Genomic DNA, 55306 nt, shown 5'->3' on the forward strand with positions numbered 1-55306 from the left:
ATCGAACCCCTGTTTCAGCCTTGAGAGGGCCGCGTCCTAACCGCTAGACGAAGGGAGCGTGAGGGAGAGGACATAGCCGCGAATTTTGCCGGCGGCAAGGTGGGATTCACGGGTTTCTCCGCCGTCGTCCTGGCGAAAGCCAGGACCCATTTCCCCGCGTGGCAATGGTTAAGGCACATCGGAGCAACGATCTCGTTCACGCAACCGGATTCGGTGGTTATGGGTCCTGGCTTTCGCCAGGACGACAGCTGAGGCCAGTTCCGAGCCCCGGCCTCACGGCTCATTGGCGAATTTCAGCTTTCCGGCCGGCTTCAAGGTGTGGGCGTCGAAGGTGCGGATCTCGGTGACCCCGCCGATGTCGAGCGTGACCACGAGCCGGTCGCCGGCGATCCCGGTCGAGACGATTTTGGATCCCTTCGGCAGGGTGGCAATGACGTCACCTGCCGGCTCGGGTGCCCTTCCCTCCGACTTGAAAAGGCGGTAGCCCACCGCGATCAGCACGGCGCAGATTGCCAGCGCCGTGGTCAACCCCGCGATCAGCATCATCCGCCGCACCCGCGCGAAAATCGCGGCCTGCTCGGGGCTCGGTTCGGGAACAGCGGTATCAGACGTCGTCATGGAAAATTCAGGCTCTGCGCAAAGGTTGGAGGTTGTCGTCACCGGCGACGAGGACTCGACCCGGCTCGACCGCGTGCTGGCGGCGCACCTCGCCGACCTGTCGCGATCGAGACTGAAAGCCCTGATCCTGGCGGGCGCGGTGAGCCTCAAGGACGCCGCGATCCGCGACCCCGCTTATCACGTCGCATCCGGCGATACGATCACAATCGACGTGCCGGAAGCAGTCCCGCCGGAGCCGAAAGGCGAGGATATCGCCCTCGACATCGTGTTTGAGGACGATGACATCGTCGTCCTCAACAAGCCCAGGGGGCTGGTGGTGCACCCCGCGGCGGGCCACGAGACCGGCACTCTGGTGAACGCGCTGATCGCCCATTGCGGAGGCTCGCTGTCGGGCATCGGTGGCGTGCGCCGTCCCGGCATCGTGCACCGGCTGGATAAGGACACCACGGGGCTGATGGTGGTCGCCAAGAACGACCTCGCGCATGCCTCGCTCACCGCGCAATTCGCCGATCACGGCCGCACCGGGCCGATGCGGCGCGGCTACATGGCGTTCGCGTGGGGGCTGCCCGGCCGCCATCGCGGCACCGTTGATGCGCCGATCGACCGCCACCCTCATGCACGCGAGAAGATGGCGGTGCGCCAGGGCGGCCGCGAGGCCGTGACGCATTGGGAGCTTCTGGAAAGCTTTGCCGGGCGGGACCGCAAGCCGATCGCGGGCCTGCTCGCCTGCGAGCTCGAGACCGGGCGCACCCACCAGATCCGCGTCCACCTCGCCCACATCGGCCATCCCCTGCTGGGCGACGGCGTCTACGGCCCACACTTCAAGACCAAGGCGAACCAGCTCGGCCCCGAGTCGCAAGCAGCGCTGGCCGCCCTCGGACGGCAAGCCCTGCACGCTTATTTGCTGGTATTGGAGCACCCGAGGACTGGAGAATTACTCCACTGGGAGACGCCGCTGCCGGAGGATTTGCTTCTCCTCCAGGGGGCTTTGAAAGCGGCGCTATGACGCAGGCAGTTTCAGAAAACCCTTACCTTACAAAAAGTTATAGCTGCCACACGGGGACGTGACGTCAGCAATCCTTCCCTTTTTGCCCCCCGATGGGGTATATTGCGTCTGCGTTGGAAATGACCAACGCGGAACATCGCAGCTACGACCGGCTTTAACAAAGCGGTCGTCTGCCTGGCCCGCCGCTATCGGGGGCCTGAACCTTTGGAGGGCTTAACTATGGCCCGTACCGCTGCACTGCCGGTCCTTAATGGAGAATCCGGCCTTTCCCGTTACCTCGGCGAAATCCGCAAGTTCCCGATGCTGGAACCTCAGCAGGAATACATGCTCGCTAAGCGCTGGCGCGAGCACGACGATCGCGACGCCGCGCACCAACTCGTGACCAGCCATCTCCGGCTCGTGGCCAAGATCGCCATGGGCTATCGCGGCTACGGCTTGCCGATCTCCGAGGTCGTCTCGGAAGGCAATGTCGGCCTGATGCAGGCGGTGAAGCGGTTCGAGCCCGAGAAGGGCTTCCGTCTCGCCACCTACGCCATGTGGTGGATCAAGGCGTCGATACAAGAGTACATCCTGCGTTCCTGGTCGCTCGTGAAGATGGGCACTACCGCGAACCAGAAGAAGCTGTTCTTCAACCTGCGCAAGGCGAAGAGCAAGATTTCGGCGCTGGACGAAGGCGATCTGCGCCCGGACCAGGTGGCGATCATTGCCAAGCGTCTCGGCGTCACGGCTCAGGACGTGGTCGACATGAACCGCCGCCTCGGTGGCGACGCGTCGCTCAACGCTCCGATCCGCGACGACGGCGAAGCCGGAGAATGGCAGGACTGGCTGGTCGACAATTCGCCCAAACCAGGAAGCCATGCTGGCCGAGCACGAGGAATATGATCACCGCCGTGACGCCCTCAATGGCGCCATGGGCGTGCTCAACCCGCGCGAACGCCGCATCTTCGAGGCCCGCCGCCTCGCCGATGAACCGATGACGCTGGAAGACCTTGCCGCCGAGTTCGGCGTGTCGCGCGAGCGCGTCCGCCAAATCGAGGTCCGCGCTTTTGAAAAGGTGCAGGCCGCGGTCAAGGGCACGATCGCCAAGGCCGAGCAGGCTGCGCTGGAAGCGGCGCTCTAAGCGAGGTTGCTCTGGCGCCAGAGATTGGCGGATCGACAAGAGACAGAAAGCCGGCGGCAACGCCGGCTTTTTTGTGTGTGAGGTGCAGCATGTTCTTGGAGACGCGGGCCAGGCACCTTGAACCCGCACTGCCGGCCGGCCGACCAAAAACATCGGACTGACAGCATCAAGAGAACGGACACGCACTGTGTCGATCATTTTGCAATCTACCGTGGGCGGGTTTTCCGGCCCAGTTCATGCGCAAGTTGCCGCTGGTCGAGCAGGCGATGCGCGACCACGGCCTCGAGCCGTCGGAGTTCGTGATCTCGAAGGACTACGCCTCGACCGCGACGATCCCGATCATGGGCCCGTTCTTCTTCAATTATAGCGTCTTCTTCGGCGAGGAAGAATTCACCGTCACCGAGCCGAACGACATGGTGTTCCTGGATTACTTCATCAACCGCGTGCTGGCGGCGGATGAACCGCCGGAATTGCCGCGGCGGCCGGGATTGATGCGGCGGCTCTTTGGATGGATGTCGGAGCCGGTGTAGCTCGTCACTCGCCCCTAAATTCTTTCCCCCAAGTCCTCGCCAGCGTCGCGAGCCAGCAGCCTTCGCAATAGCGCGCGTCCTTGTAGTCGATCCAGTTGTGCGCATAGACGTGGTCGAGCGGGATGCCGTAGCGCGCGCGCAGGATTTGGACGAGGATCTTCCACGCCGCGACCTGCGCCGCGGTCGGGCCGGTCGTGACGTCGGGATAGTTGCCGGCGAACTCGACGCCGATCGAATTGTCGCGCACCACCTGGCGATAGGTCGGCTTGTTGTCGATGTATTTGTTGTCGTTGCGGTTGGCGCCGTCGCCATGGGTCGGCACCAGATTCTCCGCCACCGCCCAATAGACCGTGCCGTCGGTTTCGACCCACAATGTGACGCCGCGACGCGTGGGATTCTTCGATTGCGCCTCGGCGCCCCCGCGGGCCGAGCCCGCCGGCCCCTCGGTCTGGTGCACGATGATGTTGCGCCATGGTCTTGCGTTACCGACATCGCCCCATGGCGCCAGCCACACGATTTTCAGGCCGGGAATGTCGGGCGTGCCGGAGGCGCGCGCGAGTTTGGCCAGCTCGGCGTCGGTTGCGTCTGCGGGCGCGATCAGAATGAGAGCGGCGAATACGGCCGCGAGCAGGCGGGAGATCATCGTGCGGGTCCAATGCGGACCAGACATTAGCACGCCCTTACGCGAATTTGCGCAAGGCCTCGCCTGGACCGATCGGCTCAGGCAGGAGCGGCGGCGCCGGCTCGTAGACGGCAAAGTCGTTTTTGCCGTTCTTCTTGGCCGCATAGAGCGCGTGGTCGGCATGCGCGATCAGGCGGTCCGGAAATTGGCCGATGCCGCGATCCCACTGCGCCAGCCCGATCGAGATCGCGATCGGAATGTCGCCCCCGGTGCAGCTGACGGCATCCTGACGACAGACCTCGAGCACGCGGCGGGCGATCGCGGCCGCCTCGCGCAAGGACGACGACGGCAGCACGACGCAGAATTCGTCGCCGCCGGTGCGGGCGAGCATGTCGCCCGGCCGCAGCCGCGTTTGCGCCATCAGGGTGAAGTGCTGCAGGCAGGCATCGCCCGCGGCATGGCCATGGGTGTCGTTGATGGTCTTGAAGCCGTCGAGATCGATCACCAGCAGCGAGAACGGCTCGCTGCTGCGCTCCGAGCGGGCGCATTCTTCACCCAGCCGCTGCAACAGATGCCCGCCGGTTGGCGACACCGGTGAGATCGTCGAGCAGCGCGAGGTCGGCCACCTCGTTGCGCAGGCGGTCCATCGCCATCAGCAGGAAGCCGAAATTGAGCGTCATCGACAGGAACAGCAGCCCCAGCACCATGACCGCATGAGCCTGGCCGCCGGCGCTCGCCGAGAAATCGCCGCCGAGCAGATTGCCCGCCGTGCGGACCGCGAGGATCGCGATAATGACGAGGATGACGATGCCGGACAACCGGGCGCCCGGGCTGACGCGGCCTTCCGGCGGCGCCAGCAACAGACGCAGCGACAGCACCAGCGGCAGGCCCTGACCGAGCGTGTAGCAGAGCATGCGCAGCGGCATGTGCTCGAAGCCGACCATGAAGAACACGACGCCGGCGAGGCTCAGCGCTCCCGCCGCCGTCATCATGCGCCACGAGACCGGCCGGTGATAGAAGCGTTGGATGCCCATGGCGGCAAGGCAGCTCGCCGCGATGACGCCGGCCGCGCCAAGCAGAAGCGGCAGCGGAGATGCGATGAACAGGCGGATCAGGGCCGTCATCGCGCCGGTCGCACCGATGAAGGACGATGCCATCCAGAACCGCGCGGCTGCGAATTTCGGATAAGAGCGCGTCACATAGGCCCAGATCAGGCCGAGCGCCAGAAAGTTGACGACGAACACCGTCCAGAGTGTCGGCACGTTCAGCATGGCGCGTGCCGCACGCGCAGTGTCGTGCCCTCCGTCCCTGGCAGCCGTCCGTCCATGACCCCGTCCCCGTTTTCTTGCGGGCAACAATGCGGCCGTCGCGCTTAACGGAGTCTCACTGCGAACTTTAAAAGCATGCCTTTGGTTTTGGATTCATGAACGGCCGGCGCGGTTGTCGGATCGTTAGGCATGTCGGCCGCGATGCGGATTCAAGAACCAAAAGCGCCGGAAATGCATCTGAGCTGTGGATAACGCGATGACACGGATGTGACAGCGCGGGGCATATGGGCGCGAATCTGCTGAGCTTGTGGTCGAGGATGTTGCGAGGCTGGCCCTCCGCCGAGCATCCCTCGTGTCGCGTTTCACCATTAACCCTGAAGAGGATCCTATGGCTAAGAAAGCGAAGAAGGCGAAGAAGGCGACAAAGAAGAAGGCCAAGAAGGCAGCGAAGAAGAAGTAACGAGGCTTCTTATTTTTTGCCCGGGTGGAGTTCGCTCCGCCCGGGCTTCGGCAGGGGCGAGAGATTGAAGGCGGCGGGCGCGAGGCCCGCTTTTTTATGGAGTGAAGAAAACTACCGCTCGGCGAACGCGAGCTTGGCGCCAAGTGCGGCGAAGCCGGCGGCAAAACTCCGCCGCAGCCAGGCCATGACGCGCGGACGGGAGATGACGCGCTCGCGCACCGAGGCTGCGCAGAGGCCGTAGACCACGAACACGGCAAACGTCATCGCCATGAAGGCGCCGCTCAATTCCAGCATCTGCGCCAGCACATGGCCCTCGTCCGCGGCGATGAACTGCGGCAGGAAGGCGAGGAAAAAGATCGACAGCTTTGGATTGAGGATGTTGATCAGGAAGCCGGTCACGATCACACGGCCAGCCGAACGCTCGCGAATTTCGCCGTCGACCGCCAGCGCGCCGGTCTCGCGTAGCGCCTGCCAGGACATGTAGAGCAGATAGGCGACGCCGCACCATTTCAGCGCGGCGAAGGCGAGCGCGCTGGTGTGGAGCACGGCGGCGAGCCCCAGCATCGCGGCAATCATGTGCGGCACGATTCCGAGTGTGCAACCGAAGGCGGCCGCGATGCTCGCGCGCGAGCCGCGTGTCAGCGCGGCGGCCAGCGTGTAGAGCACGCCGGTGCCGGGCGAGGCGACCACGATCAGCGAGGTCAGCAGGAAAGACAAGGTCATGCACAGACCCTATCACCGCATCTCGGGGCAAGAAAGCCGGCCCGCGGGATCGCCGTCAGGACAGCTGCGCGAGCTCGGCCTCGCGGAGCACGTCGAGCGGCGCCCATGGCTTGGCCCAGAACTTTAGGCGCCGTTCGGCAAGGGCTGCATCAAGGGGCGGCCGGAGGTGACGACGATGTCGAGCTTCGGATTTCGGTCCTTGGCGACGTGCGCGAGCTCGACCCCGTTCATGCGGCCGGCAAGCTGGACGTCCGTCATCATCAAGCAGAGCGCGCCGGCGCTCTCGTCGAGCACAAGCTCGGCTGCTTCGGCGCTCTCGCATTGAATGACGTCGTAGCCGCTTTCTTCGAGAAGAAGACTGAGCATCTCCCTCTGCATGAGGTCGTCTTCCACAATCAGTGCGGTTGCTCGAAATGGCTTTGCTTGTCCCATTGGCGGCTCCCAATGCTGCCTGTCTGTCTCTATCAAGTAACGTAGGTTAAGGTGGGAACAGCCATGCGGTTCAGTTCCATTATGAAAAAATGTAAATCATAGTTCCGCACGAGGGGCTTGATTGGGGATTCATGACTGCGATTCGCGGCGCCGCCGCCATCACGGGAGCGGCCAGCGGCATCGGCCGCGCTCTGGCGATCGAGCTTGCACGGCGCGGCTGCGATCTCGCGCTCGCCGATCGCGACGAGGCCGGGCTGAAGACGCTCGCGGCCGAGATCGGAGCCGCATGCAAGGTCAGCCTGCACCGCGTCGAAGTCGGCGAGCCCGACGACATCGCGCGGTTCGCGAGCGAGGCGACAACAACGCATCCCGCGCTCGGCATCGTCGTCAACAATGCCGGCGTGGCGCTGATGGGCTCGTTCGAGGAGATCGACCAGGCGCAGATGGACTGGCTGTTCGACATCAATTTCTGGGGCGTGGTGCATGGCACGCGCGCCTTCCTGCCGCATCTGAAGACGATGGGCGAGGCCCACATCGTCAACCTGTCCTCGATCTTCGGCATCATCGCGCCGCCGGGACAGTCGGCTTATGCCGCGGCTAAATTCGCGGTGCGCGGCTTTTCCGAGAGCGTGCGGCACGAGCTTGCGATGGCGGGAAGCCCTGTGAGGTTGTCGGTCGTGCACCCCGGCGGCGTCGCCACCGCCATCGCGCGCAATTCGCGCACCGGGGTCGGCGTCACCGACAACGCGCGTCGGTCGCAATCGATCGAGCGGTTCGAGAACGCGGCAAAGACCACGCCGACGGACGCCGCGCTGCGCATCATCAAGGGCATCGAGAGAAACGAGCCGCGTATCCTGATCGGCAACGACGCCCGCTTCATGGATCTGTTGCAGCGCTTCCGTCCGGGGACGTACTGGGCGCCGTTGCAGCGCAAGCTGGAGAAGATGGCGAAGGGGAGCTAGCCGCGTGGTCCGCCGCCTCGCTTTCAACGTCGTCCCGGCGAAGGCGGAGAGACATCACGCCCCTCACTGCCCCGCGAGCCGATCGGCAAAATACCCGATCGTCTTGCGATAGATCACCGCCCTGTTCCATTCGCGCATCACCTCGAAATTTGCGGTGCCTTCGCCGTAGGGCTGGCCCATCTTGAAGCCGCTGGTGTGGAGCAGGTTCGCGGTCGACGCGAGCACGTCGGGGACGCTGTGGCGGAGATCGACGTGGCCGTCGCCGTCGAAATCGACGCCGTATTTGATGTAGGAGGACGGCAGGAATTGGGTCTGGCCGATCTCGCCGGCATAGGCGCCGATCAGGTCGCGCAGCGGCAGGTCGCCGCGCTGCACGATCTTCAGCGCCGCAAGCAGCTCGCCCTGAAACAGATCCGTGCGGCGGCAGTCATGCGCGAGCGTCGCCAGCGTGCGGATCACGGGCAGCTTGCCGATGTCGCCCTTGCCGAAATCGCTTTCCAAGCCCCAGATCGCGACCAGGATATAGCGGGGCACGCCGAATTGCTGCTCGATGCGCGAGAGCAGCGCGGCATGGCGCTGCAACATCGCCTTGCCGCCATTGATGCGGCCGGGGCCGACCCGGGTCGAGACATACTGCTCGAAACTCTTGTTGAAGGTGTAGCGCTGGCGCCGGTCGAAGGCGAGCACCGCGCCATCCTGGGCCACCCCGCTGAGCGCCGCGCTGGTCACGCCCCGCCGAGACGCCGGCGCCTTGCGCTTCCGCGGTCATGCTGGCGACAAAGCTGTTGAAGTCGCCGCCGCAGCGCGCGGCCTGGGCCGATCCGCTGGCCAGACAGGCAATGAAGGCGATGGCCAAAGCGGGTCTCGACATACCGGAAAATCCTTTGAAGAATGAACGCGAAAGCGGCACGCGATCATGCCCGGGAACCGGATTCGCGTCAAAGCGGCAAACCTCGCCAGAACCCGATCGCATCTTGGCTGCGACAAATGAAATGCGCTCGCCACGTCTGCGCATCGACGGGAAGACGCGCAGGCCAACGCGCTTTCTACATAGTGCACACAACGCTAGCTGCGTTGCGGCAGCGCATAGATGAACAAACTCATTTGCTCATCGAAGCAGTTCGTTTGGGAACTCATGAACGTCGAAATCCGACGCATGTCTGATCCGCCGGCTGCGACATCGACGCCGCCCTGATTTGCCTTGCCATCGCATGGCGCAGCCTATAACCTTCTATTCTAGGTTGTCGCCCCGCCAGCCCCGGGCGACACTGAAGACCAAAAATAAACGGCGGGCTTAGCGGCCCGCCGTTTATTGAGGAAGGGTCTCGGCAGACGGCAAGAGGGCGCCCGGCGCCCCGCCGGCAAAACGAATTCATCCGTGCGCGGCACCCCGCTCCGCGTGAATACGGGCAATTCACCATTTGACTGCGGCGTCCTGATCGACGACAAGCCGCCATGGCCAAAAAACCTGGAACCAATCCCAAAGGCGAATTCGCCTTTTTCAACGTCTTCTATGAAGACGGCTCTCAACGCTCCAACCGGCGCGTGCCCGCCGAATTGCTGGGCGGCCTCGACGGCGACGAGCCCGCACGCGCCTTCATCATGGAGCAGGACCGCGAGATCGCCGAAAAATCCGGCCGCCCGGCGCTGGAGATCAAGAACCTCGAGCGGGTCGGGGCGAAGAAGAAATAGGCTCCGCTCGCGCGACACCTAGAGCATCGGCACAAACAAAAATGGCGGGCCTCAGCCCGCCGTTTTCGTTTGGATGGATGCCCGGATCGAGTCCAGGCACGCCTGAACTAGTTATCCAAAAAGCTCCGCAGCTTCCTTGACCTGCTCGGATGCTTCAGCTTGCGCAGCGCCTTCGCTTCGATCTGACGAATACGTTCGCGGGTCACCGAGAACTGCTGGCCGACTTCTTCCAGCGTGTGGTCGGTGTTCATGCCGATGCCGAAGCGCATGCGCAGCACGCGTTCTTCGCGCGGGGTGAGCGAGGCGAGCACGCGCGTGGTGGTCTCGCGCAGGTTCGACTGGATCGCGGCATCGATCGGGAGGATCGCGTTCTTGTCCTCGATGAAATCGCCGAGGTGTGAATCCTCTTCGTCACCGACGGGGGTTTCGAGCGAGAGCGGCTCCTTGGCGATCTTGAGGACCTTGCGGACCTTCTCCAAGGGCATGCCGAGCTTCTCGGCCAGCTCTTCCGGGGTCGGCTCGCGGCCGATCTCGTTGAGCACTCTGGCGCGAGGTGCGCACGATCTTGTTGATCGTCTCGATCATGTGCACGGGAATGCGGATGGTGCGCGCCTGGTCGGCGATCGAGCGGGTGATCGCCTGCCGGATCCACCACGTCGCGTAGGTCGAGAACTTGTAGCCGCGGCGGTACTCGAACTTGTCGACGGCCTTCATCAGGCCGATGTTGCCTTCCTGAATCAGGTCGAGGAACTGCAGGCCGCGGTTGGTGTACTTCTTGGCGATCGAGATCACGAGACGGAGGTTGGCTTCCACCATCTCCTTCTTGGCCTGGCGTGCTTCGCGCTCGCCCTTCTGCACCGAGTGCACGATCTTGCGGAACTCGATGATCTCGAGGCCGGTCAGCGCCGCGAGCTGATGCACCTCGTGGCGGAGGTCCTTGATCCGGTCCTTCTCGTGATGGACGAAATTCTTCCAGCCCTTGGCCGACAGCTTCGAGACACGATTGAGCCAGCGCGGATCGAGCTCCGAGCCGGTGTAGTTGCGCAGGAAGTCTTCGCGCCCGACGCCGTGGCTGTCGGCAAGGCGCATCAGGCGACCCTCATGCGAGACGAGGCGCTTGTTGATGTCGTAGAGCTGCTCGACCAGACTGTCGATACGCGCCTGGTTCAGGCGCAGCGACTTCACCTCGACGATGATCTCGTCTTTGAGCTTGCGGTATTTGCGCTCCTGGTGCGGTGACAGCGAGGGCCCGTGCGAGGTGCTCTCGAGCTGGTTCTGGATGTCCTGTTCCTGAAGCTTGCGCAGCTTCTTGTAGCTATCGGCGATCTTGTCGAAGATCTCGACGACCTTCGGCTTGAGCTCGGCCTCGATCGCCGCAAGCGACATCTGGTTCTCGAACTCGTCGTCCTCGTCCATATCGGCTTCGGCGGCGGACTCCGCAGGATCCTTCGCGGCTTCGCCGGCATTGCCGGGCGCAGGCGCGGCGCGGAACGGGGTCGGCGACGGCGGTGCGGCGGGCGGGGCGACATGCGCGGGCGCGGCGCCAGTGACCTGGCCGCCTTCGGCCGAAGCTTCACCGGTCTCGCCGCTGGGACCGGCGATCATCGCAGTGTTCATGCCGGCCTTGGCTTCGGGCCCGGCATAGGTCGCTTCGAGATCGATGATGTCACGAAGGAAAATCTTTCCTTCGTTGAGCTCGTCGCGCCAGATGATGATGGCCTGGAAGGTCAGCGGGCTTTCGCAGAGGCCTGCGATCATCGCCTCGCGGCCAGCCTCGATGCGCTTCGCAATCGCGATTTCGCCTTCGCGCGAGAGCAGCTCGACGGTGCCCATCTCGCGCAGATACATGCGCACGGGATCGTCGGTGCGCTCGCCCGGCTCGCTCTTCTTGACCTCGGTGACGGCCTTCTGGGTGACTTCGACGAGCTCGTTGTCGGTCTCGTCCTCGCCGCCCTCGTCCTTGTCCTCCTCGCCTTCGCTATCGTCGGCTTCGGTGACATTGATGCCCATGTCCGAGAGCATCGACATGATGTCCTCGATCTGCTCGGGCGAGGTCTGGTCGGACGGCAAAACTTCGTTGAGCTGATCGAAAGTCACGAAGCCGCGCTTCTTGGCCTGCTTGATCATCTTCTTCACGGCCGCGTCGGACAGATCGAGCAACGGCGAGGGCGCGTCCTGGGAGTCCTTCTCCGGCGCGTCCGCTGCCTTGTCGTCTTTTTCCTTGTCCTTCGCCTGCAGCGTCTTTGCCTTGGTGGCCATCCATTGCTCCTAAACGCGTTTCACACAGACGTTCGCCGCGCCCGCGTGAAATCACTTGAACCTGTTGCTCGCTGCTCTCGCTTCGTCAGATCTCGACACGGAAAGGGCGGCGCGAACCTCTTTTCGCCACCCCCGACCTTATCTCTCGCCGGATTTGCCTAACGCTTCGTAGAGCCTCTTTGTCGCAGCGGATGCAGGTGTAGTGCCAACAGCAATTGCGCGGATTCATTCCTGACGCGTCTGTTCTGCCTGCGGCCGCCTGGTGGCCAAAGTGCTACAAGACCGTTAAGCCTCGATTAACCCTGTTTTTGCCGCCAAACCTCGGATTTGGCGAGTCTTTTAGCGGTCCCGGCCGCGGCCGTCCGCATGATTCTTTCATCACACGCTCTTCTGGAACCGGCCCGACAGCTCGCCAAAACCCTCGATCAGGGCTTCGGTGCCGTCGACTTCGCCTATCCGAGCCTTGACGTCACGCAGCCACGCCATACTGGCCTCGCTGGAATCCTCTCCCAAGGCCAGCTCGGCGTCTTTCAGCTCTCTAAGTAGTGAATGCCACTGCCGATGCAAGGCAACCAGCTGATGCCAGGTGGAGAGAACGTCGTCCCGTGCGGCGCCCTCGCGGGCGCCCCACACCGCCGCGGTCGTGATGCTGCCATCAACCTTTTGAATAACCTGCGAAAATCCGCCCTTCTCGAGGTCGCCGCGCATCTTTTCGGCCTGCTCGCCGGGGTCCGGCGAGTGGTGATGGTCGTTGGCAAAGGCGGCGATGATGCCGGCCCTGAGCTTATGGGCCTCGGGATGGGCGAATTCCAGGGCCGCGACCTCTTCGAGATGGTCGTGCAGCAGCCAGGGGTGGTTGATCAGGCTCTGCAGGATCAGGGCTTCCCGGCGCGAGATGGCGCTGCGCTGGCTGCGCATGATCGGGCTTGCCGCCAGCTGGGCGCTCGCCGCCTGGTAGGGCCCGGAGGGCAGCTGGATGGGACCGGGCGGGCCTCGGCGGCCTCCACCAAATCCTTGGCCGCCAAGTCCTTGGCCACCAAATCCCTGGCCGCCGAATCGATTCGCGCTTCCGCCACCGCGGGGCTGGAACTGGCGACCGCCGGGGCCGGGGCGGAAATTGCCACGGCCGCCAAAGCCGCCGCGTCCGCCGTCGGGGGCAAAGGCGCGCTGGAGCCGCTCGGCAAGATCCTGCCGATAATAGCGTCGCACCACCTCGTCGCGGATGCCGTTGGAGAGATCCTTGATGCGCGCTTCCAGCGCGGCGCGGCGCTCGGGCGTTGCGAAATTGCCGCCTTCGAGCTCGCGCGACCAGATCATCTCGGCGAGCGGACGCGCCGCCGCGATCACCTCCTCGATGGCGCCGCGGCCGCCGGAGCGCACGAGATCGTCGGGGTCCTGCCCTTCCGGCAGCAGCGCGAACCGCAGGCTCTTGCCCGGTGCGAGGAATGGCAAGGCAAGATCCGCCGCACGATAAGCCGCCTTCTGGCCGGCGCGGTCGCCGTCGAAGCAGAGGATCGGCTCGTCCGCCATTTTCCAGAGCAGCGCGAGCTGGTTTTCCGTGAGCGCGGTGCCGAGCGGCGCCACGCTGCCGGCAAAGCCCGCAGTAACCATGGCGATGACGTCGACATAGCCTTCGACCACGACCAGGGCGCTGCCGTCATGGGTGGCTTTGCGCGCCGTCTGGTGGTTGTAGAGATTGTCGCCCTTGTGGAAGAGCGGCGTCTCCGGCGAGTTCAGGTATTTGGCCGGAATGTCCTTCTCCAGCGCGCGCCCGCCGAAGGCGATGACGCGGCCGCGCAGATCCGTGATCGGAAACATCACGCGATCGCGGAAGCGGTCATAGGGCACCGGGATGTCTTCACCGGCCACCAGCATGCCTGCCTCGACCATGTCGTCGACGGAGACGCCGAGCTTGCCGAGATGCTCCTTCAGCGCAAAGCGATCGGGTGACGCATAGCCCAGCCGAAACTGCAATTGCGTCGCGGGCGAGATCGCACGGTCGGCGAGATAGCCGCGCCCCTTGGCGCCGACACGTGAGGCCAGCGTCTCGGCATAGAACTTTGCCGCGAGATCCATCACGTCATGCAGCGACTTCCGCCGCTGCTCGTGCCTGGCAGCATCGGGCGTCACCGCCGGCAGCGGCAGGCCCGCCATGTTGGCGAGCCGCTCCACGGCCTCGGCAAACGGCAGGCCGTCGGTCTCCATCACGAAGCTGATGATGTCGCCGTGCTTGCCGGAGGAGAAGTCGTGGTAAAAACCCTTCTGGTCGTTGACGAAAAACGACGGCGACTTCTCCTGCTGGAACGGCGACAACCCCTTCCACTCCCGCCCCGCCTTCTTCAGCTTGACGCGCTTGCCCACGACTTCGGAGACCGAAAGCCGGGCACGCAGCTCGTCGAGGAATTGGGGCGTGAAGCGCATGGGCTCTGGGTCTAGCGCGAATCAGCATGAGTCAGGGTGAAGGATCAGGGATATAGGTGCGACAGGGCTAGAAGTCAGGTTTCTCCGGGTTATGCAGGTTATTCGACCTATGCACAGGGCAGAAAATCTCTCACGCAAAGGAATGCCCACCCGGAACCCTAGACTGCTCTCGACGAGCAAACAGATTTTGGCTTTTCCAGTGGAATCCGAAATCGTTGACATCCGACGATTACGTTTGTATATACAGAAAACGATGAAGTCGCGGCTACGGCTTCAGACGTCATAGCAAACCTCATGCGCGGCAAGATGCGGTGTCATTTGGATGATTTGCCATGACGGAAGACTTGCAGCTGCTGTTCGCAGGCGTTCGCGACTTTGGATGGGATCCGAAGAAGCGCGCGTCCAACCTGCGGATTCACGGAATCGACTTCGAGGACGCGCGCGGAATTCTCGACGGCTACACCTTCATCCGCCGGTCGGATCGCAATGACGAAGTCAGGTACCAAATCTTCGGTTACGTCGCCGGGCGGGAAGTCGCGGCAGTCTGCGCGATCCGCGGGGCGGTCTGCCGGTTCATCTCGGTCCGGCGCGCGCGCGAAGACGAACGAAAGAAATATTATAACCGTTTCAAGGGACTACCCAAGGAAGGGCAAGACTGACTGGGCCCGCGTCGACGCACTGACCGACGAGGACATCGCCAAGGCCGTCGCCAATGATCCCGACGCAGCGCCGATTGACATCGATTGGTCGGATGCCGTGCTGGTGATACCGCCGAAAAAAAAGGCCATCTCCATCCGCGTCGACGAGGATGTGCTCGACTTCTTCAAGCGCGATGGCGAGGGCTATCAGCGGCGCATGAATGCGGTGCTGCGCTCCTACATGGAACAGAAGTCGAAGCCGAAGAAGCGGGCCTGATCCGGGCAAATCCCGTAGAGATAAATCCCGTAGAGATAATGACGAGCCACTTGAACCCGACCCGGTTCCACGCTTCCATGAGACATGTTCAGGACCTTTCGAGGCGGCCAGAGCGGGGGATGGCGCATCACCTCGATTTCGCCCGTGACGGGCGAGCCCCTCGCCTTCATGCCGGCGCTGTCGGTCACCGATAGCGAGGCCATCTCGTTGCCGCTGGTGCCCTCGCGCAATGCCTGGCGGCTGGTCGGCGTCGCGAGCACGCTGCGCTACACCGAGCGCGCCGAACAGCAGCAGCTCACGTCCGTGCAGGCCGGCCTCGGCCACCTGGAAGCAACCAGCGCGGCGCTGATCCCGATCCGCAAGTCGCAGGCCTGGTGGGAGTTGACCCAGGAAGAGCGCCGCAGGATCTTCGAAGACAAATCGCACCACATCGCGAGCAGCCTGCGCTTTCCTGCCTGCGATTGCGCGCCAGCTCTATCATAGCCGCGACCTCGGCGGGCCGTTCGATTTCCTGACCTGGTTCGAATTCGCGCCCGCGCACGCCTCGCTGTTCGAGGAGCTGGTGGCGATGCTCAGGCGAACCGAGGAGTGGACCTATGTCGAGCGCGAGGTGGACGTGCGCGCGGTGAAGGAAGTGCTGTCGGCTTAGTGGCCAAGGAAGCGGCCGGTCTCGATGCGCGGCAGATTGGTGACCGGCCAGTTGTAGATGTAGGTCCAGGCCGGTGCAGTCGCGCCGTCCGCGCCTGTCACCTCGACCAGCTTGCGCAGATATTCGGTAGGCTCAGGAAAGCCCTCGCCGCAGGCCTCGTACATGTCGAGCTCGCTCAACAGCTCGTCGGGCACGTGAAGGCGAAAAAGCTCGCCGTGGACGATGTGCGAGGCCGCATCCGACAGCAACAGCCCAGGATAATGCTTCACCAGGATGAGCCGGCCGCGGCAGGTCGCTTCACTCAGGAAATCGGCGTGACCCGCAAGCAGCCGCGCCATCGGATGGTCGAAGCCGCGCATCAGCGTGCCGTAAACGAAAAGACGATCGGAGGTCATGGCCTTCTATAACCGTCAATCAGCAGCGTGCAAATCGCAGTAGACCTACGAAACCTCCGCCTTCAGCTCCCGGCCGCTGCGCTGTTCGTCCGACACCACCCTGATGTTCACTTCCATGACGTCGAAGACGTCCTGCGAGCCGATATAGGTGCCGTGCAGCGGGATCGCCTGGCGCGGGTCGCGGGCGACCGCAACGCGGATGAGATCGCGGGTGCCGACGATGCCGTTGGTCGGATCGAACTCGATCCAGCCCGCGGTCGGCAGATAGACCTGCACCCAAGCGTGCGTCGAGCCGCCGCCGACATGACGTTGCGCGATGTTTTCAGGCACGAAGATGTAGCCGGAAACGAAGCGCGCGGCGATGCCGAGCCGGCGCAGCGCCTCGATCATGAACAGCGCATAATCGCGACAGGTGCCGGTGCCGGACTGCAAGGTGTCGAGCGGATGCTGGGTGCCGGGCTCGTGGCGCTTGCGGTACTTGAACTGCTTGCGGATGGCATGCGTCATGCCGCTCAGGATCTTGAAGGTCGGCGTCGGCGCATCCTCGTCGAGAAAGCCGCGCGCCCATTCCGAGAGCTCGCCATCGGGATCGGCATAGTGCGGCGTCGTGTACTGGACCAGATCGGGATATTCCTCGTCGTCATAGACGAACGGGTAGAAGTAGGCCGCATCGTCCGCCGTCAGCGCGAACTCCTCCACCGGATTGTGTTCGACGGTGACGGACCAATCGAAGGTCAGGCAATCCGTGCGCTCGTCGAAATCGGCGATCGCGACCGAATTGCCGAACACGTCGTGGATCCAGCGCAGCGACATCGGCTCCGGCGAAATCTCGAGCTGAGAATCGAGCACGCGCAGATCGTGCCCGTCGCGCGGACGCAGCATGATCCTGTGCTCGCCGAACGCCACCGAGCGCTTGTAGCGATATTCGGTCTTGTGATGAATCGTCAGCAGCGGCATCGTCAGGCAATCATGGTGATGTCAGGCGGACCAATCTATAGCGATTCCCGTCCGATTTTTCGGGGTGACTGCTTTTTCCATAGGCAATCTGGATGGCTTTAGACACAATCAACACGACCGATCAACTCCTCGGCGGGGGTGACATTCCGCCAGTGCATGAGGTGAATGCGCAAGCGACATCGCCCTTTTTGCTCACTTCGGATCACTACGGACGGATTTTGCCGCGCGCGCTCGGCGATCTCGGCGTCACTGAGGCCGAGCTGACGCGGCACATCGCCTGGGACATCGGCATCGCCGGCGTCGCCGATCGGCTGGCAAAAATGCTCGACGCACATCTGATCGCGCAGCGCTATTCGCGGCTGGTGATCGATTGCAACCGCCCGCCAGCCGCCGTCAGCTCGATCCCCGTCATTTCCGAAGCGACCGCGATTCCGCGCAACGAAGGCATCTCCGAGGGCGAGCGCGCCGCGAGGCACCGCGAGATTTTTGAGCCCTATCATCACCGTATCGATGCCGCGATCGACCGCCGCCTGCACGACAAGCGGCCGACGGTGCTGGTGTCGCTGCACAGCTTCACGCCGGTCTATGCCGGCGTCGCCCGTCCCTGGCACATCGGCGCGCTGTATAATCGCGACACCGTGCTGCCGCATCTGCTGCTCAGGCACCTGCGCAGCCAGGGCGATCTCGTCGTCGGCGACAACGAGCCCTATGCAGTGAGCGACCTCACCGACTACACCATCCCCGTTCACGGCGAGGCCCGCGGCCTCGTCAACACCGGCATCGAGATCCGCCAGGACCTCATTGCCGACCAATCCGGCCAGCAACAATGGGCCGAGCGGCTGGCAAGGATTTTTGCGGAGATCGAGGTGGAGCTCAGGGCGGAGCGGCTGGTCGATTAGCCCTGCGTCGCGACGATATCCTCGCCGATCGAGATGCGCATCGCCGCCGCAAAGGGTTCAGGGCCAACCGGCCCGATGGAGCTATTTGGCCCTGGTCAGCGCCAGCCAGATGCCGCCGCCGATCATGAGGCCGCCGGAGACGCGCGACATCAGCCGCGTGCGGCGAGCCGAGAAGAATTTCCGGGCGCGCCCGGCCGCGATGGCGTAGAGCGCATCCGTCATCGCAGCGGTGACCATGAAAGTCGCCCCCAACAGCGCGACCTGCGGGAAGTGGTCGCGGTTCATGTCCATGAACTGAGGAATGAAGGCGCCGAAGAAGATCAGCACCTTTGGGTTCGACAACAGCACCAGGAAACCTTGCAGGAAGAACCCGCCGCGCGGCGGCGCCGGCGGCTGGTCGACATTGACGCCCTCGACCGGCGCCCAGATCAGCTTGACACCGAGCCAGATCAGATAGGCGGCACCGGCAAAGCGAACCCAGTCGAACCAGTAGCCCATGGTCGCCATCAGCGAGGTCAGACCGACCGCGACGATGCCGATGACGATGGCGAGGCCTACTTGCGCGCCGGCGACATTGGTCAGCGCCGCACGCGTGCCGTGGCGCAGGCCATTGGCGATGACGAGGGTGACGATGGGACCCGGCAGCAGCGCCAGCGCAATGCAGGCGGCGACGAAGGCGAAATAGGCTTGCATAGACATCGTGGGGAGGACTCGCTGAGGGCAGTTTGCGGCATTAATGCATGGCACTCACTTTCCGTCCAGCGCCGCCATCACCCACGTCTTGATCTCCTGGGTTTCGAGGAACGCGAGTGCCGCGCGCTGCATCACGCCTGCTTCCCCACGTCCCTGCGTCGCTGCAACGAAAAGATCGCAGCGCCGCGAGACGGCGATGCCGATTGCGGCATGACGAGCGCCGTCGGGCATATCCAGATCATAGCGCCTGGCACGCCCGTGCATCGCTCCGATGCCCACTTCCTCACCCGGCGCGACGGCCGCAAAGCGCGGACTGATCAGATCGATATCGGCGACACGATCCACCTCGTCGTCGTCAGCGACACCGCGGTCGCAATTGCAGAAGCCGCGTTTCGCGCGCAGGTACAGCTCAGCGCCGGCGCAGGCGCCATCGCAACGAAACGCGCGGCCGGCGGACCAGCCGTCGCGCGGGAACGGCCAGGCGATCTCGCGCCAGCGCGCTGTCTCTTCGGCCGGTGCCGGCGCGAGCTGATAGGCCCCGACACCGGACGCGCCGAGCGCAAACACCACAGCTGCGATCGCCGCCCCGCGCCGCATCGTCAGGTCTTCGGCAGACCGGCGGCCGCGCGCGCCGGTCCGGTCAGTTCGAGAATGTGCAGGCCGGTATTGGCACGATCGACGATGTAGACGTAGCCACGATCATCGGTCTCGACATTGTTGGTCTGGATCGCGACCTTGCAGCGTTCGCCGCCCTCGATCGGAATGCAGCGTTTGTCGGTCGCGCTCGTGATCGACGGAACGAAGTAACCGACTTCCTTTGGATGATAGGGATCGCGGATGTCGAGCGCGCGCACCCCGGCATTGAAGAAGGCGATGAAGGCCATCTTCTTGTAATAGACCGGCGCCATGCTCTCGTTCGCCGAATGCGAGCCGAAGCGCCCGCCGCGCCGGCAGAACTGTCCGCTCGCCTCCGGCACGGTGTAGCTCGAGATCATCATCGGCCGCGTCTCGGTGGTGACGTCGGCGAACCACACCATCTGCCGCGCCTCGCCGCATTCGTTCAAAATCGCCTCGTCCACGATCATGACGATGTCGCGGGTCTTGCCGTCCTTGTCCTCGGCAAATTCCGCGACCGGCATGTCGAGCATCGGAAACGTGGTATGCGCGCCGTTGAAGGCCGACATCGGCATGCGCGAAATCTCGGGATAGCGCAGATTGTCCGGCGTCGGCTCCTTCGGGCCGTTCAAAAGCTTGTCGCGATCGACGATCTGCAGGATGCCGCCCTTGTTGGTGCCGTAGCCGAAATAGACGCGATTGCCCTGCGGCCCCGTCGAAATCGGCCCGTGCAATTCGGTGGGCACCGCGCCGGTCGAACCGGGCTCCTGACCGGGCAAGCCAAAATCCCTGATCTTCTGCGGATGCGCGGGATCGCTGAGATCATAGACCTGCGTCATGCGCCGCGTGCGCCAGTCCGGCGCGCCCGAGACGAGGAAGGCAATGCCGGTGTCGCACTCCCACCAGCTCTTGTGCGTGTCCTTCAGGCCGTCGATGCGCGTGACGAGCACCGGGCTTGCGGGATCGGCGACGTTCCAGATCTCATGCGCCTGGCTGCCGAAGGTGCGCAGCATGTAGACGGCGTTGGGATCGCCCTTCGGCAACGACTTGCCGTCGCAGATGCGCACCATTTGCGCGCCGCCGGATTCATACTTGCCCTCCTGTCCCGGCAGGTGCCGCAAATATTTCGGGCGCGCGGGATCGGTGACGTCGACGATCGAGGTGCCGTTCGGTTCGGCCTGCCCGGTCATCGGATTGACGGGAGCGGGCACATCGTCGGTGCCGCCGTGATGGCCGATATAGGCGATCCAGCGGTCGCCCTGGTGATGGATGGTCGGCTGATAGGCGCTACGCGCCTGGAGGTCGCTCGCACCGACCAGCTTCATGTTGGAAGCTTCGGGCGGCGCGCCGATGGTCTGCTTCTGCGCATGTGCCGCGGTGCTGCAGGCGAAAAGGACGAGGCCTGCGGCAGTCAAGACGCAACGGAACATCGAAGTCCTCCCGGAACCAATCTACGTTGGCTGAGATTTGATTCTAGCACAGCCATTTGTGCGCGCCAAAGACACCATTGTGCGCGCCAAAGACACCATCTTGACATGCAACTGTTTGGTTGCCTATTATCCCCGCCATGGATGACGTCTTCAAAGCGCTCGCCGATGCGTCACGACGGTCGCTGCTCGACAGGCTTCACGCCAGGAACGGCCAGACGCTGAACGAGCTCTGCGAAGACCTCGCGATGACGCGCCAGGCCGTGACCAAGCACCTTGTGATTCTGGAAGAGGCCAATCTGGTCACGACCATCAGGCATGGCCGCGAGAAGCTACACTACCTCAATCCGGTGCCGATCCATCAGATCGGCGAACGCTGGATCAAAAAATTCGAGCGCGGCAAGCTCGCCGCGCTGAGCGAGTTGAAACGCCAGTTGGAGAAGCGCGATGAGTAAGCCGCAATTCGTCTATGTCACCTACATCGAGACCACTCCGGAGACACTGTGGGAGGCTCTGACGTCGAGCGAATTCACGAGGCGATACTGGTTCGGCGCCGAAGTCCAGTCGGACTGGAAGGTCGGTTCTCCCTTCGCGCTCCTGCTGGAGGGCGAGACCACCGATTCCGGCGAGATCCTCGAGGCTGATCCGCCGCGGCGACTGTCCTACAGCTTTAAGCACCAGAAGTACGAGGAGCTGCGCGGTGAGCCGATATCCCGCGTCGTGTTCACGCTCGAGCCGTTCGGCTCGCTCGTCCGTTTGACCGTGCTGCATGACGGATTCATCGAAGGCGGGAAGTATCTCGGGGCCGTCTCCAATGGCTGGCCGGCGATCCTGTCCGGGCTCAAGAGCCTGCTGGAAGGAGGCAAAGTGCTCGCGATTCCGCGCGCAGCCCTCAACAAGGGATTCGATGCAAAATGAACCTTGACCAATTCAAGCCGCTCACCGTCTACACCATCTACATTGCCTCGACGCCGGAAAAGGTGTGGGAAGCACTGACTTCGGCCGAGTTCAGCATGCAGTACTTCTTCGGCAATGCCGTGGAGGTCGAGCCGCGACTTGGCGGCGCGTTCATCGTTCGCACGCCCGATGGCGCCCTGCACATCAGCGGCGAGGTGCTCGCATACGATCCGCCGCGAAAGCTCTCGGTCACCTTCAACGTCAATTGGCCCGAGCTGCTCGAAAAGCTCGGACCGACCCTGGTCACCTACGAGATCGAACCGGTCGGCGAGGCGGTTCGGCTGACGATGAGCGAAGGCCACGACCGTCCGCTCAGCGACGACATCCTCTCCGGCGGCCGCACCGGCTGGCCCGCAATCCTGTCGGGGCTGAAGAGCCTGCTGGAAACGGGCAAGGCGCCGCAGATCAAGACGGCGCCGCCGGTGCAGATGCTGGAAGCGTTGAAGGCGATGGGGATCAAGACACCGTAGCGGGCGGGCTCTGCGCCCTCATCGCTTCTTCTTCACCGCCGGCGGATTGATCTCGTCGATCTTGCGATTGCAATCCGCTTCCGAGTCGTGCGGTCCCGAGACAAAGGTCCCGCTGACCTTGATCGCGTACCAGCCCGACTCTACGCCGAGCCGAAGCGCTTCTTCTGTCTTGACGTGCCGTGGGGAGAACGTTTGCATCAGGGGTGCTTTCGGTTGGCGTTCGATCTCATGATCGAATCGCGGTGGAACCTTCAGGCGTCCGCGGCATGAGCCTGCCGCGTCCAGCTCACCCGCTGGAATGGGCAGTATGCGCAACGACCGCTGTTATGACGTCGGCGACGAGTCGACTTTACCGGTGCGAGGGAGTGAGGCGCTTCACGTCGCGCGCGAATAGTCGTGGCGCTGCGTATGCGCAGAGAAGACAGGCCTTTCCGACATTCCCGCACCGTGCGCGCAATCGCTGCAATTAGCTATCGCTTTCTCGCCCGCGCCGCGCTTTTGGAGCGCCAAAGGCCGCTTTCGATCGAATAAGCCGTCGAAAGCCTTGTGCGCGACCGCTCCGTAGCCATGTTGGGAGCTTAGCCAAGGGAAAAACGTATGAAGCTCCGCGTCGGGTTTGAGATGCTGTACGAATTCCCGCAGCCCACGCCTATGCTCATAGTGTTGGGCACGCACTTCACGCGCGCCTCCGATGTCATCGTGCCCGACCTGCTGACCACCAGACCCTCGGTGGCGATCAGTCCCTATCGTGACCTCTTCGGCAATTGGTGCAGCCGCATCGTGGCGCCGGCCGGCGCCTTTCGCCTTGCCGGCGACGGCGTCGTGAGCGACAGCGGTCTGCCCGACCCGGTGTTTCCGAACGCGTCTCAGCACGCCGTCGAAGCGCTGCCGGCCGACACGCTGGTCTATCTGCTCGGCAGCCGCTACTGCGAGACCGATCGCCTGTCGGATATCGCATGGAAATTGTTCGAGCACACGCCGCCTGGCTGGGCGCGGGTCCAGGCCATCTGCGATTTCGTTCACCGTCACATCGCTTTCGGCTATGAACACGCGCGCCCAACCAAGTCGGCGCGGGAAGCCTACGACGAAGGCAAGGGTGTGTGCCGCGACTATGCGCATCTTGCCATCACGTTCTGCCGCTGCATGAACATCCCGGCGCGCTACTGCACCGGCTATCTCAGCGACATCGGCACGCCGAAGCCCTGGGCCGTGGGAGATTTCGCCGGCTGGTTCGAGGCTTATCTCGGTGGAAGCTGGCACATGTTCGATCCGCGCAACAATACGCCGCGGATCGGCCGCGTGCTGATCGCACAAGGACGCGACGCCGCGGACGTCCCGATCACCCAGACATTCGGTCCGAATACCCTGCTCAATTTCAAGGTATGGACCGACGAGGTTGCCTGATGACCGGCAGCAGCGCCGCCCTCAGCGCCGATGAATTTGCATCATTGGCCGAGATTAACTCGAACCGACCTCATCCGGCGCTCGCCGCCTAGCAACGGGCGAATAGCTCGCTGCCATTGCGTCCGGCTCCTGTTCCGCCACTGGCACCACGATCCGCCGATAAAGATGCCAGTTCGCGTGCCCGAGCACGGGCAGCGTCGCCACCGGGCCCAAGAAATACGGCAGCGCCGAGACGATCAGCAGCATCACGATGACGGCGGCCCAAAATCCGGTCAAGGCGCCCGACGGAGTCGGCAACGCCCTCATCCTGACCAAGCCGTTCCGGGGACGAGACCTCGCAGCGATGCTGCGGTCAGCGCTGTCGGCGCCGTCGCGATGAGATGACGACGTGCTACCCGAGCGCCCGCAGTTCGCGCCGCAGCACCTTTCCGGTCGCCGTCATCGGCAGTGTCTCCGCGAACTCCACGAAGCGCGGGTATTCGTGGGCGGCGAGCTGCACCTTGACGAACTCCTGGATCTCGCGCGCGAGCGCATCGCCGGCGGCAAAGCCCGGGCGCAGCACGATCCAGGCCTTGATCGATTCGGTGCGGATCGGATCGGGAATGCCGACCACCGCTGCCATCGCCACCGCCCGGTGCTTCATCAGCGTGTGCTCGATCTCGGACGGGCCGACACGATAGCCGGCGGTCGTGATGACGTCGTCCTCGCGGCTGACGTACCAGAAGTAACCGTCCTCGTCCTGGATGCCGAGATCGCCGGTGAGCAGGAACTCGCCGGCATATTTCTTCGCCGTCGCGTCCGGATTGCGCCAGTACTCGATCATCGTGCACGGGCACGGCTGGCGCACGCCGATGATGCCGCGCTGTCCCCTCGGCTGCTCCTCGCCTGTGTCGTTGACGATGCGAACATCGAAACCCGGCGTCGCCTTGCCCATCGAACCGGGGCGGATCGGAAACAGATTCGCGTTGCTGCCGATCACGAGATTGCATTCTGTCTGGCCAAACACCTCATGCGCGTCGATGCCAAAAGTCTCGCGCACCCAGCCGAGCAGCTCGCCGCCGAGGGATTCACCGCCGGTGAAGATGCTGCGCAGCTTGACACCGGAATGCGTCACGCCGGCCTGCCGCATCAGTTTTAGCGCAGTCGGCGGCAGGAAGACGTTGCGGACACCGAGATCGGCCATCATCTGCATCGCCGCCTGCGGCTCGAATTTTCGCGCGCGGTGACCGACCAGGGGAATGCCGTGATACCAGAACGCGAACAGGCCGTTCACGAGTCCACCGATCCAGGCCCAGTCCGCCGGCGTCCACATGAGATCGCCGGCGCGCGGCAGGAAGTTGTGGCACATCTCGACATTGGGGAGATGGCCGAGCACCACGCGATGCGCATGCAGCGCGCCCTTCGGATTGCCTGTCGTGCCCGAGGTATAGATGATCAGCGCGGGATCATCCGCAGACGTGTCCACCAGTGCGAAGTCAGGCGATGCGGCCTTGATCGAATCCCAGAACGATTTCGTGCCCGCGGCTGCGCGCTCGCCGACGACATAGACGTTCTTCAGGTCCGGCAGCCGGTCGCGAATCTTCGAAAGCTTCTCCCAGCCGCCCTCGTCCGTGACGATCGCCTTGGCCTGTGAATTCGAAAGCCGGAACTCCAGCGCGTCCTCGCCGAACAGTGCGAACAGCGGGATCGAGATCATCGCCGAACGGAATGCCGCCATGTGCGCGATCGGCAGCTCCAGCGATTGCGACAGGAACACCGCGACGCGGTCGCCGCGGGCAAGACCATCCGCCTTGAGAACGTTGGCGAAGCGACGCGACATCTCCGCGACCTCGTCGAAGGACGTGCGCGTGGTGACGCCGTTCTCGTCGACATAGACCAGCGCGAGGCGGCCGGTGCCGTCGGCGTGGCGATCGCAGCAGGCCTCCGCCATGTTGAAGCGCGCCGGGACGTCCCAGCGGAAGTTGCGATAGAGCTCGTCGTAGGTTGCGGCTTCAGTGAGCATGAACTTGATCCTACCTCACGGTCGCGAAGAACTTGCGGACCTCGCCGACGTACAGCTCCGGCTGCTCGAACGCGGCGAAATGGCCGCCCTTCTCCATCTCGCTCCAGTGCGTGATGTTGTGGAAGTTCGGCTCCATCCAGCGCCGCACCGGCGTGATGATCTCCCTGGGGAAGACAGCGACACCGGTCGGCACCTTGACGACCGGCGTGGTGCGGCGCTTGCCAAAACTTTCCCAATAGAGCCGCGCCGATGAGGTCGCCGTCTCCGTCGCCCAATAGAGCATGACGTTGTCGAGCAGCTCGTCGCGGGTGAAGATGTTTTCGGGATGGCCGTTGCAATCGGTCCAGGCCCAGAATTTTTCCAGAATCCAGCCCGCCTGCCCGCTCGGCGAATCCGTCAAGCCGTAGCCGAGGGTCTGCGGCCGCGTCGATTGCTGCTTCGAATAGCCGGAGTCGAGATCGACGTAATGCTTGAGGCCGGCGAGCGCCCGCTTCTCCTCCGGTGTCGGCTCGCCATCGACCTTCGGCGCTGCGTTGAAGGCGAGCGTGATGTGAATGCCGGCGCAATGGTCGCCGTCCTGCATGCCAAGCGAGGTCGTCACCGCCGAGCCCCAGTCGCCGCCTTGCGCGCCATAGCGCGCGTAACCGAGCCGGTCCATCAGCTTGGCCCAGGTCGCGGCGATGCGATCAACGCCCCAGCCGGTGGCCTTCGGCTTCGCGGAGAAGCCAAAACCCGGGAGCGACGGACAGATAACATGGAAGGCATCGGCGGGATTGCCGCCATGCGCGGCGGGATCGACCAGCGGCGCGATCACCTTCTGGAATTCGACGATCGAGCCGGGCCAGCCATGGGTGATGATCAGCGGCAGCGCCGCCGGCTCCTTCGAGCGCACATGCAGGAAATGGATGTCGAGCCCGTCGATCTCGGTGGTGAACTGCTCGAAGCGATTAAGTTTCGCTTCGCGCGCCCGCCAGTCGTAGTCGTTGGCCCAATAGGTGCAGATCTCCCGGATCCATTTCAGCGGCGCGCCCTGGCTCCAGTCGTCGACCAGCTCCGCCTCCGGCCAGCGCGTGCGCGCGAGGCGCGACTTGAGGTCGGTGAGGATGTCGTCGCCGATGGCGATGCGAAAGGGTTTTATGGCGCCGGTCATCGGTTGCCTCCCGAGTTTCTTTCGTCATTCCGGGCGCGCGAAGCGCGATCCCGGAATGACGGCTCAGCCCGTCAGCGCCGCCTTCACCATGCCGCTGGCCTTGCCGAAATCCATCTGGCCGGCGTACTTCGTCTTCAACACGGCGATCACCTTGCCCATGTCCTTCATGCCGGCCGCGCCGGTATCGGCGATCGCGTCCGAGATCGCTTTCTTCACGTCGTCGTCCGACATCTGCTTCGGCAGATAGGCCGAGATCACCGCGATCTCCTCGCGCTCCTGCGCGGCGAGCTCGGCACGGCCGCCCTTCTCGTAGAGCTCGACCGATTCCTGGCGCTGCTTGATCATCTTCTGAAAAACCCCGAGCAGGTCGGCATCCGACAGCGGCGGCTTGCCGTTGCCGCGCGCCTCGATGTCGGCGTTCTTGATGGTCGAGTTGACCATGCGCAGCGTGGACAGCTTGCGCTCTTCCTTGGCCTTCATGGCCTCCTTGACCGCATTGTTGATGTCGTCGCGCAGCATGATCGTGCTCCCCTAGAATATCCGACGCCTGATCTAGGCCGTTCGCAGCCCTGAGACAACCGGGGTTCCCAGCCATTCGACCAGCGCTCGCACCGTTGCCCCAGGCTGCTCCGGCTGCGGCAGATGTCCGCAATTCTCCAAAACGACGAGCTTCGCGCCGGCAATGCCCTCCGCCATCTCTTTCGAGAACGCGTTGGGGATGGTGTTGTCCTGATCGCCCGTTAGCACCAGCGTCGGGCATTTGATCGTGGCAAGCGTCGGCCGTGAATCCACCCGCGCGATGATCGCGGTCTGCTGCCGCAGATAACCTTCGACGCCGACGTCCTCGCCCTGCTCATGCACGAGCTGGCGAATGGCGGCATCGTCGCGGCGCGAGGGATGCACCAGTTCGGGAAACATCTCCTCGCGAGCCGCACACAGCTCGCCGCGCTTGGCACGCTGCATAAGGCCGCGGCGGCGCGTGGTCGCCTCCTCCGTGTCGGGCCGGGCCTGCGTGTTGATCAGCGCGAGCCTGGCCACCCGCTCGGGCGCCTGGCGCATGATATCGAGCGCGACGTAGCCGCCCATCGAATGGCCGGCGAGCGCGAAGCGCGGCGGCGCCTCGCTCAGCACCCGACGGGCGATCGCGGCCATGCTGTCGTCACGGATATGGTTGGCGACCATCACCGGGCCGAACCGCCAGAGCGAGGGGATCACCGGGGCATAGATCCGGGCCGAGGACGCCAATCCCGGAACCAGCACAATCGGGGTCGTCTGGTCCATTATTGCCTCTCAAGCCCCGGAATTTGCCGGAAATTATGCCACCGAGCTTAAGGGCCCGAGGAGAGCTGTCAAATATGCAAAAACGCATGTGAATCCGCGCTTCTCCGCTTTGACGGCAGCGCCCGCGGGGACTATGAACCGGGCTTATGACACAATCCGAAAACGATACCGCCTGGCCGGACCACAAACCGACCGCGCTGTTGGTGCTTGCCGACGGCACGGTGCTCGAAGGCTTTGGTCTCGGGGCCGAAGGCCAAGCCGTCGGCGAGGTCTGCTTCAACACCGCGATGACCGGCTACGAGGAGATTCTCACCGATCCCTCCTATGCCGGCCAGCTCATCACCTTCACCTTCCCGCATATCGGCAACGTCGGCACCAACGACGACGACATCGAGACGGTGAACATGGCCGCGACGCCCGGCGCGCGCGGCGTGATCCTGCGCACCGCGATCACCGATCCCTCGAACTATCGTGCCACCAAGCATCTCGATCAGTGGCTGAAGGCACGCGGCATCATCGGCCTCTCCGGCATCGACACCCGTGCACTGACCGCGCTGATCCGCAGCAAGGGCATGCCCAACGCCGTGATCGCGCACGCCAGGGACGGCGAGTTCGATCTGCACGGCCTGAAGGAAGAAGCGCGCGAATGGCCGGGCCTCGAAGGCATGGACCTCGTGCCGATGGTCACCTCCGGCCAGCGCTTCACCTGGGACGAGACGCCGTGGCTGTGGGAGAAGGGCTTTGGCCGCCAGGACCAGCCTGAGTTCAACGTCGTCGCCATCGACTACGGCATCAAGCGCAACATTTTGCGCCTGCTCGCCGGCGTCGGCTGCAAGGTGACGGTGGTGCCGGCAACGACCTCGTCCGAAGATATTCTTGCGATGAAGCCGGACGGCGTGTTCCTGTCGAACGGTCCGGGCGATCCGGCCGCGACCGGCAAATATGCCGTGCCTGTGATCCAGGACGTGATCAAGTCGGGCACGCCGACGTTCGGAATTTGTCTCGGTCACCAGATGCTCGGCCTCGCGGTCGGCGCCAAGACGAGGAAGATGCATCAGGGCCATCACGGCGCCAATCACCCCGTGAAGGACGAGACCACCGGCAAGGTCGAGATCACCTCGATGAACCACGGCTTTGCCGTGGACGAGAGCACCCTGCCGACGGGCGCGACCCAGACTCACATCTCGCTGTTCGACGGCTCCAATTGCGGTATCCAGCTCGACGGCAAACCGGTGTTCTCGGTGCAATACCACCCCGAGGCCTCACCGGGTCCGCGCGATTCGCACTATCTGTTCCAGCGTTTTGCGGACCTGATGCGGCAGAACAAGAGCGCGTAAGGACCACCGCTCCCGTGCCCCGGGCGCAGTGCCATAGCGCGTCGAGACGCGCGTGAACGCGCCTTAGGCGCCGCTCTTAGCGGCGTGATGCGCTGCTGAACCGGGGCCCCTGCCCGCGGCACTCTGGGTCCCGGCTCTGCGCAGCAACGCAAGAGCGCTGCAGCGCGTCCGGGACACGAGACCTCCAGAGGAACGCCTCCTCCTGCTTTAATGTTGTCTCGACACCTTCGTGCAGCAGGAGCCCCGCCATGCCCGCCGTCCGCGACAATGCCGAGCCGCTCGCCATCGTGTTCGAGGACGACGGGCTCGTGCCGAACAACATCCTCCCGTTCCTGGTCTACCAGGGCGCGGTGAAGCTCGATTCCAGACAGCCGGAAGAGACGATCGAAAATATGTTCGAAGCGAACGGCTGGGGCGGGACGTGGCGCAATGGGGTCTTCGACTATCTGCACTATCACGCGACGGTGCATGAGGTGCTCGGCGTTGCGCGCGGGAGCGCGCGGGTCCGCTTCGGTGGCGACCACGGTCAGGAGCTGGAGATCAAGGCCGGGGACGTCGCGATTCTCCCTGCCGGCACCGGGCATCAATGCATCAAGGCGAGCGAGGATTTCTGCGTGATCGGCGCCTATCCGCCGGGTGCGAAGATGGAGATCACCCGGGCAACGCCGGAGAATCACGCGAAAGCGCTGAAGACGATTCCAAACGTCGCGCTGCCGCCGGCCGATCCGGTGACGGGCAAGAATGGCGCGTTGATGCGGTTGTGGCGGTAGTCGCAACGACGGTGCCGCAGGGTGGGCAAAACCAAGCGTGCCCACCAAACGACTTGAACTGCAGATAGATGGTGGGCACGGCGCGCGAAGAGCGCGCCTTTGCCCACCCTGCCACAGCGTGCCCTACGCCTCGTTGGCGCCTTCCTGACGTGTGGCTTCGAACAGGAACCAGGTGCGGCGCTCGGTCTCGTCGATGAAGTTCTCGAGGATGCTGGCGCTGGCGACGTCGCCGGCCTCGTCGCACACCTCGTGCGCTTTTCGCATCGCGCTCGCGACGTGCTTATTGTCCTGCATCAATTCACGCAACATCTCGCGCGGCGGGACGTAGTCCTCGTTGTTGTCCTTGATGGTCTGGAGTTTCGCGACCTGGCCGATCGACTTCAGCGTGGTGCCGCCGATCTTGCGGACCCGTTCGGCGAGCTGGTCGGTGGTGGCGAAGATCTGGTCGGACTGTTCGTCGAGCAGCAAATGATAGTCGCGGAAATGCCGGCCGCTGATGTGCCAGTGGAAGTTCTTGGTCTTCAGATACAGAGCGAACGCATCGGCCAGAAGCACGTTGAGCGCCTCCGAAACCTTCTTGACCGCCTGAGGCGACAGATCGGTGGGGGTATCGAGGTCGGGCGAGACCTTGGTAGGGGCTTTGCTCACGGGAAACCTTCCTGTTAGGACGCGGACATTGACGGCGCGCCGTCGCACCCCTAACGCAGGCGGGCAGCGCCGGTTCCTTTGGCGGAACCGTTTGGCCGGGGCCCTCAGATACCATGGACGATTGGATCGATTATTACGACTCGACGCATACGATCTATGTCAGCAAGTTGCATCGCGACTTGCACTTCCAGATCATCGCACGGGACATCATCGGCTATATCTCCTCACCCGAGGCGACCGTGCTCGACTATGCCTGCGGCGAGGCGCTGTCCGCGAGCCAAGTGGCGGCGGCCTGCGGCAAGTTGATCCTCGCCGAGCCTGCGCCCGGCGTTCGCGGCCGGTTGATCGCGCGATTTGCCCCGAACACGAAGATCCGCGTCCGCTCGCTCGACGATGTCCGCAGCATGCAGGAGCAGTCGATCGATCTCGCCGTGATGAACTCGGTCGCGCAATACATGACGCCGGACGAGCTCGATGCCGCGCTCCTCAACTTCCGACGTATTTTGAAGCCCTCCGGCAAGCTGGTGCTCGGCGACATCCTCCAGCCCGACGTCGGCATGTTCAGGGACGTCACAGCGCTGCTCAGCTTCGGCCTGCGTCACGGCTTTTTGAAAGATGCGCTGATCGGGCTGATCAGCACCGCGCTGTCAGATTACCGTCATCTGCGTACGCGCATTGGGCTGCAGCGCTATAGCGAGGACGAGATCACCGCCAGGCTCAAGGCCGCCGGCTTCGCGGTCCAGCGCGCTGACGGCAATATCGGCCACAATCGCTGGCGGATGACCTTCATCGCGCGGCCGCCTTTGGTGCGTTAAGCATAACGATTGCCTGGGGTGGCTTGTCGCACCCCGATCGGCAATGATCGCCACGGCCCGGTGGCGGAAGCGTCTACGCGAGAGCAGTGCATCGCTCTTCATCCTGGTTCAAATCCAGGCCGGGTCTCCAGCCTTCGCTGGCTTCGGCAGCTTCGGCCAGGCGAGCCCTTTCGTAGCGAAGGCTGCCTCGACGAAGCCCGAAGGGCGAAGTCGGGCGTTGGCGTGCAATCGTCTCGGCTTCAACCCGCAGCAGTCACTGCGCACTCCGACAGCAGCTGAAGCCGGTCGGCATCCTTCGCTGCCGATTTCACTACCGCATCGAGCAGTCCGGGGAAACGGGCATCCAGATCCTCGCGGCGCAGCCGCATGAAGCGGTTGGTGCCCGCCACGCGCGTCTGCATCAGACCGGATTCCCGCAGCTTCGCGAAATGATAGGCGAGATTCGACTTGCCGCTGAGCGCATTGAAGTCGCCGCAACACAATTCGCTACTGACACCTTGCTGCTGGGCGAGCTGGTAGACGATCGCCAACCGGATCGGATCGCTCAGGCAATCCAGAACCATCGGCAGCTCGATCTGCTCGCGGGTGGGGTGGGGAGGCGTGCGGCTCATGGTCTGACGATCATAGCGAAATGGCCTCGATGTTCAATAGTTCTTGAACCAATTGACTCATGCACCGGTCCAATTGATAGTTCAATAAACATTGAACATGGGGATTTTCCGATGAGCGTATTCTGGTTGGCCCTGGCGGCCTTTGCGATCGGCACGGAAGGCTTTGTCATTGCAGGACTTTTGCCGGCGATCGCAACCGACCTGTCAATTTCCGTCTCCGCCGCCGGCCAATTGGTCACCGCCTACGCCCTCACCTATGCCGTGGGCTCGCCAATCCTGGCGGTGACGCTGAACAATATCGACCGCCGCACCGTGCTGGCCCTGGCGCTATCGACCTTCATCGCCGGAAACCTCGCGGCGATGGTGGCGTCCAATTACGGCCTGCTGCTGGCGTCGCGCATGCTGATGGCGCTGGGCTCCGGGCTGTGCATGCCGACCGCGCTGGCCGTATCCGTGGCCGTCGCCTCGCCGGAGCGGCGCGGCCGCGCGGTAGCGCTGGTCACGTCGGGACTCACGGTTGCGACCGTCATCGGCGTTCCCCTCGGCAATCTCGCCGGCAGCCTCTTCGGATGGCGTGCGACCTTTGCCATGGTCGCCCTGATCGGCGCCGTCGCGCTCGCCGGCCTCCTGCTCGGCCTGCCCCGCGGCCTGCCGCGCAACACGGCCTCGCTCGGCGAGCGGCTGGCGGTGGCGCGTCACAGCAATGTCCTGATCGCGCTCGTGATCACGATTTTGTGGGCGCTCGGCGGCTTCACAATGTTCACCTATTTCGCGGTCCCGCTGCGCGCGCTGGGCTTCGATGCCTCGCGCATCAGCCTCGCGCTCCTGGTGTTCGGCGCCGCCGCGGCGATCGGGAATATGCTCGGCGGCCTGTTGGCCGACCGGCTGGGCACCATCGTCACCGCGGCGCTCGGCCTGACCGGCATGGCCAGCGCGCTTTTCCTGCATTCGCTGGTGCTGAAATTCCTCCCCGGCCAGGCGCATTACGCGATCCTGGGCCCGATCTTCCTCCAGGGCCTTTCGGGCTGGGCGTTCTATCCGGCCCAGGTCGCCAGCATCATCCGGATCGACCCCAAGGCCTCGATGATTGCGCTCTCCCTCAACGCCTCGGCCATGTATCTCGGCTTCGCGATCGGCGGAGCCTTCGGAGGCGCCGTGCTTGCTTCATGGAGCCCGGCTGATCTCGGCTGGGTCGGCGGATTGAGCGTTTCGGCTGCCCTTCTGGTGCACCTCGCCCGTAGCTGGCAGGCCCGGCCAAAACCGGTCAAAATTGCCGGTTGATGGGCGTTTTTCGGGGTTTCGCCGCCCCGAAAACTGGTCTAAGACCCACCCGCGCGCAGGGGAGACCACCGCGCTCTCGGCCAAAGGGACGCGCAGCAAGCGCGCCCTTTTTTTGTGCCCAAATTCCACTTCGGCGAGAGTTGATGCCCAAACGTACAGACATCACCACCATCCTGATCATCGGCGCCGGTCCCATCGTGATCGGACAGGCCTGCGAGTTCGACTATTCGGGCACGCAGGCGGTGAAGACGCTGAAGGAAGAGGGCTACCGCATCGTCCTCGTCAATTCCAACCCGGCCACCATCATGACCGATCCGGAATTGGCCGATGCGACCTATATCGAGCCGATCACGCCGGAGATCGTCGCAAAGATCATCGAGAAGGAACGTCACGCCATCCCCGGCGGCTTCGCGCTGCTGCCGACCATGGGCGGACAGACCGCGCTGAACTGCGCGCTGTCGCTGCGCCGGCAGGGCACGCTCGAAAAGTTCGACGTCGAGATGATCGGCGCCACTGCGGACGCGATCGACAAGGCCGAGGACCGCCAGCTGTTCCGGGAGGCCATGACCAAGATCGGGCTTGAGACGCCGAAGTCGCGGCTCGCCAACGCCTCCGCCCTGAAGAAGTCCTTCCGCGACAAGTACCAAGCCGAACGCGCAAAGGCCTCGGGCGCGGCGCTCGCAGAGCTCGAGCAGCAGTGGATCCTCGGCGAAAGCGACCGCCGCAAGCGCTATCAGGAACATGCGCTCGGCCAGGCGCTGATGGCGCTGTCCGAGATCGGCCTGCCCGCGATCATCCGCCCCTCCTTTACCATGGGCGGCACCGGCGGCGGCATTGCCTACAACAAGGAAGAGTTCCTCGACATCATCGAGCGCGGCCTGGATGCGTCTCCCACCAACGAAGTGCTGATCGAAGAATCCGTGCTCGGCTGGAAAGAGTACGAGATGGAGGTGGTGCGCGACAAGAAAGACAATTGCATCATCGTCTGCTCGATCGAGAACCTCGATCCGATGGGCGTGCACACCGGCGATTCCATCACGGTGGCGCCGGCGCTGACGCTGACCGACAAGGAATACCAGATCATGCGCGACGCCTCGCTGGCGGTGCTGCGCGAGATCGGCGTCGAGACCGGCGGCTCCAACGTGCAGTTCGGCGTCAATCCCGAAGACGGCCGCATGGTCGTCATCGAGATGAACCCGCGCGTGTCGCGTTCCTCCGCTCTGGCTTCGAAAGCCACCGGCTTTCCGATCGCAAAGATCGCCGCCAAGCTTGCGGTCGGCTACACGCTCGACGAAATCGCCAACGACATCACCGGCGGCGCTACGCCGGCCTCGTTCGAGCCGACGATCGACTATGTCGTCACCAAGGTGCCGCGTTTCGCCTTCGAGAAATTCCCCGGCGCCTCCACCACGCTGACGACGTCGATGAAGTCGGTCGGCGAAGTCATGGCGATCGGCCGCACCTTCCAGGAAAGCCTTCAGAAGGCCTTGCGCGGGCTCGAGACCGGTCTCACCGGCCTCGACGAGATCGAGATCGAAGGTCTCGGCCGCGACGACGACAAGAACGCGATCCGCGCCGCGCTCGGCACGCCGACACCGAACCGGCTACTCCAGGTCGCCCAGGCGATGCGGCTCGGCTGGTCGGACGAGGAGATCTTCAATTCCTGCAAGATCGATCCGTGGTTCCTCAGCGAGATGCGCGGCATCGTCGACATGGAAGCGAAGGTCCGCAAGAGCGGCCTGCCGGGCAACGCGTTCGGCATGCGCACGCTCAAGGCCATGGGCTTCTCCGATGCCCGGCTTGCGATGATCGCGGAGACGACCGAGGCGGAGGTGACGGCGAAGCGCCACGCGCTCGGCGTCCGCCCGGTCTACAAGCGCATCGACACCTGCGCGGCCGAGTTCGCTTCGCCCACCGCCTACATGTACTCGACCTATGAGGCGCCGTTCGCGGGTGCGCCTGCGGACGAGAGCGCGCCGTCCGACAAGAAGAAGGTCATCATCCTCGGCGGCGGGCCGAACCGCATCGGCCAGGGCATCGAGTTCGACTATTGCTGCTGCCATGCCTGCTTCGCGCTGCATGACGCCGGCTACGAATCCATCATGGTCAATTGCAACCCGGAGACGGTGTCGACCGACTACGACACCGCCGACCGGCTCTATTTCGAGTCGCTCACCGCCGAGGACGTGCTGGAGATCATCGCGAAGGAGCGCACCAACGGCACGCTGCATGGCGTGATCGTGCAGTTCGGCGGCCAGACCCCGCTCAAGCTAGCGCGCGCGCTGGAAGCCGCCGAAGTGCCGATCCTCGGCACCTCGCCCGACGCTATCGACCTGGCTGAGGACCGCGACCGCTTCAAGCGGGTGCTCGACAAGCTGCGGCTGAAGCAGCCGAAGAACGGCATCGCCTATTCGGTCGAGCAGGCGAGGCTCGTCTGCACCGATCTCGGACTGCCGCTGGTGGTGCGCCCGTCCTACGTGCTCGGCGGCCGCGCGATGCAGATCATCCGCGAGGAGAACCAGCTCAACGATTACCTGCTCGGCACGCTGCCGGAGCTGGTGCCGTCCGACGTCAAGGCGCGCTACCCGAACGACAAGACGGGGCAGATCAACACTGTGCTCGGCAAGAACCCGCTGCTGTTTGACCGCTATCTCTCCGACGCAACCGAGATCGATGTCGATTGCCTCTGCGACGGCAAGGACACCTTCATCGTCGGCATCATGGAGCACATCGAGGAAGCCGGCATCCATTCCGGCGACAGCGCCTGCTCGCTGCCGCCGCATTCGCTCGATGCCAAGATGATCGAGGAACTGGAGCGGCAGACCCGCGAACTCGCGCTGGGCCTCGACGTCGTCGGTCTGATGAACGTGCAATACGCCATCAAGGACGGCGATATCTACGTGCTCGAAGTCAATCCGCGCGCCTCGCGCACGGTGCCCTTCGTCGCCAAGGTGGTCGGCACGCCGGTCGCGAAGATCGCGGCGCGCGTCATGGCCGGCGAAAAGCTCGCTGACTTCAAGTTGAAGAAGGCGGACTTCAAGCATGTCGGCGTCAAGGAATCGGTATTTCCGTTCGCCCGCTTCCCCGGTGTCGACACCGTGTTGGGTCCGGAGATGCGCTCGACCGGCGAGGTCATGGGTATCGACCGCTCCTTCGCGGTGGCGTTCGCCAAGAGTCAGCTCGGCGGCGGCACGCGGGTGCCGCGCAAGGGCACGGTGTTCGTCTCGGTTCGCGAGAGCGACAAGACGCGCATCGCCGAGGCCGTTCGCGAGCTGCATTCGCTCGGCTTCAAGGTGCTGGCGACATCGGGCACGGCGCGCTTCCTGACCGACCAGGGCATCCCGACCGAGAGGGTGAACAAAGTGCTGGAGGGCCGGCCGCACATCGTCGACGCCATCACCAATGGCGACGTCCAGCTCGTCTTCAACACCACCGAAGGCCCGCAGGCGCTCGCCGACAGCCGTTCTCTGCGGCGCGCGGCCCTCTTGCATAAAGTGCCGTATTACACCACTCTTTCCGGGGCCGTGGCGGCCGCGCAGGGCATCCACGCCTATCTGGGCGGGGACCTTGAGGTTCGGACCCTGCAGAGCTACTTTTCGGAAACCTGATCGCGAGCGGAAGGCCCACTTTCCGCTAAGTGACTGGCGATGAAGCCACAATGACCGGAGGAACTGTCCGGCCATTTGGTTGTTCAGTTCCGGCGCCAAGCCCATATGAACGTCCGGCGTCGAGCCCGGATAGACTGACGAATCAAGTTGCGTGCGCGCTGACATTTCGGGGCGCGCGCGACCGAAGGACGAGAGAAGAGATGGAAAAGGTACCGATGACAGCGAGCGGCTTTGCCGCGCTCGGGGAAGAATTGAAGAAGCGCCAGTCGGAGGACCGTCCGCGCATCATCGAGCATATCGCGGAGGCGCGCTCGCACGGCGACCTTTCGGAGAACGCGGAATATCACGCCGCGAAGGAAGAGCAGTCCCACAATGAAGGCCGCATCGCCGAGCTCGAGGACAAGCTCGCGCGCGCCGACATCATCGACATTTCCAAGCTGTCCGGCGACACCATCAAGTTCGGCGCCACCGTGACGCTGGTCGATGAGGACACTGAGAAAAAGAACGTGTGGCAGCTCGTCGGCGAGGTCGAGGCCGACGCCAAGAAGGGCCGCATCTCGATCACCTCACCGCTCGCACGCGCGCTGATCGGCAAGAAGAAGGGCGCCACCGTCGAGGTCAACGCACCCGGCGGCTCCAAGGCGTATGAGATCACCAAGGTGGAGTGGCGGTAGCGATTTGCCGTTGCGCGTGATTTGAAAAAGGCCGCGCACTGCGCGGCCTTTTTTGTTTCTGCATGTTGCTGGGAATGTGATGGGCTCGCGCCCTCACTCTCGTGTCCCGGACGCGCTGCAGCGTTCTTGCGCTGCTGCGCTGCGTCCGGGGCACGAGATCGTGCGAGCTACCTTCTTCCCCTCACGTCGAGCGGCACGGCCGCCTCGTATTTCGAGTTATGCAGCACGAGCGAGGTCCGCACGTTGCGGACGTGCGGGGCGGCGGTCAAATGGGTGACGAAATCCTGGAAGGTGGCCATGTCGGGTGCGACGCATTTCAGGATGAAATCGACTTCGCCCGACAGCATCCAGCACTCGCGCACCAGCGGCTCGGCACGGACGAACTCCTCGAAGGCGCGCAAATCAGCCTCGGCCTGGCTGGAGAGGTGCACTGCAGCAAACACCGTGACGTCGAAGCCGAGCTTTCGTGCGTCCAGGAGCCCGCGATAGCCGTGGATATACCCCTCCTCCTCCAAGGCCCGGACGCGGCGCAGGCAGGGCGGTGGCGAGATGCCGACGCGCCTGGCCAGCTCGACATTCGTGATTCGACCGTCGGCCTGAATCTCGGTGAGAATTTTCAGGTCGATCTCGTCTAGGTTCCGCGACACGTGATTGGAACTCCTGGCCTTTGCGGCGCTATTGGTGCGTTTATCGCAATCCTCATAGCGCAGACGGCCCGACCAGCGTAATTTTATTGCGCGTGCAGCGCAATCGACTTTTGTTCCTTGTTGGAAAAATCCGCCGACAGGGAATGCAATTCTTGCATAGCTCACCAGAAGGCTTAGATTAGCTCTGATATTTCAGCGCCTCCGCGAGGCCTCCCGGCACGTTCCGCGCCCGCGCTGCAATCCCCCGTGAAAGGCATCTGTCGAAATGTCCGCCGCTGTCCATGCAAAGGTCGTCATCATCGGCTCCGGCCCCGCCGGCTACACGGCGGCGATCTACGCCGCGCGCGCAATGCTCGAGCCGATTCTGATCCAGGGCATCCAGCCGGGCGGCCAGCTCACCATCACGACCGATGTCGAGAACTATCCGGGCTTCGCCGACGTGATCCAGGGCCCCTGGCTGATGGAGCAGATGGAGAAGCAGGCGCTGCATGTGGGCACCCAGATCAAAACCGATCTGGTGATCAAGCTCGACACCACGCAGCGGCCGTTCCGCCTCACCTGCGATAGCGGCGACGTCTATCTCGCCGAGACCGTGATCCTCGCCACCGGCGCCCAGGCGCGCTGGCTCGGCATCTCCTCCGAAGAAAACTTCAAGGGCTTTGGCGTCTCGGCCTGCGCCACCTGCGACGGCTTCTTCTACCGCGGCAAGGAAGTGGTCGTGGTCGGCGGCGGCAACACCGCCGTCGAGGAGGCGCTGTTCCTGACCAATTTCGCCTCGCAGGTGACTGTGGTTCACCGCCGCGACCATTTCCGCGCCGAGCGCATCCTGCAGGACCGCCTGTTCAAGCATCCCAAGATCAAGGTGGTCTGGGACAACGCCATCGACGAGATCTGCGGCGAAGGCAATCCGGGCAAGGTCACTCATGTCCGTCTCAAGAACGTCAAGTCCGGCGCGCTCACCGAGCACAAGGCCGACGGTGTCTTCATCGCTATCGGGCATGCGCCGGCGACCGAGCTGGTGAAAGACCAGGTCAAGCTCAAGCCGTCGGGCTATGTCGAGGTCGCCCCGAACTCGACCGCCACCTCGGTGCCCGGCCTGTTCGCCGCCGGCGACGTCGCCGACGAGACTTATCGTCAAGCGGTCACAGCGGCCGGGCCTCGGCTGCATGGCGGCTCTCGAAGCCGAACGTTTCTTGGCCCTGCGCGCCAGCGAGCGCGCGGCAGCGGAATAAAGATCATGGCACGAACACGCGACGGATTCACGGATATGGACTGGGACAAGCTGAAGGTGTTTCACGCGGCGGCGGAAGCGGGAAGCTTCACCCATGCCGGCGAGCAGCTCGGCCTGTCGCAATCGGCGGTGTCACGCCAGGTCTCGGCGCTGGAGCAGGAGCTCTCGGTCTCGCTGTTCCACCGCCACGCCCGCGGCCTGATCCTCACCGAACAGGGCGACCTCCTGTTCCGCACCGCGCATGACGTGTTCATGCAGCTGCAGGCGGCGCGCGCCAAACTGACCGACAGCCGCGAGCGGCCGAGCGGTGATCTCAAGATCACCACCACGCCCGGCGTCGGCATCAACTGGCTGATCCCGCGGCTCGGCGAATTCACCGCGCTCTATCCGGAAATCCGGATCTCGCTGATCGTCACCGACGAAGAGCTCGACCTCTCGATGCGCGAGGCCGACGTCGCGATCCGCACCCGCAAGCCGACGCAGCCGGATCTCATTCAGCGCAAGCTTTTCGCGATGGGCTTCCACGCCTATTGCTCGCCTGATTACATCAAGCGCTTCGGCACGCCGCGCACGCTGGAGGAGCTCGATTCCCACCGCATCATCACGCTCTCCGACGGCACCTTCGCGCCGCATCTTCAGAACCGCAACTGGCTGGTCGAAGCGGGACGCAACGGCTCGGGTCCGCGCGAAGCCTATTTCAGGGTCAACAACATCCTCGGCCTCGTCCGCGCCTGTCAGCAAGGCCTCGGCATCGCGGCGCTGCCGGACTATCTGATCGAAGAACAGAGCCGCCTCGTGCAGCTGTTCGGCGAATCGGATTCGATCCAGCTCGATACGTATTTTGTCTATCCGGAAGAACTGAAGACGGTCGCGCGTGTGCAGGTGTTCCGCGACTTCGTGGTGAGCAAGGCGCAGCGCTGGCCGTCCTAATTTCCGCATGACTGACATGCGGCCTCGGCTGTTGCTGCAGGCCGCTCGTCAAGCTCATACTGTTTGCACGCTGAGCCTTCGCGTTGCGCATTTGTCCCCCTCCTCCAGTGGCGCGGGAGTTCAGTAATCCCTCTTGGAAGGTGATTGTGTCGGCCTCACGTGGCCAATACCTTAAGCCGGGCTCGTTCGAGCCCGGCTTTTTTTTGACCTCTACGGCTTTCGCGTTCCGCGAGTGTTGACAGTTCCATGCGCACCCCGCATCATTTGCAAATGATCACGAAGTCGTGCGCAATTTCGTTCGAGGCAGCCGCCTCGAAAAAAGGCCCCCATCTGGGGACCTCGGATTTTTGCGCGCGCTAAACAAGCTTCGTCATCGCGAGCCAAACCCCGAAAACCCCGCCGCCTGGACGGGGTTTTTTCATGTGCCCTCGTCTCAGGTTTTCCCGAGAAGGAGATGGAACATGACCGGACTACAGGAACATTTGCACGGGCTCTGGCTGCCGCTGGTGACGCCGTTTCGCGACGGCGCTCTCGACGAAAGGTCGCTGCGGCGGCTGACACGGCATTACAGCGAACAGGCCGTTGACGGCTTCATCCTGGGGGCGACCTCCGGCGAAGGCATGACGCTGCGCGACGCCGAGCTCGAACGCCTCGTCGCCATCGTGCGCGACGGGATGACCACCGGCCCCAGCAGGCTTCCGATCTGCCTCGGACTATCAGGCGCTGACACGGCGCGGCTGAAGGACCGCCTCGATGAAACCGCGGACTGGCCGATCGACGGCTATCTGATCGCGAGTCCCTATTATGTGCGACCGTCGCAGCGCGGCGTGCTGGCGCATTTCGAGGCGCTCGCCGATCACGCCGCCTGGCCGCTCGCGCTCTACAACATCCCCTATCGCACCTCGGTCAACATCACCAACCAGACGCTGCTGCGGCTTGCCGAGCATCCGAACATCATCGGCCTGAAGGATTGCGGCGCGAGCCGCGAGCAATCCATCGCGCTGCTGCGCGACCGTCCCAAGAACTTTCGCGTGCTGACCGGCGAGGACGCGAACTATTTCGAGGCACTCAGCGACGGCGCCGACGGCGGCATCGTGCTGTCAGCCCATCTCGAGACCGCGACGTTTGCGGCTGTGTATGCCGAGCTGAAGCGCGGCAACCACGCTGCGGCGCTGGCGCGCTGGCAGGAGGTCGCGGAACTGACGCGCCTGTTGTTCACTGAACCCAGTCCCGCGCCGGCAAAGTACTGGCTGTGGCGCACGGGCCTCATCGACAGCCCCGAAGTGCGTCTGCCGATGGTCGAAGTCGGCAGCGAACTCGCCGCCCAGCTCGACCGCGAGATCGAGCGACGGATGCAAGTCGCGGCGTAGAGCTTCCTCTTTCGATCCACGCACGCTCGCCCTTCTCCCTTGCGGGAGAAGGGAAGACGCACCGTGGTTAACCACGCGCCAACGGCCTTCGCTGCTGCCGCATGGCGCATCCACGGCTCGTTTACGCAAACGCGCCTATCGTTTTCATTCACAGTCTTCAAAAGGGGGAATAACCGTGGGGCAACACATCCGCCCGCCGGCGGCAGATATATTCGCGTCCGCCGATCTGTTGCGCGGAATTCTGGTGGTGTCGTCGTTCGGCTTCTGGGCGGTGATGCTCGGCCTGATGCCGGTGCTGGTGTTTCGGGTCTGGCTCGCCTGACACGGAGCACGTCCGGATGGTTAATCCGTGGGTTAGACTTGTGTTCGAATGCGCGCGAGATTGCGACCCGGAATCTTAAAGCATCCCGCCTATCGTTCATGCCCATAAGCGAAGAAATCGCGGGGGCGTTTGTGAATAGTCATAACGAAGTGGCGTCGCATTACGACGCGGGACAGCAGGGTTTTACCACCGAGGACATTCTCTGGGCCGCCGGCATCTGGTCGGTGATCCTCACCCTGTCGCCGGTGATCGTATTCTACATGCTGATGGTGGCCTAGCTTTCATAGTGATCTCCGGAAACGCCAAAACGCGCGGAGATCCGCGCGTTTTTCGTCCGGGGAATGATTTATGGAAATTACGCCGCCTGCTTGTGCATTGCGCCGGAAGCCGACGCCGTGCCGCGAATAGCCTTCACCGAACGTTCGATCGCCGCCCACAGCCTTGCGATTTCCTGAGCCGCACGGCTCTCGGCCTGATATTCCCGCGCGCCTTCGCCGTGGCTCAGCGCCATCAGCAAATCCGAACGGTTGGTGATCTGGCCGCCCCACACCGGGGCCCGGAATTTTGCCAGCGCCTCGCGGGCGATGGTGACGATCGGGCTTTCGGACTCGTCGCGGCGCGCCGGCGCACCGTTGAGCACGACCGCGTAGGGCTTGCGGGCCGCACGGCACATCTGGATCGTTTCCTGCACCGCGTTGACGTCGAACACGCCGGGACGGGCGGGAATCACGACCATGGTGGCATTGCGGATGGCGTCGTCGACGACGGCCGACAGGTTCGGCGGCGTGTCGATCAACACCCATTCATAACCGTCGCGCTTGGCAGCGGAGACGATGCCGCTGACCGAGTTCACCGCGGACTTGATCGGCGGCTCGTTGGTGCCACGCAGCTTGTGCCACAGCGTGAGCGAGCCTTGCGGATCCGCATCGACGAGCAGGATCGGCTTGGTCGCCTTGATCTGCGCGGCGAGATGCGCGGCCAGGGTACTCTTGCCCGAGCCACCTTTACGCGATGCAAAAACAATAACGTTCATACCTCTGCCTCCAGATTGACCCCAGGCAGCGAAAATGAATCACCGCGGTGATTCGGGAAAGAAAAATTTATCGTAAGTTATGCTGGAGCCATGAAATAACAAAGCACGTTGGCTTTTGAGTCACACTGCTGCGTGCGACGGACAGCGACCAACTGCAGCGGACCGCCCTTCATCCCAGCAATCGTACGTTTTTTGAGCAGGCGGGCGGGAAAATGCGGAATGCAACCTCGCCGCGCAACCATTTCGCGACTCGTTTACATCCCGCGTGGCCGCAAGCGTCCGCAAGCGGAGGCGAACAAAAGGAGTCCGATGGCTGGTGTGGGGCTGATGACCCGGCCATTTTGACTCAAGGCCGTCGAACGAGGGACCGGAAACGCAAATGCCCGGGACTTCAAACGCAGTGAGCGCTTTGCCCGGGCATGATCGCGTTTCAAAAAGGGAACGCGGTGCCGCGCCCTCAGCTTTCGCTGGATTTCTTCTTCTTGGCCACCTTCGGCGCCGGCTTGGTGGTCTTCTTCGCGGCTTTGGGCGCGATGCTGGTCGGCTTGCCGGCGCGGGGCGCGGCCGCCATGCCGGGCTCCCGTCCAGGCCGGAAGAACGCCCGGCACTGCGGCGAGAGCTGCGACTTCTTCTGGATCATGCAGGCGGTGATGGCGTCGACGTTCGGAACGAAGTCGCCGCACAGCCGCATCGCATCCGGCGTGCAGGCCTGCTGCTCCTCCTGGGAGTAGGCAAAGCCTGCACCCGGGTGGATCAGGACGGCCAGGGCGATCCCCGAGATCGCCGCAGCCATGTATTTCATCATGGATGTCTTAAAGCGGAACGCCGGCATTGATCCCCCAAAATGTCGAGTCGGACGGAATAGTGGGTGAATGGGCGTTCGTTGGCAACCGAGCGGAGATGCGAAAGCCGGGACGTGTGCGGTCTCGGCAACAGGATGGCCTCGCGAACAAAAACGCGAAAACAACCCCATGCACAGTAGCCAAGTCACGGCGATTGCTGGCATTTCAAATCTTAGGATTTAGCGAAATGCAGTTTGACTTGTCGGGCAAAACAGGGGCATCATGTCATCATCACAGCATGTGCGTGGGGTGGTCGGCTTGCTCCTGCGCTGGTCGAAAGCGGGAGCGGATTGCATGGAGCGAAATGAGGCGGACCTGCCGCTGTCGGGCGTGACGGTCGTCTCGCTCGAGCAGGCGATTGCGGCTCCTCTGGCCAGCCGGCATCTTGCGGACTGGGGCGCGCGGGTCATCAAGATCGAGCGGCCGGGCGACGGCGATTTCTGCCGCGACTACGATCACGTGATGAACGGGATGTCGAGCCAGTTCGTCTGGACCAACAGGTCGAAGGAGAGCCTCGCCATCGACATCAAAAGTCCGGACGGCCAGAAGGTGCTCGACGCCTTGCTGCCGCAGGCCGACGTCTTCATTCAGAACCTGGCGCCCGGCGCGGCGGAGCGGCTGGGCCTCGATGCCGCATCGCTCGTGCGGAAATTTCCCCGGATCATCGCCTGCGACGTTTCGGGCTATGGTGCGGGCGGACCCTACAGCAACAAGAAGGCTTACGATCTCCTGGTCCAGTGCGAGGCCGGCGTCCTCGCCATCAACGGCACCGAGGCGGAGCCTGCGAAGGTCGGACTTTCGGTGGTCGACATCGCCACCGGCATGTACATCCTCAACGGCGTGCTGATGGCGCTGTATCGCCGCGAGCGGACCGGCAAGGGCACCGCCTTCCAGGCCTCGCTGTTCGATTCCATCACGGACTGGATGAGCTATCCCGCCTTCTACACCCAGAGTGCGGGCCGGCCTCTGCCGCGAACCGGGGCAAAGCATGCAACGATAGCGCCGTATGGCCCTTTCCGCGTCGGAGACGGCAACACGATCTTCTTCGGCATCCAAAACGACCGGGAATGGCGATCGCTGTGCGCCATTGTCCTTGGCGATGCGGCATTTGCCGACCACCCCCGCTTCCGCACCAATCCGCTGCGCATGCAGAACAGGGACGATCTGCAAACACATATCGAGCAGCGTTTTGCAGCGATGACCAGTGAAGAGGTGCTGCGGCTGCTCGACGAGGCCTCGATCGCCAACGCGCACCTGAATTCGGTCGAGGCTTTCCTGGAGCACGAGCAGCTCCGCTCCCGCTCCCGGGTGCAAACGGTTGGCTCACCGTGCGGACCGGTGATGAGCTTCCTGCCGGCTCTCACCATTCCAGGTCTGTCGCCCCGGATGGATCCGGTGCCTGGCCTCGGGCAGCACAACCAATCCATCCTCAGCGAACTCGGTCTCGCAAAGGAGACATGACGATGGCCCCTCAGCGGCCGACGCGGGTCTATCTGGCCGTTCCCGCGCATCGCTCCCGTCTCGTCGCCAAGGCAGCTGCCTCGGCCGCGGATGCGGTGTTCATGGACCTCGAGGACGCCGTGCCGCCGTCCGAGAAGAGTGCGGCGCTGGAGGAAGCTGCGCGGTCGCTGTCCTCCCTGGATTGGGGCAACAAGATCGTCGCTGTCAGGATCAACGCCGTCGACAGCGCCTTCATCGCGCAGGAAATCCGCGAGCTCGCTGCGCTCCCCAGGCTGAATTCGGTGATCGTGCCGAAGGCGGAGCGCGCGAGCGACATCGCCGCCATTGCCGATCAGCTGCGCACGGCAGCGCCCGGTCGCCCTTCGCCTGTGACGCTTGAACTGCTGATCGAGACCGCGCTGGGTGTCGTCAATGTCGACGCGCTCGCCGCTTCGCACCAAAGCGTCGCCGCCCTTCATCTCGGTGTCGGGGATTTCGCCGCCTCGATCGGCGCCCGCTCCTCGGAAATCGGCGCGTCGCCGGACGGCTACCGGCACGTAGGCTCCGCCCAGAGCGGCTATGCCTCCGCCCCGCTCGATCTGTTCGCCTATCCGATGATGCGCCTGCTGGTGGCCTCGCGCGCGTTCGGCCTGCGCGCCATCGACGGTCCGTGCGGCGCGTTCCGGGATGCCAGATTGACTGAAAGCAGCGCGCTCAAGGCCGCGGCGATGGGTTTTGACGGCAAGCAGGTGATCCATCCCGACCAGATCGAACCGACGCTGCGGGCGTTCGTCCCGTCCGACACCGAACTGGCGCACGCGCGGCGGGTCGTCGAGGCCATGGAGCAGGCCGAGGCGCAGGGCCAGGGAGCGGTGACACTCGACGGCAAGATGATCGACTATGCCAATGTGCGGATGGCGCGCAGGATCATCGAGATGGGGTCGTAGCGCCGCATGGCCACGATGTTGATCGTCGCGCCGGTGTTTGCGCTGATCGCGGCCGGCTATGCCGCGGTGCTGTTTCGCTTCGTCTCCGAGACCGCGCACAAGGGCATCTCCGAATTCGCCTTCAGCATCGCCATCCCCGCGCTGCTGTTCCGCACCATCGTGGTGTCGGAATTTTCCGGCGTCAGCCCGTGGCGGATGTGGGGCGCCTATTACGGCGCGCTCGCGCTCACCTGGATCGCGGCGCTGGCGCTCTCGGCGCTGCTGCGGAAGCGGCGCGAGGATCGCGAGGACGGGGTCGTGTTCGCGATCGGCTCGGTCTACGGCAACATCGTGATGCTCGGCATTCCCCTGACGCTCTCAGCGCTGGGTAACGAGGCCGCGGGCCCGATGGCGCTGATCCTGTCGGTGAACACGCCGCTGCTCTGGCTCTGCGGCACGCTGCAGATGGAGCTGGTCGACCGCAAGCAGACCGCCTCGGCCGCGTCGCTGATCGTGCCGGTGCTGCTGGATCTCTCCCGCACCCCGATCATGCTCGCGATCGGCCTCGGCCTGCTCTGGCGCTTGACCGGCCTCGGTCTTCATCCCGTCGTGGACAGGACCGTCGAGCTGCTGGCGCAGGCGGGATCGCCGGCCGCGCTGATCGCGCTCGGCATCAATCTGTTCCGGTTCGAGGTCAAGGGCGAGAAGCTCGGCATTCTCGCCATGAGCGCACTCAAGCTGCTGGCGATGCCGGCCGCCGCGTTCGTATTCGCAAAGCTGCTCGACCTGCCGCCGCTCGCGGCCGGCGTGGTCGTGCTGTTCGCGGCGATGCCGACCGGCGCCAACGCGTATATTTTTGCAGTCCAGTATCAGCGGCTGGTGAACCCGGTGTCGGGCGCGGTGGCGCTGGGGACGCTGCTGGCGGCGGTGACGTTGCCGGTGGTGGTGTGGGTGGTGGCGGGGTGAGGTAGCACTTACGAGGCCCTCCTGGCGACTTCAGCCGGGATACCCGGAAAATAGGCCTCCTTCTGGGGTCGGAAAATCATCACCAATCGAATACTTATATGTATTCATAAGTTTACATTTTGGATATATATAACTATTCGGAGTTCTCCTATTTGAATACATATAAGTATTCGAAATGAACCTCTATGTATACGGATGACTTGCCAAATGAGCGTCAAAACCATCGTTCAGCAGCAGTACCGCAACATCGTCGACACGGCCGCCGCAAGCGCTGCCAGTCTGAAAGCACCGCCGGAAGGCTGGCTGCGCACGGTCCGCAGCGCGCTGGGTATGTCGGGGGCCGACGTCGCAAAGAAAATGGGCGTCACCCGCGCACGCGTCACCACGGCAGAACGTGCGGAACTCACGGGCGGCATCACCCTGAAATCAATGCAAGCCACAGCAGAGGCGATGGGGTGCCGCTTCGTCTACGCGATCATTCCGGCCTCAGGACAGGTCGAGGATCTCATTACGGCTCAGGCTCGAAAAAAGGCCATGGCAATCGTCGGCACGGCCAGCAAGCACATGGCCCTCGAAAACCAGAAACTGCCGGACGACAAAATTGCTCAGGAAGTCGAACGTCTCACCCGTGAGATCGCGCTGGAAATGCCTTCGAATTTCTGGAGCGATCAATGATCGATCTCTGGTATCCCGAGGGAGCGACGCCGCTCGACCCAAACGAGCTTGGCGGGCTGAAGCATACGGGCCCCTTTGGAAGAGCCTTATAATCCAAATTGAAGATCGTTCTGCCGGTCTGGCGGAAGTGCTCGAAATCAGCAAAATTGAGCAGCTTGAAGAGTTTCAGGGTGTGACAATGATTAGTCGCACCTAGAAAATAGATGATCGCATTGATTAGCTTTTCCCGGTCGCGCGAAACAAACATGGCTCTGATCAGGCGGGAGGGAAGGTAAGCAGGGGCATCATTGCATTGGTCGAGCTCTCTTGCCTGTAATTTCGACGCAACACGTAAAAAATTGTTCCGTGAACAAATAGTGAACAATCATGCTATGTCAAGATGCGGTGTTACACCTGAGGCTCCGCCAATCCGCTTCAGAATTCAAAGTTTCGGTGGGCTGCCAAGTGCTTCAACTTTGGTACAGTTGGGTGGGCTCGAACCACCGACCTCCTGTTCCACAGACAGGCGCTCTAACCAACTGAGCTACAACTGCATCCTTGCGAGCCGCGCCTCTGGGCGCCCTGAAAGGGCCGTGACCTAAGGGGGCTGGACGGGGCGGAAACTAGGTGCAACGGGCGTTTTTGGCAAGGCCGCAAGACGCCCAAATCGTCCGCTCGGCGACGTTATTTCCAAAGCAAAACCCGGGCTCTAGGCCCGGGTTTCTTAACTCAAACGACCCAATCCGCTTAGGCGGCGGGCGTGTAGAGCTTCGCGGCGCTGGCCTTGATCGGCTCGGCGGTCGCCGCGGCGACGCGCTGGGTCAGCTCGACCAGCTCCTTGGCCTGGGACTGGAAGGTCTCGAGCTGGGTGCGGGTGTGGCCGGTCCACAGCTGCAGCGCTTCGGCCGGCGACTTGAGGCTGAACAGCTGCTGGGCGAAGTCGAGCTGGGCGCTGGTGTTGGCCTTCATGAACTCCACCAGCTTGGCGGTGTACTCGCTCGCGCCCTTGTTGGCGGAGGTGAACACGGCCTCGACGGTGCCGTTGTGGGTCTCGGCGGCGTCCTTGAACTTGGCGTAGCTCTCGCGGGCCTGCGACACGCCCTTTTCGGCGAACGCACGCATCTGCTCGGGGACCTCGAACGGAATGATCGAGGCAGAAAACGGATCAGTCGCACCTGTCATGGTTATCCCTCACACTAATGAAAAAACGGAGTGAGCCTTCCGGCCGCGCCCGCCGGCCAACCGGGGCCATGTGTTGGCGGGTACCAAGACTGGAAACGCGAAACGAATGATGGCTCGCCCAGCGCCCGGACCATGCCTGCCTAAGATGTCAACATTGTGCAACGCAACGGGTTGGGAGGGTGCATTGCAAAATTTAATCTCGGTAAAGATGAGGTTCCCGGACGGGGGAACCCTCGGTTGAGGTATTTGGGCGGCAATTTGAGCGCGCGCCTCGTCCTTCGAGACGACCGCTGCGCGGTCTCCTCAGGATGAGGCTGGGCGGCGTCGGCGCCCGAGGAACCCGCCAAAAAGCGGGCGTCGCGAAGGATGGGGATGCAACCGCGCTGCGGCTTGCGGGGTCAGCCACATTAAGGTTATCGCGGCTTTGGGCCGCCGCTAGGGACCGGCGCCGTGGACCTGCCCGCGCCGGCGCGCGATACTAACCCTTTCTTAAGGCTGTCATTCCCGGCAGCCTTGCACCTTGATGCTGACAAGCGAGACGCGAAGCCGGTCGGATGACGAGTTCGGATTTCCAGTTGCGAGGTGTGGGCGATCCCCGGCTGGCCGTGCACGCGACCTCCCCGCTGCCCGCCTGGCTCTGGTCGACCGACGGCACGCGCGTGCTCTGGGCCAATCCGGTCGGCGCAAAGCTGTTTGGCGCGGCACATAGCGCCGCGCTCGCGGACAGGACTTTCGGCCCCGCTGACAGCCACCGCCGCCAGGTCGTCCGGCTTGCCGGCCGGCTGCCTCCGAACGGAGCCATCCGGCTCGAACGGCTGCGCGGCTTCGGCGCGCGGCTCGGCACGCTGATGACCTGCGCCTGCGCGCGGCTCGACTTCGCCGACGGCGGCCGCGCGGTCCTCGTCACCGCGATGGACCCCGGCTTGCACACCATGCCGCTGGTCGAGCGCCTGCTTCGTCTCGTCGATAACGCCAAGGTGCCGATGGCGGCGTTCGCGCCCGACGGCCTGTTCGTCGGCGCCAGCGAGACCGCCCGTCCCCTGCTCGGCTTCCGCGATCTCACTGATGCCGGCCTCGACCAGGCGCGCAGCGATGCGCTTCGCCAGGGCCGCGCCGAGACGCCGATCGGCATCGGCCAGATGGTGCTGCAACGGGTCGGCAGCGGGGCCGATGTCGGCCTGGTCGCGCTGATCGAGCCTGCCGTGCAGGTGGCTGCGACGGCGGAGGCGGATGCTGCGCCTGAAGCCAAAGAAGACATCGCGCGCGAGGAGATCGCTCAGCCCGAGGCTGCGCCGCCCGCGCCTCCAGCCGCCGTGCCGGAGCATGCACAACCCGCGCTGCCGAACGAGGCTCCATCCGAATTCGCGCTGTTCGACGCCTTTGCCGAGCCGGTCGAAGCGCCGGAAGCAACCGGGACGAACGCGCACGAACCGCCTTTGAGCGAGCCGACGACAGAGATCGCCACGATCCAGGAAGCGGTCGAGGAAGCCGTCGCCGAAGCCGCGTGCAAGACTCCGGTTGAAAACGCGCCAGAGGCCATCGTGTCGCCGCAGGCCGCGCCGATCACGTCACACATGGTCGAGCCGCCATCGGGCCACGAAGAGCCGCCCGCACCGCGTCAGCATCCGCTGCGCTTTCTCTGGCAGATGGATGCAGAGGGCCGCTTTGTGCTCGCAACCAGCGAGTTCATCCACCTGATCGGCGCGCACACGGCCGCCGGCTTCGGCCGCCCGTGGCGCGAGATCGCCGACGCATTTGCGCTCGATCCTGAAAGCCGCGTGGCGCAGGCGCTCGCAAGCGAGGACACCTGGGCCGGGATCACCGTGAACTGGCCGGCCGATGGCGGCGAGCATCTGCCGGTCGAGCTTGCAGGGCTGCCCATCTATGACGGCGCGCGCAATTTCGCGGGCTTCAAGGGATTTGGCGTCTGCCGCGATGTCGACGGCCTTAACCGGCTCGAGGCGCTCAGGCGTTTCGAACTGTTGGCCGAACCGCCGGCGCCGCAAAGCCTGTCCGCCGACGTGGTCGAGCCCGAGCCCGAAGCCAAGTCTGAACCGGAGGCACCGCCGCCGCCGATCGAGCCGCCTGAGCCTGAATCTGAACTGCCCCAACCCACAACCGCAGCGAATTCAAACCCAACCGATCCGGAAACGCCAGTGGAAACGCCTCCCAATGTCCTGCCGTTCCGAGCGCCCGGCGACACCAGATCGCCGACGCTGACGCCGGTCGAGAACAGCGCGTTCAACGAGCTGGCCCGGCAATTGTCCGAGCGCCTCGAACGCGACAAGGAAACCATCGCGGCTTCATCCGAGCCGCCGGCGGCAGAGATCAAGCCCGAACCGCCGACGCCGGAGACGGAAGCCCCGCACGCACCGGCCGAATGGTTGAACGAACCCGCGCCGCCCGCGCACGGCCACAGCACGCGCGACCGCGCGCTGCTCGACCTGCTGCCGACGGGCATCTTGATCTATCGGCTCGACCGCCTGCTCTACGCCAACCCCGCCTTCCTCGCGCGCATGGGCTATGCCGGCCTGAGCGCACTGGAGAACGCCGGCGGGCTCGATGCGCTTTATGTCGAGCCGGGCGTGTCCGCGGCCAGCAGCACGTCGCAAGGCGGCACGCCTGTTACGATCAGCGCGACGCTCGCCAATGGCGAAGCGCCGCTTCCAACCACCGAGGCGCATCTGCACACGATCGACTGGGACGGCGAGAGCGCGCACGCGCTGATCTGCGCGCTGCCCAATCCTGCCGCTGTCGTGGGCTGCACCTGTTGCCGCCTCGCCTGTCGTCGTCGAGACCATCGTCCCGGAGTCCTTCCTCTTCGCGCCCGAGCCCGAGGCCGGCGATGCGGCCGCGGAAGATCTCGCCGCGATCCTCGACACCACGGCCGAGGGCATCGTCATGTTCGACGCCGAGGGCAACATCCACGCCTGCAACCGCAGCGCCGAGGCGTTGTTCGGCTATGACGGCGAGACGCTGATGCAGCAGAATCTGGTGACGCTGTTTGCACCGGAGAGCCAGCATGTCGTGATCGACTATCTCGAAAACCTCAAGAGCCAGGACATCGCGAGCCTGCTCGACCACGGCCGCGAGGTGCTGGGGCGCGAAAAGAAGGGCGGCGTCATTCCGCTCGCGATGATCATGGGCCGCACCAGGCCCGACGGCCCGAACTTCTTCGCCGTGTTCCGCGACCTCTCGCACAGCAAGCAGGGCGAGAGCGAGCTGACGCAGGCCCGCCGCCTCGTCGACGGTGCGGCGAATGCCAAGGCCGACATGCTGGCGCGGATCAGCCACGAGATCCGCACGCCGCTCAACGCCATCATCGGCTTTTCCGAGGTGATGATCTCCGAACGTTTCGGCACGCTCGGCAACGAGCGCTACGGCGAGTACATGAAGGACATCCGCGCCTCCGGCGAGCGCGTGATCGCCATCATCGACGATCTGCTCGAGCTGTCGCGGATCGAGACCGGCAAGCTCGACCTCAACTTCGCCAACCTCAACCTCAATGATCTCGTCGAAGCCTGCGTGGTCGTGATGCAGCCGCAGGCCAATCGCGAGCGCATCATCATCCGCACCTCGCTCGGCCATGCGCTGCCGCAGGTGAGCGTGGATGCGCGCGCGATGCGGCAGATCACCATGAATCTGATCTCGAACTCGATCCGGCTTGCCAGCGCCGGCGGCCAGGTCATCGTCTCGACGGCGCTGTCCGACCACGGCGAGGTCGCCCTTCGCATCCGCGACACCGGTCATGGCCTTAGCGAGCGCGAAGTCGCCGCCGCGATGGAGCCGTTCCGCACCCCGCCACCTGGCGACGCCGAAGACAATTCGGCGCTCAGCCTGTCGCTGACCAAAGCCCTGGTCGAAGCCAACCGCGCCCGGTTCAACATCAAGAGCGCGGCGAACTCCGGCTCGCTGATCGAGGTGGTGTTCGCACCGGCGCTGGCGAAGGCGTGAACGGCGTAGTCCGCCTGAGCGAAGCGACACCCGTGAAAGGTCCCGCATATCGCTCCGCTCATGCGGGCTACGCAGATGCGCGCGCCGCGGATTCACCGAACCATCGCGATGCGGCCTGAGCAGCTTCCTTCTCGTCGGCCGCACCGTCACTGGCCCACGCGACAAAACCATCGGGGCGCACCAGCACGGCGCTCAGGCCCAGCCGATCCCTGACGTCATCAGCGACGTAATCGATCCGACCACTCCAGCGGCTCGCAAGCGCTTGAAGCGGTGATCGAGCGTCAAAATCCAGCAATAGACCTTTCGCCGTCCGGAGGCGTTCTCCGACCGTCGTTCCATCGAACAATTCGAAATCGGGAACACTGCGGCCCACAAGCGGATGGCCGCCGCCGAGATCGTAGCGGAGCGAAACGCCGCGCACGCGTTCGGCGAAATAGCTCGCACCGTCCCGGGTCGCGATCAGATCGCGCATGATGGCCTGGAGCGCGCGCGTGCTCGGCGTCGGCCGCATGATCGCGACCTGCGCGCGCGACCAGTCGAGGATCTGCGCGCCGACCGGATGCCGCTCGCGCGAATAGGTGTCGAGGAGGTCGGCGGGCGCATCTCCGCGGATCGCAGCCGTCAGCTTCCAACCGAGATTCATCGCATCGCCGAGACCGAGATTGAGGCCTTGGCCGCCGAGCGGCGAGTGGATGTGGGCGGCGTCGCCGGCCAGGAGCACGCGCCCCTTGCGATATGTCGTGGCCTGATAGGCCCGATCCGTCCAGGTGGCGGCAAGCCGAAGCGCTGTGATGGTGACGTCCGTGCAGGAGACTCGTCGCAGGACCTTCTGCACATGCTCGGGTGTGATCGGCTCGGTCCGGTGGAAGGCACCACCGTCGAAATCGACCATCGCGATCGTCCCTCGCTGCGCAAAGGTATACACGCCCGTCGGCGTGTAGTTGCGGCCCGGGCTTAGCTTGTCCGGATCGGCCAGCTCGACTTCGACGGAATAGCCTGTGAATTCGGGGTCGGTGCCGACGAAGTCGAAGCCTCTCATCTTCCGCACCGTGCTGCGGCCGCCGTCGCAACCGACGAGCCAGCGTCCCCGGAAGGTCTCGCCGGCCGCCTGCACCATTACGTCTTCGTCTGAAGCGGCAACGGCATCGACGCCGAAGCCGCGCCGGATTTCGACGCCCAGGCGGGATGCGCGCGCGGCCAGAACGGATTCGAGAGTTTCCATATCGACCGCGACGCCGGCATCGGCCGGCGTCGGCAGACGCCAGGGCCACTTCGCAACATCGATGTTGTCCTGATAGAACTGGATGCCGGCGAAATGACCTGCGGGCCGTCGGGTCTGCTGCATCCAATGGGCAGCGGACTTGATGGCGCCTGAGGCAAGGTGCTGCGCGGCCACGATATCGTCCAGCAAGCCACGCCGGTGGAACGCCTCGAGCGTGGGGATCGAAAGGCCGCGCAGGCCGAACGGGAGTTGCTTCAGCGCCGAATGCGGGTCTTGCGATTGCTCCAGCACCAGGACCTGGAGACCGGCGAGCCGCAACTCGCACGCGAGAAACAGGCCGACTGGGCCGGCACCCGCAACGACGACGTCGTATGGACTAGAGGATTGCAGATTCGAGGATTGAGTTTGCATGAGACGCTCCTGTGGTCGATGTTCGACCGGAGCGTTCCCTGGGCTTCGAGAATCACACGGACGAACGATGGGGCGCCTTGGCGGCGTCCGATGTTCGTCGTGGGGATCTCGTGCACAAGGCCAAAGACCAGAGCTTTCGTTACCGAAAGGACTTGGGCTCACCAGACCAAGTCTGCCTTTTCCGACACGAGCTATATAGTTTCGTGGCGATCGACGCGCAACGAAAAAGGCACCACGCTTGCGGCGCCGTGCCCTTCGCATTCATATCGCTTGATCTCAGCTATAGATCTCGAACAGGCCCGCGCCGCCCTGGCCGCCGCCGATGCACATCGTCACGACGCCCCACTTGGCCTTGCGGCGGGCGCCTTCCTGCAGCAGGTGGCCGGTGAGCCGGGCGCCGGTCATGCCGAAGGGATGGCCGATCGCGATCGAGCCGCCGTTGACGTTGTACTTGGCGGGATCGATGCCGAGCTTGTCGCGGGAGTAGAGGCACTGGCTGGCGAAC

General features: G+C 63.9%; 48 protein-coding genes, 2 tRNA genes and 9 pseudogenes (2 of these 59 running past the window's edge). 29 read left to right on the forward strand and 30 right to left on the reverse strand.

What is annotated here, in order from left to right; all coding sequences use genetic code 11:
- Together ACVWYI_RS34130 and ACVWYI_RS34135 are read right to left on the reverse strand one after the other, a co-directional pair.
- Window positions 1-58, reverse strand: a tRNA-Glu gene (locus ACVWYI_RS34130); it reaches 17 nt to the left of the window's first position.
- Window positions 59-273: 215 nt separating this feature from the next.
- Complete coding sequence (locus ACVWYI_RS34135) at window positions 274-618, reverse strand: hypothetical protein (protein WP_354052551.1); 345 nt, start codon at window positions 616-618, stop codon at window positions 274-276.
- Between ACVWYI_RS34135 and ACVWYI_RS34140 the strand changes: the two genes are divergently transcribed.
- The 3 genes and pseudogenes from ACVWYI_RS34140 (at window position 617) to ACVWYI_RS34150 (ending at window position 3274) form a co-directional block, all read left to right on the forward strand.
- Window positions 617-1624, forward strand: coding sequence for an RluA family pseudouridine synthase (locus ACVWYI_RS34140; protein ID WP_456664281.1), 1008 nt, complete (start codon window positions 617-619; stop codon window positions 1622-1624). The genes ACVWYI_RS34135 and ACVWYI_RS34140 overlap by 2 nt on opposite strands.
- 219 nt (window positions 1625-1843) lie before the next feature.
- Window positions 1844-2744 (forward strand): annotated as a pseudogene (rpoH, locus tag ACVWYI_RS34145) (RNA polymerase sigma factor RpoH).
- A gap of 236 nt (window positions 2745-2980) precedes the next feature.
- Window positions 2981-3274, forward strand: a complete 294-nt coding sequence (locus ACVWYI_RS34150) for a hypothetical protein (protein WP_456664282.1) — start codon at window positions 2981-2983, stop codon at window positions 3272-3274.
- 4 nt (window positions 3275-3278) lie between these two features.
- Here ACVWYI_RS34150 and ACVWYI_RS34155 read toward each other — a convergent pair whose 3' ends face one another.
- From ACVWYI_RS34155 to ACVWYI_RS34170, 4 genes and pseudogenes are all read right to left on the reverse strand, one after another.
- The gene (locus ACVWYI_RS34155) at window positions 3279-3917 is read right to left on the reverse strand and encodes a peptidoglycan recognition protein family protein (protein WP_247339352.1); all 639 of its coding nucleotides are present in this window, start codon (window positions 3915-3917) and stop codon (window positions 3279-3281) included.
- A gap of 37 nt (window positions 3918-3954) precedes the next feature.
- Window positions 3955-5167, reverse strand: a pseudogene (locus tag ACVWYI_RS34160) (GGDEF domain-containing protein).
- Between the two features lie 568 nt (window positions 5168-5735).
- Window positions 5736-6347, reverse strand: coding sequence for a LysE family translocator (locus ACVWYI_RS34165; RefSeq protein ID WP_456664283.1), 612 nt, complete (start codon window positions 6345-6347; stop codon window positions 5736-5738).
- 55 nt (window positions 6348-6402) lie between these two features.
- A pseudogene (locus ACVWYI_RS34170) lies at window positions 6403-6779 on the reverse strand (response regulator).
- A 131-nt stretch (window positions 6780-6910) separates the two neighbouring features.
- Between ACVWYI_RS34170 and ACVWYI_RS34175 the strand changes: the two are divergent.
- Entirely contained in the window at window positions 6911-7741 is an 831-nt protein-coding gene (locus ACVWYI_RS34175; protein ID WP_456664284.1) for an SDR family NAD(P)-dependent oxidoreductase, read from the forward strand.
- 63 nt (window positions 7742-7804) lie between these two features.
- On the opposite strand, the pseudogene ACVWYI_RS34180 reads toward ACVWYI_RS34175, so the two are convergent.
- Window positions 7805-8612, reverse strand: a pseudogene (locus ACVWYI_RS34180) (lytic murein transglycosylase).
- A gap of 584 nt (window positions 8613-9196) precedes the next feature.
- On the opposite strand from ACVWYI_RS34180, the gene ACVWYI_RS34185 reads away from it, so the two are divergent.
- Window positions 9197-9433, forward strand: a complete 237-nt coding sequence (locus ACVWYI_RS34185) for a hypothetical protein (RefSeq protein ID WP_007596614.1) — start codon at window positions 9197-9199, stop codon at window positions 9431-9433.
- 107 nt (window positions 9434-9540) lie between these two features.
- On the opposite strand, the pseudogene rpoD reads toward ACVWYI_RS34185, so the two are convergent.
- Both rpoD and dnaG read right to left on the reverse strand, forming a co-directional pair.
- Window positions 9541-11692: pseudogene (rpoD, locus tag ACVWYI_RS34190) on the reverse strand (RNA polymerase sigma factor RpoD).
- Between the two features lie 378 nt (window positions 11693-12070).
- Window positions 12071-14113: a DNA primase gene (gene dnaG, locus ACVWYI_RS34195; RefSeq protein ID WP_247339342.1), complete on the reverse strand. Its 2043-nt coding sequence runs from the start codon at window positions 14111-14113 to the stop codon at window positions 12071-12073.
- Between the two features lie 332 nt (window positions 14114-14445).
- Here dnaG and ACVWYI_RS34200 point away from each other — a divergent pair, with 332 nt between their 5' ends.
- The 3 genes and pseudogenes from ACVWYI_RS34200 (at window position 14446) to ACVWYI_RS34210 (ending at window position 15677) form a co-directional block, all read left to right on the forward strand.
- Complete coding sequence (locus ACVWYI_RS34200; protein ID WP_247339340.1) at window positions 14446-14772, forward strand: BrnT family toxin; 327 nt, start codon at window positions 14446-14448, stop codon at window positions 14770-14772.
- A gap of 34 nt (window positions 14773-14806) precedes the next feature.
- On the forward strand, window positions 14807-15028 hold the full coding sequence (locus tag ACVWYI_RS34205; protein ID WP_456664613.1) for a BrnA antitoxin family protein: 222 nt from the start codon (window positions 14807-14809) through the stop codon (window positions 15026-15028).
- 84 nt (window positions 15029-15112) lie between these two features.
- Window positions 15113-15677: pseudogene (locus tag ACVWYI_RS34210) on the forward strand (chlorite dismutase family protein).
- On the opposite strand, the gene ACVWYI_RS34215 reads toward ACVWYI_RS34210, so the two are convergent.
- Window positions 15674-16072, reverse strand: coding sequence for a gamma-glutamylcyclotransferase family protein (locus tag ACVWYI_RS34215; RefSeq protein ID WP_456664285.1), 399 nt, complete (start codon window positions 16070-16072; stop codon window positions 15674-15676). The pseudogene ACVWYI_RS34210 and the gene ACVWYI_RS34215 sit on opposite strands and share 4 nt — an antisense overlap.
- Before the next feature lie 45 nt (window positions 16073-16117).
- Entirely contained in the window at window positions 16118-17029 is a 912-nt protein-coding gene (locus ACVWYI_RS34220) for a transglutaminase family protein (RefSeq protein WP_456664286.1), read from the reverse strand.
- 92 nt (window positions 17030-17121) lie between these two features.
- Here ACVWYI_RS34220 and ACVWYI_RS34225 point away from each other — a divergent pair, with 92 nt between their 5' ends.
- Entirely contained in the window at window positions 17122-17928 is an 807-nt protein-coding gene (locus ACVWYI_RS34225; RefSeq protein WP_456664287.1) for an N-formylglutamate amidohydrolase, read from the forward strand.
- Window positions 17929-18009: 81 nt separating this feature from the next.
- Here ACVWYI_RS34225 and ACVWYI_RS34230 read toward each other — a convergent pair whose 3' ends face one another.
- From ACVWYI_RS34230 to ACVWYI_RS34240, 3 genes are read right to left on the reverse strand one after another with little or no spacing between them, the layout of a single operon-like run.
- Window positions 18010-18627, reverse strand: coding sequence for a LysE family translocator (locus ACVWYI_RS34230; protein ID WP_456664288.1), 618 nt, complete (start codon window positions 18625-18627; stop codon window positions 18010-18012).
- 48 nt (window positions 18628-18675) lie between these two features.
- Window positions 18676-19191, reverse strand: a complete 516-nt coding sequence (locus ACVWYI_RS34235) for a hypothetical protein (RefSeq protein WP_346730917.1) — start codon at window positions 19189-19191, stop codon at window positions 18676-18678.
- Window positions 19192-19220: 29 nt separating this feature from the next.
- Window positions 19221-20666, reverse strand: a complete 1446-nt coding sequence (locus tag ACVWYI_RS34240; protein WP_247339324.1) for an LVIVD repeat-containing protein — start codon at window positions 20664-20666, stop codon at window positions 19221-19223.
- A 137-nt stretch (window positions 20667-20803) separates the two neighbouring features.
- Between ACVWYI_RS34240 and ACVWYI_RS34245 the strand changes: the two genes are divergently transcribed.
- From ACVWYI_RS34245 to ACVWYI_RS34255, 3 genes are read left to right on the forward strand one after another with little or no spacing between them, the layout of a single operon-like run.
- Complete coding sequence (locus ACVWYI_RS34245) at window positions 20804-21118, forward strand: ArsR/SmtB family transcription factor (protein ID WP_247339426.1); 315 nt, start codon at window positions 20804-20806, stop codon at window positions 21116-21118.
- Window positions 21111-21581 (forward strand): SRPBCC family protein, encoded by a 471-nt coding sequence (locus tag ACVWYI_RS34250; protein ID WP_247339323.1) that lies wholly within the window; start codon window positions 21111-21113, stop codon window positions 21579-21581. Before ACVWYI_RS34245 ends, ACVWYI_RS34250 begins: the two co-directional genes overlap by 8 nt.
- On the forward strand, window positions 21578-22090 hold the full coding sequence (locus ACVWYI_RS34255; RefSeq protein ID WP_247339322.1) for an SRPBCC family protein: 513 nt from the start codon (window positions 21578-21580) through the stop codon (window positions 22088-22090). The genes ACVWYI_RS34250 and ACVWYI_RS34255 overlap by 4 nt, the downstream gene beginning before the upstream one ends.
- An 18-nt stretch (window positions 22091-22108) precedes the next feature.
- On the opposite strand, the gene ACVWYI_RS34260 is transcribed toward ACVWYI_RS34255, so the two are convergent.
- Entirely contained in the window at window positions 22109-22288 is a 180-nt protein-coding gene (locus tag ACVWYI_RS34260) for a hypothetical protein (RefSeq protein WP_247339425.1), read from the reverse strand.
- Between the two features lie 399 nt (window positions 22289-22687).
- Here ACVWYI_RS34260 and ACVWYI_RS34265 point away from each other — a divergent pair, with 399 nt between their 5' ends.
- Entirely contained in the window at window positions 22688-23494 is an 807-nt protein-coding gene (locus ACVWYI_RS34265) for a transglutaminase-like domain-containing protein (RefSeq protein ID WP_247339321.1), read from the forward strand.
- Window positions 23495-23548: 54 nt separating this feature from the next.
- Here ACVWYI_RS34265 and ACVWYI_RS34270 read toward each other — a convergent pair.
- The 5 genes and pseudogenes from ACVWYI_RS34270 to ACVWYI_RS34290 form a co-directional block, all read right to left on the reverse strand.
- A pseudogene (locus ACVWYI_RS34270) lies at window positions 23549-23758 on the reverse strand (hypothetical protein); the annotation flags it as partial.
- A 127-nt stretch (window positions 23759-23885) separates the two neighbouring features.
- Window positions 23886-25496 carry an acyl-CoA synthetase gene (locus ACVWYI_RS34275; protein WP_354052512.1) on the reverse strand — a complete coding sequence of 537 codons (1611 nt, stop codon included), beginning with the start codon at window positions 25494-25496 and terminating at the stop codon, window positions 23886-23888.
- 10 nt (window positions 25497-25506) lie between these two features.
- Window positions 25507-26646 carry an epoxide hydrolase family protein gene (locus ACVWYI_RS34280; protein ID WP_247447607.1) on the reverse strand — a complete coding sequence of 380 codons (1140 nt, stop codon included), beginning with the start codon at window positions 26644-26646 and terminating at the stop codon, window positions 25507-25509.
- 63 nt (window positions 26647-26709) lie between these two features.
- On the reverse strand, window positions 26710-27165 hold the full coding sequence (locus tag ACVWYI_RS34285; protein WP_354052510.1) for a GatB/YqeY domain-containing protein: 456 nt from the start codon (window positions 27163-27165) through the stop codon (window positions 26710-26712).
- 33 nt (window positions 27166-27198) lie between these two features.
- On the reverse strand, window positions 27199-27927 hold the full coding sequence (locus ACVWYI_RS34290) for an alpha/beta fold hydrolase (protein ID WP_354052508.1): 729 nt from the start codon (window positions 27925-27927) through the stop codon (window positions 27199-27201).
- Between the two features lie 146 nt (window positions 27928-28073).
- Here ACVWYI_RS34290 and carA point away from each other — a divergent pair, with 146 nt between their 5' ends.
- Together carA and ACVWYI_RS34300 are read left to right on the forward strand one after the other, a co-directional pair.
- The gene (carA, locus tag ACVWYI_RS34295; RefSeq protein WP_354052506.1) at window positions 28074-29264 is read left to right on the forward strand and encodes a glutamine-hydrolyzing carbamoyl-phosphate synthase small subunit; all 1191 of its coding nucleotides are present in this window, start codon (window positions 28074-28076) and stop codon (window positions 29262-29264) included.
- 248 nt (window positions 29265-29512) lie between these two features.
- Window positions 29513-30034, forward strand: a complete 522-nt coding sequence (locus tag ACVWYI_RS34300; RefSeq protein ID WP_456664289.1) for a cupin domain-containing protein — start codon at window positions 29513-29515, stop codon at window positions 30032-30034.
- 123 nt (window positions 30035-30157) lie between these two features.
- Here the strand turns inward: ACVWYI_RS34300 and ACVWYI_RS34305 are convergent, their stop codons facing one another.
- Window positions 30158-30682 carry a Dps family protein gene (locus tag ACVWYI_RS34305; protein WP_247339310.1) on the reverse strand — a complete coding sequence of 175 codons (525 nt, stop codon included), beginning with the start codon at window positions 30680-30682 and terminating at the stop codon, window positions 30158-30160.
- 113 nt (window positions 30683-30795) lie between these two features.
- Between ACVWYI_RS34305 and ACVWYI_RS34310 the strand changes: the two genes are divergently transcribed.
- Window positions 30796-31497 (forward strand): class I SAM-dependent methyltransferase, encoded by a 702-nt coding sequence (locus ACVWYI_RS34310; RefSeq protein ID WP_456664290.1) that lies wholly within the window; start codon window positions 30796-30798, stop codon window positions 31495-31497.
- Window positions 31498-31736: 239 nt separating this feature from the next.
- On the opposite strand, the gene ACVWYI_RS34315 is transcribed toward ACVWYI_RS34310, so the two are convergent.
- Window positions 31737-32108 carry an ArsR/SmtB family transcription factor gene (locus ACVWYI_RS34315; RefSeq protein WP_456664291.1) on the reverse strand — a complete coding sequence of 124 codons (372 nt, stop codon included), beginning with the start codon at window positions 32106-32108 and terminating at the stop codon, window positions 31737-31739.
- Window positions 32109-32219: 111 nt separating this feature from the next.
- Between ACVWYI_RS34315 and ACVWYI_RS34320 the strand changes: the two genes are divergently transcribed.
- From ACVWYI_RS34320 to greA, 3 genes are all read left to right on the forward strand, one after another.
- Window positions 32220-33389: an MFS transporter gene (locus ACVWYI_RS34320; protein WP_456664292.1), complete on the forward strand. Its 1170-nt coding sequence runs from the start codon at window positions 32220-32222 to the stop codon at window positions 33387-33389.
- A gap of 143 nt (window positions 33390-33532) precedes the next feature.
- Entirely contained in the window at window positions 33533-36997 is a 3465-nt protein-coding gene (carB, locus tag ACVWYI_RS34325; RefSeq protein ID WP_456664293.1) for a carbamoyl-phosphate synthase large subunit, read from the forward strand.
- A gap of 200 nt (window positions 36998-37197) precedes the next feature.
- Window positions 37198-37671, forward strand: coding sequence for a transcription elongation factor GreA (gene greA / locus ACVWYI_RS34330; RefSeq protein ID WP_247339301.1), 474 nt, complete (start codon window positions 37198-37200; stop codon window positions 37669-37671).
- Window positions 37672-37838: 167 nt separating this feature from the next.
- On the opposite strand, the gene ACVWYI_RS34335 is transcribed toward greA, so the two are convergent.
- On the reverse strand, window positions 37839-38318 hold the full coding sequence (locus ACVWYI_RS34335; RefSeq protein ID WP_247339296.1) for an Lrp/AsnC family transcriptional regulator: 480 nt from the start codon (window positions 38316-38318) through the stop codon (window positions 37839-37841).
- A 265-nt stretch (window positions 38319-38583) separates the two neighbouring features.
- Between ACVWYI_RS34335 and trxB the strand changes: the two are divergent.
- The 5 genes and pseudogenes from trxB (at window position 38584) to ACVWYI_RS34360 (ending at window position 42449) form a co-directional block, all read left to right on the forward strand.
- A pseudogene (gene trxB, locus ACVWYI_RS34340) lies at window positions 38584-39550 on the forward strand (thioredoxin-disulfide reductase).
- A 5-nt stretch (window positions 39551-39555) separates the two neighbouring features.
- Entirely contained in the window at window positions 39556-40479 is a 924-nt protein-coding gene (locus ACVWYI_RS34345) for a LysR family transcriptional regulator (protein ID WP_247320655.1), read from the forward strand.
- A 461-nt stretch (window positions 40480-40940) separates the two neighbouring features.
- Window positions 40941-41849 (forward strand): 4-hydroxy-tetrahydrodipicolinate synthase family protein, encoded by a 909-nt coding sequence (locus ACVWYI_RS34350; protein ID WP_456664294.1) that lies wholly within the window; start codon window positions 40941-40943, stop codon window positions 41847-41849.
- Between the two features lie 175 nt (window positions 41850-42024).
- Window positions 42025-42171 carry a hypothetical protein gene (locus ACVWYI_RS34355; RefSeq protein WP_456664295.1) on the forward strand — a complete coding sequence of 49 codons (147 nt, stop codon included), beginning with the start codon at window positions 42025-42027 and terminating at the stop codon, window positions 42169-42171.
- Window positions 42172-42269: 98 nt separating this feature from the next.
- The gene (locus tag ACVWYI_RS34360; protein ID WP_027565323.1) at window positions 42270-42449 is read left to right on the forward strand and encodes a hypothetical protein; all 180 of its coding nucleotides are present in this window, start codon (window positions 42270-42272) and stop codon (window positions 42447-42449) included.
- Window positions 42450-42526: 77 nt separating this feature from the next.
- Here ACVWYI_RS34360 and ACVWYI_RS34365 read toward each other — a convergent pair whose 3' ends face one another.
- Both ACVWYI_RS34365 and ACVWYI_RS34370 read right to left on the reverse strand, forming a co-directional pair.
- Complete coding sequence (locus ACVWYI_RS34365; RefSeq protein ID WP_007596685.1) at window positions 42527-43204, reverse strand: ParA family protein; 678 nt, start codon at window positions 43202-43204, stop codon at window positions 42527-42529.
- Between the two features lie 457 nt (window positions 43205-43661).
- Window positions 43662-44036: a hypothetical protein gene (locus ACVWYI_RS34370; RefSeq protein ID WP_247339290.1), complete on the reverse strand. Its 375-nt coding sequence runs from the start codon at window positions 44034-44036 to the stop codon at window positions 43662-43664.
- A gap of 304 nt (window positions 44037-44340) precedes the next feature.
- Between ACVWYI_RS34370 and ACVWYI_RS34375 the strand changes: the two genes are divergently transcribed.
- The 4 genes from ACVWYI_RS34375 (at window position 44341) to ACVWYI_RS34390 (ending at window position 48053) form a co-directional block, all read left to right on the forward strand.
- Window positions 44341-45507: a CaiB/BaiF CoA transferase family protein gene (locus ACVWYI_RS34375; RefSeq protein WP_247339289.1), complete on the forward strand. Its 1167-nt coding sequence runs from the start codon at window positions 44341-44343 to the stop codon at window positions 45505-45507.
- A gap of 2 nt (window positions 45508-45509) precedes the next feature.
- Entirely contained in the window at window positions 45510-46433 is a 924-nt protein-coding gene (locus ACVWYI_RS34380; RefSeq protein WP_247339287.1) for an HpcH/HpaI aldolase/citrate lyase family protein, read from the forward strand.
- 6 nt (window positions 46434-46439) lie between these two features.
- A complete protein-coding gene (locus tag ACVWYI_RS34385; protein WP_456664296.1) occupies window positions 46440-47378 on the forward strand; it encodes an AEC family transporter in 939 nt (312 codons plus the stop codon).
- A gap of 207 nt (window positions 47379-47585) precedes the next feature.
- A complete protein-coding gene (locus ACVWYI_RS34390) occupies window positions 47586-48053 on the forward strand; it encodes a mobile mystery protein A (protein ID WP_247339284.1) in 468 nt (155 codons plus the stop codon).
- Here the strand turns inward: ACVWYI_RS34390 and ACVWYI_RS34395 are convergent.
- The 3 genes from ACVWYI_RS34395 to ACVWYI_RS34405 form a co-directional block, all read right to left on the reverse strand.
- Entirely contained in the window at window positions 48001-48300 is a 300-nt protein-coding gene (locus tag ACVWYI_RS34395) for a Panacea domain-containing protein (protein ID WP_456664297.1), read from the reverse strand. The genes ACVWYI_RS34390 and ACVWYI_RS34395 overlap by 53 nt on opposite strands.
- Before the next feature lie 209 nt (window positions 48301-48509).
- Window positions 48510-48586, reverse strand: a tRNA-His gene (locus tag ACVWYI_RS34400).
- Between the two features lie 193 nt (window positions 48587-48779).
- Window positions 48780-49214 carry a phasin gene (locus ACVWYI_RS34405; RefSeq protein WP_247353087.1) on the reverse strand — a complete coding sequence of 145 codons (435 nt, stop codon included), beginning with the start codon at window positions 49212-49214 and terminating at the stop codon, window positions 48780-48782.
- Between the two features lie 554 nt (window positions 49215-49768).
- Here ACVWYI_RS34405 and ACVWYI_RS34410 point away from each other — a divergent pair.
- Window positions 49769-53168, forward strand: a pseudogene (locus ACVWYI_RS34410) (PAS domain S-box protein).
- Window positions 53169-53235: 67 nt separating this feature from the next.
- Here the strand turns inward: ACVWYI_RS34410 and ACVWYI_RS34415 are convergent.
- Window positions 53236-54801 carry an FAD-dependent monooxygenase gene (locus ACVWYI_RS34415; protein WP_456664298.1) on the reverse strand — a complete coding sequence of 522 codons (1566 nt, stop codon included), beginning with the start codon at window positions 54799-54801 and terminating at the stop codon, window positions 53236-53238.
- 276 nt (window positions 54802-55077) lie between these two features.
- On the reverse strand, window positions 55078-55306 hold the final stretch of the coding sequence (locus tag ACVWYI_RS34420) for a thiolase family protein (protein ID WP_247353081.1). It continues 944 nt past the right edge of the window; 229 of the gene's 1173 nt are visible here — the last part of the coding sequence; its start codon lies beyond the right edge, outside the window — the gene reads right to left on this strand; its stop codon occupies window positions 55078-55080.

The organism is Bradyrhizobium sp. LB13.1 (genome assembly GCF_054056815.1).

What these genes read in the sequence shown, in the direction of transcription:
- ACVWYI_RS34140 (WP_456664281.1), top strand. Translation starts at nt 617, where the DNA reads ATGGAAAATTCAGGCTCTGCGCAAAGGTTGGAGGTTGTCGTCACCGGC.
- ACVWYI_RS34135 (WP_354052551.1), bottom strand. Translation starts at nt 618, where the DNA reads ATGACGACGTCTGATACCGCTGTTCCCGAACCGAGCCCCGAGCAGGCC.
- ACVWYI_RS34150 (WP_456664282.1), top strand. Translation starts at nt 2,981, where the DNA reads ATGCGCAAGTTGCCGCTGGTCGAGCAGGCGATGCGCGACCACGGCCTC.
- ACVWYI_RS34155 (WP_247339352.1), bottom strand. Translation starts at nt 3,917, where the DNA reads ATGATCTCCCGCCTGCTCGCGGCCGTATTCGCCGCTCTCATTCTGATC.
- ACVWYI_RS34165 (WP_456664283.1), bottom strand. Translation starts at nt 6,347, where the DNA reads ATGACCTTGTCTTTCCTGCTGACCTCGCTGATCGTGGTCGCCTCGCCC.
- ACVWYI_RS34175 (WP_456664284.1), top strand. Translation starts at nt 6,911, where the DNA reads ATGACTGCGATTCGCGGCGCCGCCGCCATCACGGGAGCGGCCAGCGGC.
- ACVWYI_RS34185 (WP_007596614.1), top strand. Translation starts at nt 9,197, where the DNA reads ATGGCCAAAAAACCTGGAACCAATCCCAAAGGCGAATTCGCCTTTTTC.
- dnaG (WP_247339342.1), bottom strand. Translation starts at nt 14,113, where the DNA reads ATGCGCTTCACGCCCCAATTCCTCGACGAGCTGCGTGCCCGGCTTTCG.
- ACVWYI_RS34200 (WP_247339340.1), top strand. Translation starts at nt 14,446, where the DNA reads ATGACGGAAGACTTGCAGCTGCTGTTCGCAGGCGTTCGCGACTTTGGA.
- ACVWYI_RS34215 (WP_456664285.1), bottom strand. Translation starts at nt 16,072, where the DNA reads ATGACCTCCGATCGTCTTTTCGTTTACGGCACGCTGATGCGCGGCTTC.
- ACVWYI_RS34220 (WP_456664286.1), bottom strand. Translation starts at nt 17,029, where the DNA reads ATGCCGCTGCTGACGATTCATCACAAGACCGAATATCGCTACAAGCGC.
- ACVWYI_RS34225 (WP_456664287.1), top strand. Translation starts at nt 17,122, where the DNA reads ATGGCTTTAGACACAATCAACACGACCGATCAACTCCTCGGCGGGGGT.
- ACVWYI_RS34230 (WP_456664288.1), bottom strand. Translation starts at nt 18,627, where the DNA reads ATGTCTATGCAAGCCTATTTCGCCTTCGTCGCCGCCTGCATTGCGCTG.
- ACVWYI_RS34240 (WP_247339324.1), bottom strand. Translation starts at nt 20,666, where the DNA reads ATGTTCCGTTGCGTCTTGACTGCCGCAGGCCTCGTCCTTTTCGCCTGC.
- ACVWYI_RS34245 (WP_247339426.1), top strand. Translation starts at nt 20,804, where the DNA reads ATGGATGACGTCTTCAAAGCGCTCGCCGATGCGTCACGACGGTCGCTG.
- ACVWYI_RS34250 (WP_247339323.1), top strand. Translation starts at nt 21,111, where the DNA reads ATGAGTAAGCCGCAATTCGTCTATGTCACCTACATCGAGACCACTCCG.
- ACVWYI_RS34255 (WP_247339322.1), top strand. Translation starts at nt 21,578, where the DNA reads ATGAACCTTGACCAATTCAAGCCGCTCACCGTCTACACCATCTACATT.
- ACVWYI_RS34260 (WP_247339425.1), bottom strand. Translation starts at nt 22,288, where the DNA reads ATGCAAACGTTCTCCCCACGGCACGTCAAGACAGAAGAAGCGCTTCGG.
- ACVWYI_RS34265 (WP_247339321.1), top strand. Translation starts at nt 22,688, where the DNA reads ATGAAGCTCCGCGTCGGGTTTGAGATGCTGTACGAATTCCCGCAGCCC.
- ACVWYI_RS34275 (WP_354052512.1), bottom strand. Translation starts at nt 25,496, where the DNA reads ATGCTCACTGAAGCCGCAACCTACGACGAGCTCTATCGCAACTTCCGC.
- ACVWYI_RS34280 (WP_247447607.1), bottom strand. Translation starts at nt 26,646, where the DNA reads ATGACCGGCGCCATAAAACCCTTTCGCATCGCCATCGGCGACGACATC.
- ACVWYI_RS34285 (WP_354052510.1), bottom strand. Translation starts at nt 27,165, where the DNA reads ATGCTGCGCGACGACATCAACAATGCGGTCAAGGAGGCCATGAAGGCC.
- ACVWYI_RS34290 (WP_354052508.1), bottom strand. Translation starts at nt 27,927, where the DNA reads ATGGACCAGACGACCCCGATTGTGCTGGTTCCGGGATTGGCGTCCTCG.
- carA (WP_354052506.1), top strand. Translation starts at nt 28,074, where the DNA reads ATGACACAATCCGAAAACGATACCGCCTGGCCGGACCACAAACCGACC.
- ACVWYI_RS34300 (WP_456664289.1), top strand. Translation starts at nt 29,513, where the DNA reads ATGCCCGCCGTCCGCGACAATGCCGAGCCGCTCGCCATCGTGTTCGAG.
- ACVWYI_RS34310 (WP_456664290.1), top strand. Translation starts at nt 30,796, where the DNA reads ATGGACGATTGGATCGATTATTACGACTCGACGCATACGATCTATGTC.
- ACVWYI_RS34315 (WP_456664291.1), bottom strand. Translation starts at nt 32,108, where the DNA reads ATGAGCCGCACGCCTCCCCACCCCACCCGCGAGCAGATCGAGCTGCCG.
- ACVWYI_RS34320 (WP_456664292.1), top strand. Translation starts at nt 32,220, where the DNA reads ATGAGCGTATTCTGGTTGGCCCTGGCGGCCTTTGCGATCGGCACGGAA.
- carB (WP_456664293.1), top strand. Translation starts at nt 33,533, where the DNA reads ATGCCCAAACGTACAGACATCACCACCATCCTGATCATCGGCGCCGGT.
- greA (WP_247339301.1), top strand. Translation starts at nt 37,198, where the DNA reads ATGGAAAAGGTACCGATGACAGCGAGCGGCTTTGCCGCGCTCGGGGAA.
- ACVWYI_RS34345 (WP_247320655.1), top strand. Translation starts at nt 39,556, where the DNA reads ATGGCACGAACACGCGACGGATTCACGGATATGGACTGGGACAAGCTG.
- ACVWYI_RS34350 (WP_456664294.1), top strand. Translation starts at nt 40,941, where the DNA reads ATGACCGGACTACAGGAACATTTGCACGGGCTCTGGCTGCCGCTGGTG.
- ACVWYI_RS34360 (WP_027565323.1), top strand. Translation starts at nt 42,270, where the DNA reads ATGCCCATAAGCGAAGAAATCGCGGGGGCGTTTGTGAATAGTCATAAC.
- ACVWYI_RS34365 (WP_007596685.1), bottom strand. Translation starts at nt 43,204, where the DNA reads ATGAACGTTATTGTTTTTGCATCGCGTAAAGGTGGCTCGGGCAAGAGT.
- ACVWYI_RS34370 (WP_247339290.1), bottom strand. Translation starts at nt 44,036, where the DNA reads ATGCCGGCGTTCCGCTTTAAGACATCCATGATGAAATACATGGCTGCG.
- ACVWYI_RS34375 (WP_247339289.1), top strand. Translation starts at nt 44,341, where the DNA reads ATGGAGCGAAATGAGGCGGACCTGCCGCTGTCGGGCGTGACGGTCGTC.
- ACVWYI_RS34380 (WP_247339287.1), top strand. Translation starts at nt 45,510, where the DNA reads ATGGCCCCTCAGCGGCCGACGCGGGTCTATCTGGCCGTTCCCGCGCAT.
- ACVWYI_RS34385 (WP_456664296.1), top strand. Translation starts at nt 46,440, where the DNA reads ATGGCCACGATGTTGATCGTCGCGCCGGTGTTTGCGCTGATCGCGGCC.
- ACVWYI_RS34390 (WP_247339284.1), top strand. Translation starts at nt 47,586, where the DNA reads ATGAGCGTCAAAACCATCGTTCAGCAGCAGTACCGCAACATCGTCGAC.
- ACVWYI_RS34395 (WP_456664297.1), bottom strand. Translation starts at nt 48,300, where the DNA reads ATGTTTGTTTCGCGCGACCGGGAAAAGCTAATCAATGCGATCATCTAT.
- ACVWYI_RS34405 (WP_247353087.1), bottom strand. Translation starts at nt 49,214, where the DNA reads ATGACAGGTGCGACTGATCCGTTTTCTGCCTCGATCATTCCGTTCGAG.
- ACVWYI_RS34415 (WP_456664298.1), bottom strand. Translation starts at nt 54,801, where the DNA reads ATGCAAACTCAATCCTCGAATCTGCAATCCTCTAGTCCATACGACGTC.